This window comes from Aeromonas sp. R10-1, assembly GCF_040908465.1.
Lineage (GTDB): Bacteria > Pseudomonadota > Gammaproteobacteria > Enterobacterales > Aeromonadaceae > Aeromonas > Aeromonas caviae.
In genome coordinates this window covers 225832-281788 of record NZ_JBFODT010000036.1, presented here as the reverse complement: position 1 = coordinate 281788, position 55957 = coordinate 225832, and the positions used below count along the sequence as shown (strand labels likewise).

Below are 55957 nucleotides of genomic sequence, written 5' to 3'. Positions count from 1 at the left end.
CCCGAACGTCATCAAGCCGCGTCTGCTGCGTACCCGTCTGGGTGCCAGCCTCAGCCAGCTGACCAACAACGAGCTGCGTGCGGACGAAAACCGCATCATCTCCGGTTCCCTGCTGAGCGGTGCCAAGGCCGAAGGGGTCCATGACTACCTGGGTCGCTTCCACAACCAGGTGAGCGTGCTGGGCGAAGGCCGTGAGAAAGAGTTCATGGGCTGGGTCAAACCCAGTGCCAACAAGTTCTCCATCACCCGTACCACCCTCTCTCACCTGATGAAGGGCAAACTCATCAACTTCACTACCACCACCAACGGTAGTGATCGCTCCATGGTGCCTATCGGCAACTATGAGCGTGTGATGCCGCTCGACATCCTGCCGACCCTGCTGCTGCGGGATCTGATCTCCGGTGATACCGACAGCGCGCAGGCGCTCGGCTGCCTGGAGCTGGATGAGGAAGATTTGGCGCTCTGTACCTTCGTCTGCCCCGGCAAGACAGAGTACGGCCCCGTCTTGCGTGAGTGCCTGACCAAGATCGAACTGGAAGGTTAAGCGATGAGTTTCAAGCAACTTCTTGAAAATATGGAACATCACTTCGAGCCGGGTGGCAAGTACGCAAAGTACTATGCCTTGTTCGAAGCGGCGTACACCCTGTTTTATACCCCGGGTTCCGTGACCCGCAATGCCGCCCATGTCCGTGATGCGATCGATCTGAAGCGCATGATGATCATGGTGTGGCTGGCTGTGTTCCCGGCCATGTTCTGGGGCATGTACAACGTCGGCAACCAGTCTATCGCCGCTATCGCCCACATGGGCAGCGCGGCCGGTGCCGATTCCTGGCAATACGCCCTGGCCACCCTGTTCGGTGCCTCGCTGGATCCGGCCGTCGCCGGCATCGGCAGCAAGATGCTGATCGGTGCGGCGCACTTCTTCCCGATCTACATCACCGTCTTCATCGTCGGTGGTTTCTGGGAAGTGTTGTTCGCCATGGTGCGCAAGCACGAGATCAACGAAGGCTTCTTCGTGACCTCCATCCTGTTCGCCCTGATCGTGCCGCCCGAGCTGCCCCTGTGGCAAGCTGCCCTGGGTATCACCTTCGGTGTGGTGCTGGCCAAGGAAGTGTTCGGTGGTACCGGCAAAAACTTCCTGAACCCGGCGTTGGCGGGTCGTGCCTTCCTGTTCTTCGCCTACCCGGGTCAAATCTCCGGTGATGCGGTCTGGGTTGCCGTTGACGGCTTCTCCGGCGCAACCGCACTGAGCCAGTGGGCCCAGGGCGGCCAGATGGCGCTGATCAACGGTGCCACCGGTGAAGCCATCAGCTGGATGGATGCCTTCCTTGGCAACCTGCCCGGTTCCATCGGTGAAGTTTCCACCCTGATGATCCTCATCGGTGCAGCCATGATCGTCTACATGCGCATCGCCTCCTGGCGCATCATCGCCGGCGTCATGGTCGGCATGGTCGCGACCTCCCTGCTGTTCAACGTCATCGGTTCCGATACCAACCCCATGTTCAGCATGCCGTGGCACTGGCACCTGGTGCTGGGTGGCTTCGCGTTCGGCATGGCCTTCATGGCGACCGACCCCGTTTCCGCTGCCTTCACCAACAAGGGCAAGTGGTGGTATGGCGCCCTGATCGGCGTGATGGTGGTGCTGATCCGGGTAGTGAACCCTGCATTCCCGGAAGGCATGATGCTGGCCATTCTGTTCGCCAACCTGTTTGCCCCCTTGTTTGACCATTTCGTGGCACAGGCGAACATCAAGCGGAGGATCGCACGTGGCGTTTAATAAAGACTCTACTACCGGCACTCTCGCCGTAGTGACCGGTCTGTGTCTGGTCTGCTCCATCGTGGTCTCCGTGGCCGCCGTGGGTCTGCGTCCGGCCCAGCTGGAAAACAAGGCGCTGGACAAGCAAAGCAACATCCTGTCCGTCGCCGGCGTCGACATCAGCGCCGTGGCCAAGCGTGACCTGGCCCAGCTCTATGGCGACAAGATTGAAGCGCGTCTGGTGGATCTGACCACTGGTGAGTTCGTTGACGGCGATGCCGACAACTTCGACACCAAGGTTGCCGCCAAGGATCCGGCCAAGAGCATCCGTCTGGCCCCGGCCGACGACAAGGCCGGCCTGCGTCAGATCTCCAAGCTGGTTCCCGTGTTCTTCGCCAAAGATGCCGAGGGCAAGGTCGACAACATCATCCTGCCGATCTACGGCCAGGGTCTGTGGTCCACTATGTATGCCTTCGTAGCGGTCGCGGCCGACGGTCAGACCATCAAGGGCATCACCTACTATGACCACGGTGAAACCCCGGGTCTGGGTGGCGAGATCGAGAACCCGGCCTGGCGCGAGCTGTTCGTCGGCAAGAAGCTGTTCGACCAGAACGGTCAGCCTGCGCTGCGGGTGATCAAGGGCCATGCTCCGGCTGGTTCCGAGCATGAAATCGACGGCCTGTCTGGTGCAACCCTGACCGGTAATGGTGTACAGCACACCTTCGACTTCTGGATGGGCCCCAAGGGCTTCGGTCCCTTCCTGGCCAAGGTACGTGCAGGAGAAATCAACAATGGCTGACAAGAGCGAAATGAAAAAGTTGCTGTTGACGCCTGTGCTCGGCAACAACCCCATCGCACTGCAGGTGCTGGGTGTCTGTTCCGCGCTGGCCGTTACCAGCCAGATGAAGACGGCGTTCGTGATGACGCTGGCCGTTACCGCGGTCACCGCCTTCTCCAACCTGTTCATCTCTCTGATCCGCAACCAGATCCCGAACAGCGTGCGGATCATCGCCCAGATGGCGGTGATTGCCTCGCTGGTTATCGTGGTTGACCAGGTGCTCAAGGCGTATGCCTACGACATCTCCAAGCAACTGTCGGTGTTCGTCGGCCTCATCATCACCAACTGTATCGTGATGGGTCGTGCCGAAGCCTACGCCATGAAGAGTGCCCCGCTGCCCTCCTTCCTGGACGGTATCGGCAACGGTCTGGGTTATGGCGCCGTGCTGCTGACCGTGGCCACCGTGCGCGAGATCCTGGGCTCCGGCACCTGGTTCGGCATCGAGCTGCTGCCGCTGGTGAACAATGGTGGCTGGTATGTGCCCAACGGCCTGCTGCTGTTGCCGCCGAGTGCGTTCTTCATCATTGGTCTGATCATCTGGGGCGTGCGCACCAAGGATCCCAAGCAGGTAGAGGCGAAGGATTAAGGTATGGAACACTATATCAGTCTGTTGATTCGCTCGATCTTCATCGAGAACCTGGCGCTCTCCTTCTTCCTGGGGATGTGTACCTTCCTGGCGGTGTCCAAGAAGGTCAAGACCGCCATGGGGCTGGGGATTGCCGTTATCGTGGTTCAGACCGTTGCCGTCCCGGCCAACAACCTGATCTACAACTACGTGCTCAAAGACGGTGCCTTGGTATCCGGTCTGGATCTGAGTTTCCTGAGCTTCATCACCTTCATCGGGGTGATCGCGGCCCTGGTTCAGATCCTGGAGATGGCCCTGGACAAGTACTTCCCGGCCCTCTACAACGCCCTCGGTATCTTCCTGCCGCTCATCACCGTGAACTGCGCCATCTTCGGTGGCGTCTCCTTCATGGTGCAGCGTGACTACAACTTCGTTGAGTCCGTGGTCTATGGCGTGGGTTCGGGTGCAGGCTGGATGCTGGCCATCGTCGCGATGGCAGGGATCCGCGAGAAGATGAAATATTCCGATGTTCCGGAAGGCCTGCGTGGCCTTGGCATCACCTTCATCACCGCGGGTCTGATGGCGCTGGGCTTCATGTCCTTCTCTGGTATTTCCCTGTAATCGGAAAGGAAATATAGATGGAAATTATTCTGGGTGTGGTCATGTTCACCGTGATCCTGCTGGCCTTGGTGGCAGTTATTCTGTTCGCCAAGTCCAAGCTGGTGACCGCCGGTGACGTGACAATCAGCATCAACGGCGACCCGGCCAAGGCTGTGACCAGCCCGGCGGGTGGCAAGCTGCTTGGCGTGCTCGCCGGCAGTGGTATCTTCGTCTCCTCCGCCTGTGGCGGCGGTGGCTCCTGTGGTCAGTGCAAGGTGCGTGTGAAATCCGGCGGCGGCGACATCCTGCCGACCGAGCTGGATCACATCAGCAAGGGCGAAGCCCGTCATGGCGAGCGTCTGGCCTGCCAGGTTACCGTGCGTTCCGACATGGACATCGAGCTGCCGGAAGAGATCTTCGGCGTGAAGAAGTGGGACTGTACCGTCATCTCCAATGACAACAAGGCCACCTTCATCAAGGAGCTCAAGCTGCAGATCCCCGATGGCGAGAGCGTGCCGTTCCGCGCCGGTGGTTATATCCAGATCGAAGCGCCTGCCCACCACGTGCAGTACAAGAACTTCGATATTCCCGAGGAGTATCGTGGCGACTGGGATCGCTTCAAGATCTTCGAGCTGGAGTCCAAGGTCAACGAGCCGATCATCCGTGCCTACTCCATGGCGAACTATCCGGAAGAGTTCGGCATCATCATGCTGAACGTGCGGATCGCAACCCCGCCGCCCAGCAACTGGACTGCCCCTCCCGGTCAGATGTCTTCCTACATCTTCAGCCTGAAGGCCGGTGACAAGGTGACCATCTCCGGTCCGTTCGGCGAGTTCTTCGCCAAGGACACCGACGCCGAAATGGTGTTCGTCGGTGGTGGTGCGGGTATGGCGCCGATGCGCTCCCACATCTTCGACCAGCTGCGCCGTCTGAAGACCAAGCGCAAGATGAGCTTCTGGTACGGTGCCCGTTCCAAGCGCGAGATGTTCTATGTCGAAGACTTCGACATGCTGCAGGCCGAGAACGACAACTTCCAGTGGCACGTCGCCCTGTCCGATCCGCAACCGGAAGACAACTGGGATGGCTACACCGGCTTCATCCACAACGTGTTGTTCGAGAACTACCTCAAGAACCACGAGGCGCCTGAGGATTGCGAGTTCTACATGTGCGGGCCTCCCGTGATGAACGCCGCCGTCATCAACATGCTGAAAAACCTCGGTGTTGAAGACGAGAACATCCTGCTGGATGACTTCGGTGGTTAATCCATGCACAGCGTTGTAAAGACCTGGCTAGCCTTCGGGCTAGCCTTTTTCTTGACTGGGTGCGGTCAGGAAACGGTCCAATCGAAGCCGGAGATCCACATCACCGGCAGCACCATGGGTACCTACTACTCCATCAAGGTGGCAGATAGCGCTGTTCAGGATGCCGCCAGGCTGCAAGCCGAGGTCGACGTCTTGCTGGAGCGGGTCAACGATCAGATGTCGACCTATCGCCCGGATTCCGAGCTGTCACGCTTCAACCAGCACAAGAGCAATACCCCTGTGGTGGTTTCCCGCGATACCGCACGGGTGGTAACCGAGGCCATTCACATTGGCCGCGAGAGCCGCGGGGCGCTGGACGTCACCGTCGGTCCTCTGGTCAATCTGTGGGGCTTTGGGCCGGATGCCAGACCGACCAAGGTGCCGTCCGACGAGCTGATCGCCCAGACCCGGCAGAAGACGGGCCTTGGCAATCTGCATGTGATAACCTCTGCCGATGCCGATACCCTGCAAAAGGACATCCCGGACCTCTACGTGGATCTCTCTGCCATTGCCAAGGGGTTTGGCGTAGACAAGGTGGCCGAGTACCTGGAGTCCCAGGGGGCGCGCAACTATCTGGTGGAGATAGGCGGCGAGCTGCGCATCAACGGTGTCAACGGCAAGGGGCATCCCTGGCGTGTCGCCATCGAGAAGCCGACCGTCAATGCCGGTTCAGTACAGGAGGTGATCCTGCCCGGTGACAACGGGGTGGCCACCTCGGGCGAGTACCGCAACTATTACGAGCTGGACGGCAAGCGCTTCTCCCACACCATGGATCCGCTGACGGGCAAGCCCATCCAGCACCGCCTGGTGTCGGTGACCGTCATCCACCCCTCCTGCATGACAGCAGACGGGTTGGCGACCGTGTTTATGGTCATGGGGCCGGAGAAGAGCCTGGCCTATGCCAAGGAACGGGGGCTGGCCATCTTCACCATCACCAAGACGGATGACGGGTTCGAAGAGGCTTATTCGGATGCCTTCAAACCATATCTGGTCAAGAAGTAAGGGGTAACTACATGCAGATCTTTCTGATCACCTTCGGGGTGTTTCTGATGGTCGTGGTGGCCATGGCCATCGGCTACATTTTCCAGCGCAAGTCCATCTCCGGCTCCTGTGGCGGCCTGGGTTCCATCGGGATCGAGAAGGAGTGCGACTGCCCCGAGCCTTGCGACAACCGCAAGAAGAAGATGGCCAAGGAAGAGGCCCGTCGCAAGATGCTGGTGGACAACCGCATCATCTAACGGCGGATATCGCTCTGAAGGCAGCTGTGCAACGAAACGAGCCGACCTCTGAGTCGGCTCGTTTTTTTATGTGGCATGGGGTCAGTAGTCATATTGGCTGCATGCCTTTGCCTTGAACTCTTTCTTTCGCTTTGCCAGCTCCTCCCTGGTGCCCAGTTCATCCCCCTGCCTGATGGCGGTTTCCAGTATCTCGATGCGCTTGTACAGCCAGCTGCATTCGGCTGTTGGGTGATCCTTGGCCATGGTCGCTAGCGGCAACAGCAGCAGGCAGAGCCCCGCCCGGATGATGCTCATGCTTCTCCTCCTTGAGTCTCGTGTGGATGTGGCCTTGAGAGTCTATGCCGCCGCGCCCGCGTGCAGACTGGTAGAAATGACAGGGGTGGGGTAGCATGATTCAATTGACTGGTTATCTATACAGTGGTGTCGTCGGCAGGCCGTCCCCCTGGTGGCCACGCGACCGGCACCGACACAGCAACAGACACGGCCATGCGCAAGATCATTCACATTGACATGGACTGCTTCTTCGCCGCGGTGGAGATGCGGGACAACCCGGCCCTCAGGGAGGTGCCGCTCGCCATTGGTGGCGCCGCCGACCGACGCGGGGTCATCTCCACCTGCAACTACGTGGCGCGCCGCTTCGGGGTGCGCTCCGCCATGCCGAGCGCCCTGGCCAGAAAGCTCTGTCCGCCATTGGTGCTGATCCCCGGGCGGATGGCCGTCTACAAAGAAACTTCGCGCCAGTTGCGCGCCATCTTCCTGCGCTACACCGAGCAGGTGGAGCCGCTCTCCCTCGATGAAGCCTATCTCGACGTGACCCTGAGTCCCCGCTGCGGTGGCAGCGCCACCCTGATGGCGGCGGAGATCCGTGCCGCCATCAGCGCCGAGCTTGGGTTGACTGCCTCGGCCGGTGTGGCGCCGAACAAGTTTCTGGCCAAGCTCGCCTCCGAGCAGCGCAAGCCTGACGGCCTGTTCGTCATCCGCCCCCGGGAGGTGGACGAGTTCGTGCGCCAGCTCCCCCTTGGCAAGCTGCCCGGCATCGGCCGCAAGACGGCAGAGCGGCTGGAGTCCCTCGGGCTGTATTCGTGCGAAGATGCCCGCCAGCTCGGCAACGAGGAGCTGATCGCCCGTTTCGGCAAGCTCGGGGAGATGCTGGCCGGCCGCATCTGGGGGCATGACGATCAGCCGGTGCAGGCCCGGCGGGTGCGCAAGAGCATCGGTGTGGAGACGACGCTCGCCAGCGATGTGCTGGACGAGGACGCCTGCTGGCAGGTGCTCAGCCGGCTCATTCCCGAGCTGGAGCAGCGTTTTGCCAAGGCCTGCTCTGCGGAGATGTTGATGGGGCAGGGGATCAAGCTGAAGTTTGCCGATTTTCACCAGACCACCGTCTATCGCAAGGGGAGTTATCAGGCGGCCCGCTTCCACGATCTGCTGCACGAGGGACTGCAACGGGCTCAAGGAAAGCCCATTCGCCTGCTCGGTCTGGTCGTTGGTTTGCCCGGAGAGGGTGAAATCAATCAATTAAGCCTGGATTTCTGCTGATTTAGTTAAGTTTTTGTATCCAAAACCGATACAGTGTTCACATCTGTAGACGTTAGGAAATAGTGGCATGAGTTCTCTTTCTGTTCAGGGACGGATCACCCTGATCGCCGGTTGCTGTCTGCTGGCCAGTGCCGTCGCGCTGGTGGCTTCTTCTCTTTTCAACGCGGCCCGCATGCAGGAGCAGGTGCTAACCTCCACCACCTTGGAGGGGCAGCACGCGGCAGAAAACTGGATGCAGGCCATGGGGGCGACCCAGGCAGCCCGGGTGACCAGCTACCTCGATGAGGCTTACTTCAGGGCTACCCTGCTTGCCGAGGGCATCTTGTTCCAGCGCAAGAACGCGGCCGACAACTTCGTTCACTCCGAGGCGCTGCGCAATGCCGTCAACCAGCAGTTGCAGGATGCGGCGGAGTCGTCAGCGAACCTGCTCGGTGTCTATGCGGTATTCGAACCCAACCAGCTCGACGGGGAGGATGACAACTATCAGGGGTCGACGGCGCTTGGCGCCAACGACAAGGGGCGTTTTTCCAGCTATTGGGCCAGGGTCGACGGCAAGGTCAGCCTGGAGGTGATGGACGAGGCGATGCTGGCCAACGACAAGCCCTCCGGACACGGCGGCCTTGAGAACGACTGGTACAGTTGCAGCATCCGCAGCAAGGCGCTCTGTCTGCTCGAACCCTATGTGGACGAGGTGGGGACCCAGCAGGTGTTGATGACCTCGGTGACCGTGCCGCTGCTGGACCAGGGCTCCCTGCTTGGCATGGTGGGGGTCGACATCTCCCTGGGGACCCTGCAGAGCCTGGTGGAAGAGATGGGCCGGACCCTCTACAAGGGGCAGGGCAAGGTGCTTCTGCTCAGCAGTGAAGGGCGGGTGGCCGGCGTGGAAGGGTTCCCGGTCGCCCTTGGCGATCTGCTGGAGCAGCAAGGGCTGGCGCAGGATCTCAAGGGGTGGCTGACCAAGGGAGATGTGGTGACGCGCTGGAGCCCGGATGGCGCACTGTTGCAGACCTTCGTGCCGGTCAGCATGCGCGGTACGGATCGCAAGTGGGGCATCTATATCGAGCTGCCCCGCGCCGTGGTGCTCGCCTCGGCCCTGCAACTGCAAGGGGAGCTTGAGGATCAGGCCCAGCGCAGCGTGGCCACCCAGCTCACCATAGGTGGCGGGATTTCGGCGCTCGCCCTGCTCTGCATCTGGCTGATGGCCCAGCGTATCGTGGCGCCCATCCGCGCCGTGGTGGCACGCCTCAAGGACATCGCCAGCGGGGAGGGGGATCTCACCCAGCGCATCGATCTGCGCAGGGATGACGAGATAGGCGAGCTGGCCAAGTGGTTCAACAAGTTCCTGGACAAGCTGCAATCCACCATCAGCCAGGTGATCGACACCGTTGCGGGCACTCGGGCCAGTGCGGCCCTGGCGGCGCAAGGGGCAGCCCGTACCAGCGCCGGCATGCAGTCCCAGTATCAGGAGGTGGATCTGGTGGCGACCGCGTTTGAAGAGTTGAGCGCTACCGCCCTGCAGGTCGCCGGCAATGCCAATGCGGCGGTGGCGGCGGCCGATGAGGCCGACACGGCGGCCCAGGAGGGCAAGTCCGTGGTGGCGCAGACCCAGGAGGCCATGTCCAGACTGATGACGGTGATAAGCGATGCCAAACCAGTGGTGGAGCACCTCTCCGCCAACAGCGACAACATCAACGACATCCTGGTGGTGATCCAGGGGATCGCCGAGCAGACCAACCTGCTGGCCCTGAACGCGGCCATCGAGGCGGCCCGAGCCGGTGAGCAGGGGCGCGGTTTTGCGGTGGTCGCCGACGAGGTGCGCAACCTGGCGGGACGAACCCAGAACGCCATCGTCGAGATCCAGAACCTCATCGGCCAGTTGCAGTCGGGGACGGAGGCGGTGGTGAAGGCGATCCTGACCGGCCATCACCAGGCGGATCTGACCCTCACCAAGGTGGAGCTGTCGGTCAGCGTGCTGGAGCAGATCATCCAGGCTGTCGGCACCATCCACCAGATGAACGAGCAGATCGCGAGGGCCGCGCAGGAGCAGAGCGGGGTGGCGGACGAGATCAATCGCAACGTCAGCAACATTCGCGATGTGAGCCATACCATTCGGGCGGAAGCGGCGACCTCCGCCGACAACGGGCGCGAGCTGTCGCAACTGGCGGACAAGCAGCAGCAACTGGTGGGCCAGTTCCGGGTGTAGGGGAGGATAAGAAAAAAGGCGCCATCCAACCGGAGGCGCCAAACACATTCAGATGACAGACTGGGTTAAATCGACCTGATTTAGCCCTTCTTCCCGCAGAGGAAGAAACACAACACCACAATCACTGTCGACTCACTCACAAAAACCACATGTAAACCAACATGGAAGAGAAGGTGTGAGCCATATGACAACGAATTGCGTGGCGAATTATGTTTATTCACTGGTCGACCCGCAACCGACAATTTATAATGCGCCCCATTAGAAAAATTCATCGTCGGCCGATTCCATGTCTCGTCGTTTACCTCCGCTCAATGCACTGAAAGCGTTTGAAGCCGCGGCTCGTCACTTGAGCTTTACCCGCGCAGCAGAAGAGCTGTTCGTGACCCAGGCAGCCATCAGCCACCAGATCAAGGCGCTGGAGGAGTATCTCGGCATCAAGCTGTTTCGCCGCAAGAATCGCTCCCTGCTACTGACCGAGGAGGGGCAGAGCTACTTCCTCGACATCAAGGACATCTTCGCCTCCATCTCCGAGGCGACCGACAAGCTGCTGGCCCGCAGCGCCAAGGGGGCGCTCACCGTCTCCCTGCAGCCGAGCTTCGCCATCCAGTGGCTGGTGCCCCGCCTGGTCAAGTTCAGCGAACGCCACCCGGACATCGATGTGCGGATCAAGGCGGTGGACATGGACGAGGGGTCGCTGACCGACGACGTGGACGTGGCCATCTACTACGGCCGCGGCAACTGGCCGGGTCTTCGTTCGGACAAGCTGCACACCGAGTACCTGATCCCGGTCTGCTCGCCCCTGTTGCTGACCGGCCCCAAGCCCCTGCGCACCCCGGACGATCTGACCCGTCACACCCTGCTGCACGACACCTCCCGGCGCGACTGGAAGGCCTGGTTCCGCCAGCTCGACATCGATGCCCCCAATGTCAATCAGGGGCCCATCTTCAGCCACTCCACCATGGTGATCCAGGCGGCGATCCACGGTCAGGGGGTGGCGCTCGGCCACAGCGTGCTGGCCCAGCCGGAGATCGAGGCGGGTCGTCTCATCTGCCCGTTCGAACAGGTGCTGGTGAGCAAGAACGCTTTCTATCTGGTGTGTCAGGAGCAGCAGTCCGATCAGGGCAAGATAGTGGCTTTTCGCGACTGGATGCTGGAACTGGTGGAGCAGGAAGAGGCCCGCAGGCGTGCCCGCCTTGCCGATGCCTGAGGAGTTGACCTGGTGACTGACCTGACAAGAGAGGGGGCGAATGACGCCCCCGTTCGCATTCTGCTGGCCCACGGCGCGGGGGCGGGCATGGAGCACCGCTTCCTGGCCGAGTTGTCGCGACTGCTGGCGGGGCCGGATATCGAGGTGGTGCGCTTCAACTTCCCCTATATGACCAAACGGGCTCAGGACGGCAAACGCAGGCCGCCGGACAGACAACCCGTGCTGCTGGCTCACTGGCGCGACATGGTGCGTCAGTTTGCCCATCCCCGGCTGTTTCTGGCGGGCAAGTCCATGGGGGGGAGGATGGCGGCCGAGCTGTTTTGCGAGGGGGATGACGAGATGGATGCTGCAGGATTGATCGTTCTCGGGTATCCTTTCCACCCCCCGGCCAAGCCCGACGCATGGCGGGGCGAGGTGCTCAAGCTGATCACGACGCCCACGCTGCTGCTGCAGGGGGAGCGCGATACCTTCGGTTCCCGCGCCGAGCTGGCCGATTTCCCCTTCTCACCCGCCGTATCGGTCCACTGGCTGACCGACGGGGATCATGGTTTCAAACCGAGAAAGGCGAGCGGCATGAGCGAGCAGGAGAACCTGCGACTGGCTGCGGAGCGGATCAAGGATTTTATCGCGGCGGTGGGCCGCTCCTGACCATCTCGAGCGGGTCGAGAGAAGAAGCGTGCAAGGAGAGAAGATGCAGATCCAACGACATTGGCTGGTGCTGGCGGGCTTCTTCGGCCTGACGGCCACCATGCTCGGGGCCTACGGCGCTCACGGGCTGGCGGCGACCGGCATTGCTCCTTCGTTGCTGGCGGCGTTCAACACCGCCGTGCAATACCAGTTTTTCCACGCCCTGGCCCTGCTGGTGCTGGGGCTGTGCGGCGTGCGCGGCAAGGTGATCACCTTCGCGGGCGCCGTCTTTGTGCTGGGGATCCTGGGATTCTCCGGCAGTATTTACGCCATGGTGCTGCTTGGCAGCAAGGGGCTGGGGCTCATCACCCCGGCCGGTGGCCTCTGTTTTATGTTGGGATGGGCGGCTCTGATGTGGGCCGGCTGTCGTCTTGGAGGAAAGAATGAATAATCTGCTGCTTTATTGCCGCCCGGGTTTTGAGAAAGAGGCGGCGGCAGAGATCACCGAGCGTGCCGGCAACATGCAGTGCTACGGCTTTGCCCGGGTCAAGGACGACAGCGGCTATGTGATCTTCGAGTTGTATGACGAGGAGCAGGCCGATCTGCTGGCGCGCAAGCTGCCATTCCGCGAGCTCATCTTCATTCGCCAGATGCTGGTGGTGACCCACGAGCTGAAAGATCTGGAAATAAGCGATCGGGTCTCTCCTATCTTGGAGGCGGCGAGCGGTTACGCCATTTGCGGTGATCTGCGGGTGGAGACGGCCGATACCAACGAGGCGAAGGAGCTCTCCGCCTTTTGCCGCAAGTTCACCGTGCCGCTTCGCCAGGCGCTGCGCAGCAACGAGATCCTGACCAAGAAGGAGACCCCGAACCGTCCCGTGTTCCACGCCTTCTTCCTAGCCAATGACCACCTGATGCTGGGGTACTCCTACTCCTTCAACAACTCTGCCTTCCACATGGGGATCCCGCGCCTGCGATTCCCGGCCGATGCCCCGAGCCGCTCCAGCCTCAAGCTGGAAGAGGCGTTCTACGTCTTCGTGCCGAAGGAAGAGTGGGACTTGCGCCTGTGCTCCGGCCTGAAGGCCGTGGATCTTGGCGCCTGCCCGGGTGGCTGGACCTATCAGCTGGTGCGTCGCGGCATGATGGTGACGGCGGTGGACAACGGCATGATGGCCCAATCCCTGATGGACACAGGCCAGGTGAAGCACATCCGTGACGATGGTTTCGTGTGGCGGCCGAGCAAGAAGAATACCTACTGGCTGGTGTGCGACATGGTGGACAAGCCGGCGCGAGTGACCCACATGGTGGCCGACTGGTTCAGGGAGAACGACTGTCAGGAAGCCATGTTCAACCTCAAGCTGCCGATGAAGAAGCGCTACGCCGAGGCGGTGCACAACATCGAGGTGCTGCGCGGACTGCTGGCCGACATCGACGGCGGTTTCATCATTCAGGCCAAACAGCTCTATCACGATCGCGAAGAGATCACGGTGCACGTCTACAACAAGTTCTGGGTCTCCAAGCTGTCCCCCAAGTCCTGAAGCAGCATCGGGAACAGGGCATGAAAAAACCGGACGGTGACGTCCGGTTTTTTTGTGTCTGGGTCATCAGAAGCGGTAGTCCAGACGCATCATGGACTCGTCGTCGGTGATCTTCAGCTCAATTTGCAGGGGAATGGTCTTGTCACTGGGGTTGAACTGCATCTTGACGCCATCCCCGCGAAGCTTGACCGAGGTGTTGATGCCGCCAGCGTTGAACTTGATCCTGGGCTTTTGCTTTTCGAAGGAGAGGCTGACGCTCTTCTCTGCCGTGAGGTTCAGCTTCTGATAGGGGGTGATCTGCCGATTACCGTTGCTGTCGGTGGTGATATCCACCCCCAGAGAGAGCGGCTTGGGCTGTTTGAGCAGATCGTTGGTATCCAGGGTGGATTGCCAGGTCTGCTTGGCTGGCGCCTCGTGCTGGGGAGGCGGCGTCAACCAGGCATTGTCGACTGGCCTGTCTAATGCCGTGGCACTGCTGCTGACAATCAGCAAGATGAAAGTAGCACGCATGGTGGATCTCCTTATCCCTCATATCAACATAGTATTCATCTGGCGAGGGAGGTAGGGAGGCGTTGGCATAAAACAAAGGGAGCTGAAGCTCCCTTTTAAAATCATATGGTTGGATTCTATTTATAGACGGTCGATGATGGCCTGGGTGAATTCGCTGGTGGACGCTGTGCCCCCCAGGTCACGGGTCACCCGATCGCCGGACTCGATGGTCGTCCGCACGGCCTCGCGAATGCGCTCCGCCTTGTCCTGCATACCGAGATACTCCAGCATCTGGATGGAGGCGAGGATCACCGAGGTGGGGTTGGCGATGTTCTTGCCGGCGATGTCCGGCGCAGAGCCATGTACCGCTTCGAAGATGGCGGCCCCTTCACCGATGTTGGCGCCCGGCGCCATGCCCAGCCCCCCCACCAGACCGGCGCAGAGATCCGAGAGAATGTCGCCGAACAGGTTGGTGGTGACCATCACATCGAAGCGCTCCGGGTACATCACCAGGTTCATGCAAGCGGCGTCGACGATCATCTCCTCGTTCTGGATGTCCGGGTAGCGGGCCGCGACCTGACGGGCCACTTCCAGGAACAGGCCGGAGGTGGACTTGAGGATGTTGGCCTTGTGGATGATGGTGACCTTCTTGCGTCCTTCCTGGCGCGCCAGCTCGAAGGCGAAGGTGACGATGCGCTCGGCCCCTTCCCGGGTGATGATGCTCATCGCCTCGGCGCTCTGGTTGTCATCGCTGCGCTTCTGGCCAGCACCGGAGTACATGCCTTCGGTGTTCTCGCGCACCGTGATGATGTCGATGTTGTCGTAACGGCTCTTGGTGCCCTTGAAGGAGAGGACGGGGCGCACGTTGGCGTAGAGATTGAACTTCTTGCGCAGGGAGACGTTGATGGAGGTGAAGCCGCCGCCGACCGGAGTGGTGAGCGGGCCTTTCAGGCTGACCTTGTTCTTCTCGATCAGGTCGAGGGTGGCCTGGGGCAGCAGCTCGCCATGTTTTTCCAGGGCTACCAGACCGGCATCTGCGTATTCGTAGTCGAAGTCACAACCCGCGTGGGTCAGGATCTGGATGGCGGATTCGATGATGCTGGGGCCGATGCCGTCGCCCGGGATGACGGTAATCTTTCTTTTTGACATGAGGCGTATCCACTTCTAGGGAACAGAGGGGGAGGATTCGTCGGCTTTATACCATTTTTGCACCACATCCTCCATGTTTCTTTACATTTTACCCATTTATGTCAACAGGTACGGCCTGTCTTGGGAAATGGTGTGCTGGGGATCACGCCCCGGCATCAGGGACGGGAGGGTAGCGGATCTCCCGCAGGTTGAACCCGAGCGGGATATCGTGCTGCAGCCGGACCAGGCGTTGGGCCAGCAGGGCCTCTTCCCGGTGCTGGCGCAGCTTGAGCAGGGGTCTGGTGGCCTCCTCCCGCTCACAGGCCTCCAGCATGGCAGCCAGGTCCCCGTATTGCTGCAGCAACTGGGTGGCGGTCTTGGGGCCAATGCCGGGCACCCCCTTGATGTTGGAGCCGCTAATACCGGTCAGGGCCCAGAAGTCCACAAGCTGGGTCGGTGTAACGCCGTACTGCTGCTGGACGAAGGCGGCATCCAGCCAGCGTTTGTTGAAGTAATCCCGCACCCGGATCTGCGGGCAGATGAGCTGGCAGAACCCCTTGTCGGTGGAGATGATGGTGGCGCTGGCGCCGTGCTGGGCAATGCCGCTTGCCAGGGTGGCGATGAGATCGTCCGCCTCGTCGGTCTGGGAGAGCAGGGCATCCACACCGCACTCCCAGAAGGCGTCCTGCAGGTCGGCAAGCCCTTCTCTCAGCTCATCCGGCATGGGGGTGCGGCCCTCCTTGTAGAGGGGATAGAGCGTCTTGCGCCAGCTGTGGACCTCACCGTCAAAGACCGCGATGGCGTGGGTCGGCTCGCTGGCCGCCAGGAGCTTCTTGCAGGTGTTGATGAGGTTGGCACGGGTGGCGAGCAGGGCCTGGGCCGGGGTCAGTCCCTGCTGGCTCTGCACCGCGTGCAGTCGGCGGATGAGGTTGAGGGCATCGATGATGAGCAGGTGTGGCATGGGGCACTCCGGTCGTCGGGGAAGCCATTGTAACAATGGTGGCGTCTCCTGCTAACCCCGTAGAAGACCAGTCAATGAAAGAGGGGCCAATGGGCCCCTCCGGTGCATTGTGATGTCCCGACTATTTGACTATCTCGTAGCAGGGAACGTACTGGCTGCCCGGCAGCTTCATGCGCTGCTGCTTGACGAAGCTCTCCAGCAACCTGTCCATCAGGTGCATCAGCTCCTTGTCGCCGTGCAGCTTGAAGGGACCCTTCTTCTCGATGGCCCTGATGCCCCCTTCCTTGACGTTGCCTGCGACGATGCCTGAGAAGGCGCGGCGCAGGTTGGCTGCCAGTAGCTGGGGCGGCTGGTTGCGATGCAGATCCAGGCTGGCCATGCTGGCGTGATCCGGCTCGAACGGCAGCTGGAACTCGGGCTCGATCCGCAGGGACCAGTTGAAGGAGTAGGCATCTCCCACCGACTTGCGGTATTCGCGGATCTTCGGCATCGCCTCCTTCATCACGCGGGCCACCTCGGGCGCATCGCCGATGATGATCCGGTAGAGACTGGTGGCGGCTTCCCCCAGGGTCGCCTTGACGAAGTCGTCGATGGCGCGGAAGTAGTCGGCGCTCTCTTTCGGGCCGGTCAGCACGATGGGGATGGGTTGGCGATCGTTGGCCGGGTGCATCATGATGCCGAGCAGGTAGAGCAGCTCCTCGGCAGTTCCGACCCCGCCCGGGAAGATGATGATGCCGTGACCCAGACGCACGAAGGCTTCCAGCCGCTTCTCGATGTCCGGCAGGATCACCAGCTCGTTGACGATGGGGTTCGGCGGTTCGGCGGCGATGATGGAAGGCTCGGTGAGACCGATGTAACGGCCGTTGCGCACCCGCTGCTTGGCGTGGCCGACGGCGGCCCCCTTCATGGGGCCCTCCATGGCACCCGGACCGCAGCCGGTACAGATGTTGAGCTCGCGCAGACCCAGCTCGCTACCCACTGCCCGGGTGTACTGGTATTCCACCTCGTTGATGGAGTGGCCGCCCCAGCAGACCACCAGGTTGGGGTCGGCGCCGGGCAGGATCGCCTTGGCGTTGCGCAGGATGGCGAACACCACGTTGGAGATATGGGTGGAGCTGGTCAGGTTGACCAGACGATTGGACTCGAGCTGGGTCGACACATAGAGAATGTCCCGCAGCACGGAGAACAGGTGCTCCTGGATGCCGCGGATGATCTCGCCATCGACGAAGGCGTGCTCGGGGGCGTTGAACAGCTCGAGCTTGACCCCGCGCTCGCGCCGGATCACGTGAATATCGAAGGATTTGAAACGTTCCAGTATCTCTTTGGAACTGTCGGTATGGCTGCCGGAGTTGAGGACCGCCAGCGAGCAGTTGCGAAACAGTTGATAGATATCGCTGGAGGCCGTCTGCTTGAGGCGATCCACCTCGAGCTGGGACAGCAGGTCCATGCTGCCCACGGGATTGATGTGTGTAATCATAATTTCCCCTTTCACTCGCTTGTTATCGTTGTGCTTTCCCTGGGGAGAAAACGGGATGCTTTGGCATCCCTCGGGTTCGATAGTAGAGGCAAGGGGGTGGGCAGGGGAATAGGGGGACTGTGCGTTTGCCGCTTTTTTAGCCGCCCCTCAAAGCGGATTCAGGCGAGATTGACCTGATCCCGGCCGGAGTGCTTGGAACTGTAGAGCGCCTTGTCGGCACGCTCGAACGCATCCGTGGTATGGTCGCCGGTCCGAAACAGGGTGGCACCGATGGAGATGGTGATCTCGACCCTGGCATCTCGAAAGCGGAACGGGATGCTCTTGATGGTCTGACGCAGGTTCTCCAGCGGCTTCTGGTACTTGTCCGGATTGATGTTCGGCAGCAAGACCACGAACTCCTCACCGCCAAAGCGGGCGATGAAGTCGGTGTCGCGCAAGGCGTTCTGCAGGGCCTTGGCAACCACCTTCAATGCCTTGTCGCCGGCCATGTGACCGTAGTTGTCATTGATGTGCTTGAAGTGGTCGATGTCGATGATGGCCAGGCACAGGGGGGTGCCATAGCGTAACCAGCGTTTGTATTCGAGCTCGAGCCGCTCGTCCAGGGCCGCCCGGTTGTGTACCTGGGTCAGGCTGTCGAGGAAGAGCTTGTGTTTCTGGATGGTGAGCCGCTTCTTGTACTCGGCGGTCTCGTCCTTCATCAACCTGAGCTTGGCTTCCATGTTGGAGAGGTGGGTGAGCAGGTGGCGCTCGCGGTTGGCCATCTCCTCCCGCTCCTGCTGCAGCCGGCGGATGGTGTCCAGATGCCCAGAGATGGCGCCCCTGAGTATCTGTGGCGAGTCATGGGCTGCCATGGCGCGATCGATGGCGGCGAGTTCCCGCTCCAGCGCCTGTCCGCTGAGATGGGCGGCATTTTGCAGCGCCCGCCCTTCATCCAGGGATTCGGTAAAGCTGTAATGGACCGAGGAGAGACTCTCATTCAGGGTGCTGAGAAACGCCTGGGAGGCTTTGCGCTCTTCCCGGGTACCCTCGATGATGAGTTCGATGATCTGCAGGCAGACTTCGGCCAGCAGGGCAGGGGTGATGCCCCCGAGCAACTGGCGGCGGATGTCTGCGAGGCTCTCGCCCACGGCGCCGGCAAAGTCGAGCTCGGTGATGAGACGCTGCAACTCGTCTGAAATCTGGGCATGTGCCTTGATGTCAAAGGAGTCGGTAGGGGCTGGGCTGGAGAGCTCGGTGGGGATCTCCGCCGAAGGGGGGATCAGCGGCTTGCGCGGCAGCAGCTGGATCTTGATCGCCTGCTGGTAGAACTCCAGCAGCCGGATCACCTTCTTCTGGTGATCGCCGATGCCGTAACTCTCCGGGCTGGCGAGAAACTCCTTGAGGGCGCGGCGGGTATCTTCCGGAAACCCCTTGATGGTTTTGAGCTGTTTGCTGCCGAGATCGATGGCTGCCCGGGTCAGGCTGATGGACTCTTCCATGGTGTGGCTGTGCTGCTGCAACAGCTTCTCGATGGCGATCAGATCGGCATCGATGGAGGTGAGCGGAGGGTTGCCTTCAAGTTTCTGCTTGAGCTTGGCGAGCCGGTTGTCGAGCTCGCGATCGTGGCCGCGACAGGCTTGCATCAGCTTGCCGATGAACTGGATACTGCGGGTGCGTTCGGCATCGGAGAAGCTCGCCATGCCGTCAAGCTCCTGCTGTTTCTGCTGGAGGGATTCCCTGAGTCTTGCCAGTTGTCCTGTTACGGCAGCCATATCATTCATTCTTCAGGTCGCCCTGTTGTCATTATCGTTTTTGTTTCGTCCAGCAACAGAAAGCCAATCAAAGACCCCGTTGAGTACCTTTTTGTCACGGATTGTCCGCAACCTTCGTCCGTGAAAGCGCAAGCCAGTTAACCCATTGCTTTTCATGAGAAGAATTTACTTTTACCAGTCCCTTGTCAATTGCCATCAAGCAGCATTGCCACACATCTCCGTTAAAAAATGCGGCCTGCTGGCAATCGATGGCGGCCAGCTCAAGCCAGACGCTCTGCTGGCATTTTTCGCTGAGCTGAATGGCACCCGAGAGGGCCAGGTAGCAGAGATCGAACAGGCCGTGGTGATCGAGGGCCATGGCCGCCTTGGGCAGGAAGGGATGGCTGACGATACCGAGGCTGATGCGCCTGTCCAGCGGGTGCTCGCAGGGGAAGGCTGCCAGGGTGTCGAGCAGGGTCTGGGCCAGCTGATGTAACTGGGCCACGTGGCGCTGGGGCACCACATAGAGCAGATGGCCTTCGCGCAGGTCGTAGATGCGGCCATCCTGCGGGGTCAGTTCGTTGACGTAGCGGCCGAAGGCCTGCTCTATCTCGCGGCTGACCTGATAGCCGTGTTGCTCCAGGCTGTTGATCAGGAAGGGAACCCGGAACAGCAGGTAGTGCAGCTTGTCGTCAAATTCGCTGGTGGGGCGTTCGCTCAGGTACCAGCGCTCGGATTTCTGCTGGCGCTTGGCCATCTCCCGCGGCCAGCGGCTCATCAGTCGCTGCCAGTTGGCCAGGCCGCTGCGCGGCTCTACTAGCAGGGCTTCTCCCAGCTGTTTGGCATGAAGGCGCGCGACCCGCAGTTTCAGCCAGAGGGTGAAGAACAGATAGATGAAGAGTGCCAGCAGCAGCCCGGTGCTGACGCTGGTCCAGAGGTATCGCTCCTGCTGGTGCTGGCTGACGTCGAGTTGCTGCTCCAGCTCCTTGACCTGTTGCACCCGCTCCACCTGGGCGTAGTTGTCGCGCACCGCCTCCTGCTCCAGCGCCAGCTGTTGCTGGCGAACCAGTTCGCTGCGCTGGTGGTAATTCTTGTAGCTCTCCAGGGCCTGCTGGAGGTAACCCTTCTGCTCATAGGCGACGGAGAGCAGGCGGAAGATCTCGAATTGGCGCCGGATGTCCCCAATCCGGTTGGCCAGGGTGAGAGCGTTCTCCAACTGCAGGATGGCGATGCCCGCCTCCTGCTGCTTGAGGTGCAGCTCTCCCAGCAACAGCAGGGTGTCGATGAGCGACTCCTTGTCATCCCCCAGCTCATGGGACTGACGTGCGGCGTTCAGGTAGTTTCGCGCCAGGTTGAGGTTGCCGGTCTGCAGGTAGGTCTTGCCTATCTCGAACTTGAGATGGGCGATGCGGGTGCGGTTGCTGCTCTCGTCCAGCAGGTCGAGGGCATTGAAGAAATAGACCAGCGCCATGTTCATATCGCCCTGATCCCGGTTGAGACGGGCGAGCACGATCAGGGCGTCGCTCAGCATGGAGGAATTGCCGAGGGCATGAAAATAGTTGGCCGCCTCGCTGGCGTATTGCAGCGCTTTTTGTGGCTCCTGCTCTTCCTGATAGAGGCTGACCATCTGGTTCGAGAGCAGGCCGAGGAAGAGGGGATCCTGCAGGGGCTTGGCTTGCTGTTGTGCTTCGATGTATTCCCCCAGTGCAAGCTGGGGCTGACCCAGCGCCTGATAGAGATCCCCGCCCACGGCGCTGGTCCAGGCCCTGGCCAGAGGCTGTTTGGCGTGTTCCGCCCATTTGCGGGTTTCGGCCAGCTGCTGTTTGGCGAGATCGAATTGCCGCTCCTCTACGCTGGCGTTGACGCGTAGCAGACGGCTGTAGACCTGCAACTGGCTCTCCTTGAGGTCGGGATTGGCCAGCAGTTTGTCGAGTTTGTCGAGCAGGGGGGACGCGGCGCCATGGGTATGCTGTTGCAGATTGCGGCTTCGAACCAGCAGATAGAGCCCATGGGCCTGCAGCTCGAACTGCTGCTCTTTCTCGGCCATGGCGATGCCCTGCTCAAAGGACTCCTGTGCCTGGGCGAACTGCCCTAGCTGCTGCAGACACTCCCCCTTGAGCAGATAGGCGCCCGTGGTCTGGGTGGCGGTACCGTAGTTCAGCATCGGCTCGCGATAGCCGTACTCCTGACGGTTGCTGATGATCTGCTTGGGATTGTTGGCCGTGCGTTCGAGGAAGGAGGTGGCAATCTGGGCACATCTGGCGGGATCGGTCAGCACCAGGGTCTGGGCCTGCTGCAGGTCGATGGACAACTGCTCCTTGGCCAGATCCAGATCAGGAGCCGACAGGGAGGACATCATCATTGCCAGAAAAAACAGTTGATTCATTGGATTAAGAACGGCACGGAGGTGCAGGCATGTTATCCAAGCCCACCCCCGCCCGTCCAGAGTTTACTGAGGTGATGCGCAGCGGGCCTCAGCCCGCAGGATGGCGGCGCCGGTGATTACTGGCGAATGAGGCGCAGGTTCGCCGGAACCGGCTCCCAGTCGCTGCGGAAGGGGTTGATGTCCAGGCCGCCGCGGCGAGTGTAACGGGCATGGACGGTCAGTTGCTCCGGGGCGCAGAAGTGCTTGAGATCGGTAAAGATGCGCTCGATGCACTGCTCGTGGAACTCGTTGTGCTGGCGGAACGAGATGAGGTAGCGCAACAGCTTCTCCCGGTCGAGGCGCGGGCCGCGATAGTGGATCACCACGGATCCCCAGTCCGGCTGGCTGGTCACCAGGCAGTTGGACTTGAGCAGGTGGCTGTGCAGGGTCTCCTCCACGATCTCGCGACCGGCGGCCCCTTGCAGCAGGGTCTCGTCAAACTCGTAGCCATCCACCTCGATATCCAGGTTGTCGATGCACTCACCGGGCAGCTGGGCTATCTGGTGGGTGGCCTGGTCGAGGGTGAAGAGGGTGACGCTCACCGGGGCACCAGCGCAGCCACTCAGGTCCTGAACCAGCAGCGCTTGCACTGCCTCCAGGGAGTCGCAGCGGGTCTGGTTGAAGGAGTTCAGGTAAAGCTTGAACGACTTGGACTCGATGAGATTCGGGCTGGTGGCCGGCACAAAGACCTCCCCGATGGCAACCACGGGCTTGCCTTTGGCATTGAGCCAGGAGAGTTCATACAGGGTCCAGACGTCGCACCCCTGGAACGGCAGTTCACCTCTCAGGCCAAGATCGTCGCGGTTCAGGCTGCGTGGCACGGGCTGCAGCAGACTCGGGGTGTACTGGCTGATGTAGGCGGACTGCTGCCCCAGGCTCAGGCCTTGCAGCGCACTGGCGCCGGCGTATCTCTCTTGTTTGCTCATGCTGGTTTGCTCACGCTTGTCTGATAAGGGGTTTGATGGTGCAATGGCCCGATTTTTCGATCAGGTACTTGCGGCCATCAGAGGCCGCTATTGTGGGGAATATCGATGTCGGATCAAGTCCTGTCTGCCCTGGAGCAGTTCTTTTTACGCTGGCAGCGCGATGGCGAAGGAAGGCGGGGGTTACCCCTGTGTGACTGGGAGGCCGACTGGCGCTCTCCTTGCGAGCTGGATGAACCCAGGGAGGGGCGGGTCGCCTGGCGTCCGTTCCAGCGGGAGCAGGCAGCCGACTTCGCGGCCATGGCGAACGCCCTGGAACTGACCCTGCATCCCAGTGCCATTGCCCTGTTTGGCCACTGGTTCAGCCGCCCTCTGCCCTGCTCTTTCAAGGGGCTGCGCATCGAACTCATCCTGCCGTGGAACGACGCCGATCTGGATCTGCTCAAGGAGAACCTCATTGGCCACCTGCTGATGCTGCGCAAGTTGAAGCGATCCCCCTCACTCTTCATTGCCACGACCCGCAACGAGATGACGCTGGTCTCCCTCGATAACGAGAACGGCCAGGTGTGGCTGGAGTGGCTGGACTCCGGGCGGCGCCTGACGCTGGCTCCCTCGTTGCCGGCCTTTCTGGCGCGACTGGAAACCTTGCCCCAGTGATGCCCCAAAAGAGAGGGCCTTGCCACCTAGCAAGGCCCTCTCTTTTTATGGCGCCATTTTATTGCGCCATTGTGCGCGGTAGGCTCCTACTCCTTGAAGTCCCAGGAGAGGTTGGACACCAGCCTGCAAGGCTCGCACCTGAAGTCGAAGATCTCGTGCAGGGGGGCGGCCAGCGCCCATGGGCCACCACAGCCAGGGCAGGGGCGAGCCCGCTCTTCGGCGGCGCTCAGGCCGCCTACCCGGTAGAGATAGTAATAGGTGGGAATGCCGCTCAGGAGCTCCAGCCGTCTGGCGAGATCGCTGCCCCGGCGATGAAGGCGGCTGCCCATCTCGCCGATTTCGTGCAGGGCGGCGTGTTCGGCGATGGAGCCGTTCATCTGCAACTGATCGCAGGCTTCCCAATCTTCCTGCCACTTGATGATCTGCTTGTGGTCACCGTTGGCGACGGCAGGCAGCCGATAGAGCGGGATGGGAGCGAAGTGGTCGCCGCAGCGCAGGGGGGAGCAACTGTGCAGGAAGCTGGTGTAGAGCAGCATCCAGCTGGGACGCTTCCCCTGCTCTGCGCACGGGTCCGTACTGTCCGAGAGCAGATCCGCCCCTTGCAGGTGGAGTTTGGGGGCGAGCAGGCCCGCCTGGTGCAGACCTTGCTCGGCAAGGGCGACCAGCTCGCTCTGGTTGTCAGGGTGCAGGCTGTCCTGCTCCGGGCAGACCACCCGGCTGACGAAATAGCCTTCGTGCATGCTGGTGGGAAACTCCCGCCCCAGGATCTGACCCTGATAGCGCAGCATGTCGAGGTAGTGGACGATGGCTCGTTCGGCCTCCCCGAGGGAGGTATCGCGGTAGCACTCAAAGGTGAGTTCGAGGATATACATGGCGATGGGTCAATCCGGCTTCTGGTTGAGCAGCAGGTCGGTGAGGCGATCGACCTTCTGCTCCAGCCGGGCGAGCTGTTCGCTCAGTTGCTGAAGAGTGACGCTTTCCGTGGCCAAAGGGGGCGCCTCGGGGGCACTGGCGGGGGCGGGCGCTGTCGACGCGGGCTGGGGTTGTTGCTTCCACTGGCTCAACACCTTGAGCAGCTCGGCCATGGGCACGGGATGGCTGAGGCGGGCCTTGACCATGGCGGTAGAGGGGGTGATCCCCCTGGCACTGAGTTCGTTGGCTATCTGGATGATCTCTTGGGCTGACATCTTGGCTCCTGCACGGCCGTCTTGCTGCGGGTGGATAGTGGCACAGAGCTTAATCAAAGCCTGTCCATCAGGAAAGCGGAGCGAAGGGCGTGGGTGGCGAGAGGGAGGGGATTGGCGGCTCCGCGTCTACCCAACGCTGGCCGCCGGGAGTGGGGTGATCAGGTCCCCTGGCGCAGCATCACATCCAGTTGGTCGATGGCTTCCGCCCAGTCGGCGTCGTGGCTGAGGGCATCGCGCAGAAAGCCTGCCTGGGAAGGAGTCCAGAACGGCGCATCGGGCAACTGGGTATGGCGATCGATGGGATGGTCGCGGATAAAACGCTGCTGGCTGATGTCGTCACTGGCCAGCCCCAGCTGGGCAAACAGGGCGGCCATATCATGGGTGAGCAATTCCATGTCGGTACTCCTTGGAAGGGGGCTGTGGAAGAGTATAGCCAGCCCCCGTGCTCTCAAATCTAGGAGGGGAGACGATGGGGTGGCAGCTCGACACCGGCGACATGCAGCCCCTGCATGCAGAGCTGTCCCTGATAATGGCTCTCTCCGTCGCTGGAGAACTCGAACTGGTAGTAGGTGAGCAGGCGCAGGGGCTTGTGCCCCAGGGCGCGGTGTGTCCGCGCCAGCGACAGCAGTTGCAGGTCGTGGTGCTGGCAGTAGCGGCGCATGTATTGCCAGGCCAGCTCCGCCTGGCGGCGCTGTTGCCAGAAGGCCCAGCCAACGAGGCCGAGCAGCAAGATCCCAAGCATTTCTCCCATCAGCGGGTTCCTTCTGTGATGTGTGTTGGGCCCTGTTCACCTCAGGCAACAGGGCCGTTGTGTCGGGCCTAGGTGGCAGCGAACAGGCGACCGATGGCCAGACCCAGGGCCTCGCTGCGTTCGGGGTCACGCAGTTTTGCCAGCATATCATTGCGCAAGGCCGGTAGCGTGACGAGCTCGGCAAATACCTGGTTGAAGAACTGAGTGGGTTGCAGGGCGAGCTGCTCCAGAAACAGGCCGAGCAGTTCGGGGTGTTTCAGATCGGGCCAGAGGCGGCCAGCGATGGCGAGGAGCAGGGCCGGGCTTGGCCGGGTTTGCAGCAGGGTCAGCAGCTTGTTGGTGCGCAGTCCGTTGCCCGGGCAGGAGGCCAGTGCCCGGCACAGATAGGCCAGGGTTTCGGGGTCAGGCTCGGCGCACTCCTGCTCCTTGCCGATGCGCTCCAGCAATGCGCCTTGCAGGGCAGGAGGCAGGGGGGCGTTCTCCAGGCTCTGGCACAGGGCGTAAAGGGGGGCCTGCGGCAGCACGGGCAAGGCCTTGCAGACCAGTGCCAGGTTGCGTTCAACCTGCAGCCGCTCCGCGAGATCTGCAAACCCTTGCAGTCCCAGGGTCTGCCACCCCTCTTCCCCCGGCGCCGCCAGATAGTGGCAGAGGGCCTCGTAGTAAGCGGAAGGGGCTTGTTCCAGCTGGCGGGCCAGCTTGGCGTGCACACTGGCCATCTTGGCCTCGGCCGGGCGGAAGGTGTAGGGGTTGTCCGCCAGACGCTGGGCCTTCTCTTCGTCCAGTTCACCGGTGAGCTTGTAGCCCAGAGTCTCTACCACCTGATCCATAAAATGCTTGGGGCCGCTGGAGATGAGCAGGCCGCGCTCATCGAGGGCGAACTTGAGGAACCAGAGGTAGTGCCTGGATTCGGTCGGCTGGAAGAAGTGCACGCCGAGCCAGGCGTGCTGCTGCAACGGCCAGGGGTAGGGCTCCTGCTGCTGCTCGATGCGCACGAAGAGGTCGCTGGGGAGCGGGCGCACCTGGCGGCCCAGATCGAACAGCTGGAACTGGGTATCGGCCTGGGTCAGAAACTCGGTCAGGGTGTTGATGGAAGACATGAAGAGATCCCGCTTGAAGATAATGGGGGCGATTATAAGGGGGCTGCACCAGATAGCCAGAGGCGGTAATGCAGGGTATGAAGGTGACGGCAACATGGCAGCCATTGCGGGGTCGGTGTATAGTAGCGCCCCTTTTTGATGGCCGTATTGAGTGGGGCCCCGTCGAAGACCGGGCCCGCGATGAGGAAGTGAGCGAGATGAATCAATATCTGCTGGTTGCCGGTCTGCTGGGAGAGCTGACTGCCGAGTTGCAACGTCTGGAACGCTGGCAAGCCGACCATCCGGGGAGCGAGGCGCTGGCAAGCGAGCTGCCGTTCTGTGTCGATACCCTGAGTTTCGATCAGTGGCTGCAGTTCGTGCTGATCCCGCGCATGGAACAACTGGTGGTGCTGCAGGCTCCGCTGCCGACCAGCGTCTCCCTCTATCCCATGGCGAGTGAGGTCTATAAAGAGGAGCTGGCGGAGGTCGAGGCCCTGCTTCGTCTGATCGCCCGTTTCGATCTGCTGCTCTCCGGCAAAGTGGTCGAACAATGATGGACGAGCAGACCCGGACAGCGGATGCCTTGCAGCCGACTCTGCTCTATCAGGATGACTGGCTGGTGGCGGTGAACAAACCGTCCGGTCTCCTGGTGCACCGCAGTTGGCTCGACAAGGCCGAGACCCGTTTCGCCATGCAGATGACCCGGGATCTGATCGGGGGTCGTCATGTCTACCCCGTGCACCGACTGGACAGGCCCACTTCGGGTGTGCTGCTGTTTGCTCTCGATCCTGCCGTGGCCCGTACCCTTACCGAGGCCTTTGCTGCCCGTCAGGTCCACAAGGAGTACCTGGCACTGGTGCGGGGATGGGCCCCCGAAGAGGGGCTCATCGACTATCCGCTCAAGGAGCAGCTGGACAAGATTGCCGATGCCTTCAGCGACCCGGATCGCCCCGCCCAGGAGGCGGTGACTGCGTTTCGTCGTCTGCATCAGGTCGAGTTGCCCTTCGCCGTCTCCAAGAAGCATCCCACCAGTCGCTACAGCCTGGTCCGCCTCTTTCCCAAGACGGGGCGCAAGCACCAGCTGCGTCGCCATCTGGATCACCTGTTCCACCCCATCGTCGGTGATACCACCCACGGGGATGGCCGGCACAACCGCTTCTTTCGCGAGCACTACGGGTGCGACCGCCTGCTGCTGATCGCGCACCGTCTGAGCTTCGAGCATCCGGTGCTCAAGGTGCCGATGCGGATCCAGGCGCCCCTGGGCCCCGAGGTGCTGGGTCTGTTCGCCCGTCTGGGCTGGCCTGCCAGCGAGCAAGACTACGGCGCCTGAGCCTCTTTCCATCTGTTGCCTCTGACCGGGCTGTGGCATGCTGTAACCTAGGTACGTCAGAGGAATGACTTATGGCTCAACGAGATATCGCCTGCGCAATCGCGTACCCCCCGCCTGTTCAAGGGGGCTCTTCCTACCCATCCCGGTCTTGCCGGGCCCAATGTCTGTCCCTGAGGAGTCGCTGATGGCCGAGATCGACATCCTGGTCGGCACCGTCTACGGCTCTGCCATGTTGGTGGCCGAGACCCTCTGTGACCACCTGCAAGCCAATGGCCATGTCTGCCAGATCTTCGATGACGCGGCGCTGACCGACATCGATGCCTCCCGCTTTCTGCTCATCGTGACCGCCACCACGGGGCAGGGGGATATACCGCCCAATTTGCAGCCCTTTGCCAGTGCCCTGGCCGATCGTGCTCCTTATATGAAGGGATGGCGCTATGCCCTCATCGCCATGGGAGACAGCAGCTATGAACACTTCTGCGGAGCGGGGCGAACGCTGGATGCCCTGTTGCAGGAGCTGGCTGCCGAGCCACTGGTTGTGCGCCTGGAAATCGATGCGACGGTAGAAGATGAGCCTGAAGTGGCGGCGCTGGCCTGGTTGAAAACCTGGGAAAATAGACTGTAGCCAGACCCTTCTCCCCGAGAATAAATTCACCTCCGTGAGTGTGCTGACGGGGGTGTTTTATTTTTGGGGCGTCACGCCTCAGCCCCCAAATATATCCTCTCTTTCGTCCGGTTATTTTTCTCGTAAATTATGATAACCGGTTGGCCATATTCATCATCACCCACGACAAATTGAAAAATTAAAAGTTCCGCATTGAAAGCGATTTCAGTCATGTTTTTGCTACTGCGATACGGATTTATCACTTAACTCTCGTCGCAAATTAATATTTGAAAGCGCTTTCTTTGGTTGTTGCTTTTCTTTTTTGTGTTTTTTTGGGTGGTTGGTGCCAAAAAATGAAAGTTTATTGAGCTTTTGTTGCTGTGGCTGTCGGTGGCGTGCGATTTGTCATCGTTTTGTGAATCAGCTCATGTTTGCAGGGAATTTGGGTACCTATAATCGACCCCGGTTATCACCAAAACGTTTTTCCGGTGATAAGAACTTGAATATCAGGATCACACTCCTCTCAGCGGGAATAAGGAAAATGAAAATGAAAGCAAAGTGGCTCCCGATCGCTGCAGCAGTAACCGCAGCCCTGGCTTCTCAAGCCGCCTTCGCCGTTGATTTCCACGGCTACTTCCGTTCCGGTGTCGGTGTTTCCGGTGACGGGGACATGGTCAAATACAACGTCAACAAGGTTGGTCGTCTGGGTAACGAAAATGATACCTACGGCGAAGTCCAGCTGGGTCAGGAAGTCTTCAACAAAGATGGCAAGACTTTCTACGTAGACTCCATGTTTGCCATGACCTCCAACGGCTCCAACGACTGGGAAGGTACTGGTACCGTCTGTAACTTCGACGCCAAGCAGTGCAATGGCGATTCCGAATTCGCACTGCGTCAGTTCAACGTGCAAGCCAAGGGTCTGCTGGGCTTCGCGCCGGAAGCCACCCTGTGGGCCGGTAAGCGTTTCTACCAACGTCACGACATCCACATCTCTGACTTCTACTACTGGAACATCTCTGGTCCGGGTGCTGGTATCGAAGGCATCCAGGCTGGTCCTGGCAAGCTCTCTCTGGCCTGGGTACGCAACGACCGCAGCGCGGCCGATGTGTTCGGTCAGTACAACCAGATTGGTACCGATCCGAATACTGGCGACCCCATCTATCGTAAAAACGAAGATCTGAACGTCAACACCCTGGATGTACGTTATGCCGGCATCCCGCTGTGGCAGGACGGCTCTCTGGAAGTGGGCGCCATGTATGCCCTGGTCAATGAGACCGATGCCCAGAAAGATCTGAAGAACGACAACATGAAGAACGGCGTCATGCTGACTGCCGAACTGACTCAAGGCATCTTCGGTGGCTTCAACAAGACCGTGCTGCAGTACGGTACCGAAGGCTACTCCAAGACCATGGCCTACTACGGTGACGGTTCCTGGTACGGTGCCGAAGCCAAAGCCGGTGCCGACGGCTACCGCTTCATCAACTGGGGCGTCATCCCGATGGGCAACTCCTGGGAGATGGGCCACCAGCTGGTCTACGGGGTAGGCAACGAGATGTGGAATGGCCACGACAAGACCGAAACCATGTCTGCCGTAGTCCGCCCGATGTACAAGTGGGATGACTTCAACAAAACCATCTTCGAAGGTGGTGTGTTCAAGGACAAGACCAGTTATAACAACGGCGGAAGCGACAAGGATGGCGGTTACAAGCTGACCCTGGCTCAGGCCTGGTCCGCTGGCTCCAGCTTCTGGGCCCGTCCGGAAATCCGGGTGTTCGCCTCTTACTTGGCCAACACAGAAGATCAAGAAGTCTTCGAAGGCAACACCTCCAAAGACACCTATCAGGTTGGCGTACAAGCAGAAGCCTGGTGGTAAGCAATATCTTCAGTTAAGTTAGTCACTGCCCCCTTATGGGGGCAGTTTTGTTTCGCATGATGTGGCAACCGGGTTATGGAGATAAGAAGAATGAAACTGGTAAAGATGTCTATCGCGGCCATGGTTACCGCGCTGCTGGCCGGTTGTTCCGGTAGCATGGTGGTGCCCGTGCAGGAGCACGCCTCCATTCTGAGTAATGCCGATCAGGCCAAGCAGGCGCTCTCCCAGGCAACCAGTTGTTGCACAGGGTTCAACGAATTCAATTATGTCTCCCTGCCGGAAGGCGAGACGCTGCTGGCCATCGACGGCAAGCAGCCCAGTTATCAGTTTGACGAGGGAATGAGCTATTTTGCCGCTTATCGTCTGCCGGCCAATACCGGCAATCTGGCCATCACCCTGGCCTCCCAGGTCAGCAAGACGGTCCTGGTTCCCAAGGTGATCATGCTGGATGCCCAGTTCAAGGTTACTCGCGTGCTGGGTGAGTCGGTCTTTGCCTATCAACCAGCCCACCTGCTCGACAACGACAGGATTGAGGGGCGCGTGTTTGTGGACCGCAGCATGCCGGGCAATCCCGCCACTGAAACCTATATGGTGGTCTATGCGCCGGCCAACGAGACGGCGGGCAGCACCACCATCTTGCACCCCGCGAAGGCCTTTGCCCGTGCCAACGGCACGGTCGAGCCGGATATCAAGGACCCCGTGATCCCCCATTCGCCCTGGGGTCTGGTACAGATCAAGGTCACGGACATGGCCAAGGGACAAGGCCTGGAAGCCGTGTTCAAGCCTGAATACGCCGACAAGGTGGCGATGAGCCAGGCCAAGCCTGCTACCACTGCGGTGGCTGCGACGGCGGCCACCACGGCAGCCGTTGCCGCAGCGCCGAGCAAACCGGCTCCCGCCATGCTGAGCGAGACCGAGAGCTTCTACAACGCCCAGATCGAGAAAGCGGTGAAGGCCGGTGACATCGACAAGGCGATGCAACTCGTGAATGAAGCCGAGCGTGCCGGTTCAACCAAGGCGAAATCGGTCTTTATTGATGCAGTGAAACGTTCACAGAAGAACTAAATATCTCGGTTTATTAAAATCGATATTTATTGGAGGCCTCCCTTGTTGGAGGCCTTTTTAATCGGTAGACTGGATAATATAAATCCGCAATAAGTTACATTCAGTTACAGTGAGTATCGTTGGGTATTATTTGGTTTCTTTGTGATTTATTTTGAAGTGATTTATTTCTTTTTGCGGTGAAGCTATAACAATACGAAATAATATTCAAGACAGTCCCCTCTCTGCTTATTTATTATCTTGTGATCTCTCCTCCAAATTTATTATTCCCTTGTTTCCGACAGAGGCATTTCCACCCCCACTGGGTTATATTCTGCTGGTCAAAATAAGCAACCCGGAAAACGCACTTGGCGCAGTGACGGATGAAGCATATCGTCATCAATAAACTGCCCTGAGTCGTTGTCGGAAAAAAATCCATTCAGGAGCGCACACATGTTAAAAAATGCTTTCTCTAATCTGCAAAAGGTCGGTAAGGCGCTGATGCTGCCCGTATCGGTCTTGCCCGTTGCAGGTATTCTGCTGGGGGTGGGGGCTGCCCACTTCAGCTGGTTGCCGGAAATCGTCTCCCAACTGATGGAGCAGGCCGGTGGTTCCGTATTCGGCCAGATGGCTCTGCTGTTCGCCGTGGGTGTTGCCCTTGGCTTCACCAATAACGACGGTGTTTCCGGCCTGTCCGCCATCGTCGGCTACGGCATCATGACCGCCACCCTGACTGTGATGGCGCCTGTGATGGGTGTCGAGAAGATCGATACCGGTGTGCTGGGTGGTATCCTCGCCGGTGGCGTGGCTGCCTGGGCGTTCAACCGCTTCTACAAGATCCAGCTGCCCGAGTACCTCGGCTTCTTCGCTGGCAAGCGCGCCGTGCCCATCATCACCGGTTTTGTTTCCATCGGTCTGGGTGTCGTGCTCTCCTTCATCTGGCCGCCGATCGGTGGTGCCATCGGTGCCTTCTCCGACTGGGCTGCCAACCAGAACCCGGTCCTGGCCTTCGGCATCTACGGCGTGGTCGAGCGCTCCCTGATCCCGTTCGGTCTGCACCACATCTGGAACGTGCCGTTCTTCTATCAGGCTGGTACCTGCGTCAACGCCGCCGGTGAAACCGTACACGGCATCATGACCTGCTTCCTGACTGCTGATGACGCTTCCCGTGCTGCCGGTAACGGCTTCGGTCAACTGGCGGGTGGCTACCTGTTCAAGATGTTCGGTCTGCCTGCTGCCGCGTTTGCCATTGCGCACTCCGCCAAGCCGGAAAACCGCGCCAAGATCGTAGGTATCATGGCTTCTGCTGCCCTGACCTCCTTCCTGACCGGTATCACCGAGCCTATCGAATTCTCCTTCCTGTTCGTGGCCCCGGTACTCTACGCCATCCACGCCCTGCTGGCCGGTCTGGCCTATGTCCTGACCAACATGCTGGGTGTCGTTCACGGTCACACCTTCTCCAACGGCTTCATCGACTTCGTGGTGCAATCCCCGCGTGCCGACAACATGCTGCTGCTGGTGGGTCTGGGTCTGGTCTACGCGGTCATCTACTACGTGGTCTTCACCGTGGTCATCCGTGCCATGAACCTGAAAACTCCGGGTCGTGAAGACGAAGCCGCTCAAGAGTCCTCTGCCAGTCAAAGCAAGGACGAGATGTCTGCTGCACTGGTCTCCGCCTTCGGTGGCAAAGAGAACATCGCCTCTCTGGACGCCTGCATCACCCGTCTGCGTGTCGGTGTGAAGGATGTGGCCAAGGTTGACCAGGCTGGTCTGAAGAAGCTGGGTGCCGCCGGTGTGGTGGTGGCTGGTTCCGGTGTACAAGCCATCTTCGGCACCAAGTCCGACAACCTGAAAACTGAAATGGACATCTGGATGAAGAGCAACTGATTGCGCTCCGATATCCGAGTTCCGAAAAGGGAGGCGCAAGCCTCCCTTTTTGCTGGGTTGCGTTTGGTGGCGGGACATGTGCGGGGACTTTCCTGACGGCGCCAGCATGGTGTGATCCAATGAAAAAGGCGCCCCTAGGCGCCTTTGCTGCATCAGACCGGCTAAAGCTTTTCGAGATCCCGTTCTATCTCGCTGATCTTGTTCTGCACCACCTTTTCCAGATGACGCAAGTCGCGCAGTATCTTCTGCTTGATGTCCGGATCGGCCGAAGGCTGGCCGCCCTGGGTCAGATTGTCCAGCTCATCCACCACGTATTTGAGGTTGGCGTTGATCTCGGTGACATCCTTGTACTCATGGGTCCCCGAGTCGACCAGCATGGTCTTGCGCTGGCGAGGGTATTTGAATTTGACGCTCTTGGCGAAGAATTCACCCTTCTGTTTCTTGAAATAGATCTTGAGGATGTCGTGGTTGGCTTCCTGGCGCAGGGTGTAGCTGTCCACCGAGGTGGGTTCCTGGATCCCCAGGCTCTTGAGATTCTCGTACATCGGGCTTCCTTGGTTTGAAACGATCCTGACCCCTCTATCTTACCCGAGTCCGGACGCCTTGCCTGTGACAGGCGCGCCAAATTCAAATTGGTGTCAAAAAGGTCTTTTTTAATCAACGAGCCAAGGGGGAGGGGTGAACGCCTTGCCAGCACTGCCATAAGCGGTATCGTCTCATGGGGGTGTGCAGTGCTGGCGGGGCAGGGGGGAGTTGGCGCCCACCCATGAGAGCGGGCATGAAAAAGGGCACCAGAGGTGCCCTTGATGACATCAGCGTGGATTACTCGTCGATGGAGCGCAGCAGGGCGTTGATGCCGACCTTGGCGCGGGTCTTGGCATCCACCTTCTTGACGATGACGGCGGCGTAGAGGCTGTACTTGCCGCACTTGGAGGGCAGGGAGCCGGAAACGACCACGGAGCCGGCCGGGACGCGGCCGTAGTGGATTTCACCGGTTTCGCGGTCATAGATGCGGGTGGACTGGCCGATGAAGACCCCCATGGAGATGACGGAGCCTTCCTCGACGATCACCCCTTCCACCACTTCGGAACGGGCACCGATGAAGCAGTTGTCTTCGATGATGGTCGGGTTGGCCTGCAGTGGCTCCAGTACGCCGCCGATGCCGACGCCGCCGGAGAGGTGCACATTCTTGCCGATCTGGGCGCAGGAGCCCACGGTGGCCCAGGTGTCGACCATGGTGCCTTCATCGACGAAGGCGCCGATGTTGACGTAGGAGGGCATCAGCACGGTGTTCGGGGCGATGAAGGAGCCTTTGCGCGCGGTCGCGGGCGGCACGACGCGAACACCGGCAGCCTTGAACTGCTCTTCGGTGTAGTTGGAGAACTTCAGGGGAACCTTGTCGTAGTACTGGGCATCGTCGCCCTTGATGATGCAGTTGTCGTTGATGCGGAAGGAGAGCAGCACGGCCTTCTTCAGCCACTGGTGGACGACCCACTCGCCGGCAATCTTCTCGGCAACCCGGGCTTTGCCGGAGTCCAGCAGGTCGATGGCTTCCAGAATGGCGGCCTTGGTGGCGGCATCGACGGAGCCGGGGGTGATGGAGTCACGGCGCTCGAAGGCCGCTTCGATGGTCTGTTGCAACTGGGTCATGACAGGTTTCCTTTATAAAATTCTGTTTGTTGTATCACACTTTTCCAATCGTTTTTAAGGGCTCTCGCCGATTTCTTCAGAATCAGGGCGATTTATTGTACTTGAGTGGTCCAACCATTTGTTCTGATTGAGGAATCAATATGTCAAAAAGCCTCTTTCTAGGCTTCATCCGAGCGTGTCAGGCACTCTCGCCAACCGGTTCCTGGGGGTTGAGCTGATTGACCAGCCTCTCCTCGAGGGCTTGCTGCTCCTCCGGGTTCAGCGGCTCTCCGGCCAGGGTGGTGAGGCTGAAGAAGTCCTCCACCCGCTCACCGATGGTGGTGATCTTGGCGGCATGGAGGGAGAGGCCGCACTGCTGGAACACGGCACCGATACGGGCCAGCAGGCCCGGAGTATCCAGGGCCGTCAGCTCCAGCAGGGTGTGGCGGTTTTCCCCCTTGTGGGGCAGGAAGACCACCCTGGTCGGCACGCTGAACTGGCGGTGGCGTCTGGACAGGGGCTTGCTGCGCAGTACCAGTTTGCCCGGCTCCTGAAGGGCTTTCTCCAGCGCCTTCTTGATGGTGGCGGTACGGTTGGGGCTGATGGGCTCTCCGTTTGGTTCCAGCACGATGAAGGTATCGAGCACGTAGTCGTTGCGCGAATTCATTATCTGGGCGTCGTGGATGCTGAGGTTCTTCTGATCCAGCGCCGAGGCCACGGTGGCAAAGAGGTTGGGGGTATCGCGACAATAGATGAACACCTCGCTACCGCCCCGTATGGGGTGCTTGCCGATGAGCACCAGGGGGGCCGGGTTGTCACCGTGGGCGATGATCTTGCGGCAGTGCCAGGCGATCTGCTCCGGGCTGTGGCGCAGGAAGTAATCGGCCTTGAAGTCGTTCCAGAGGGCGGTGACCGCCTCCTGTGGCACCTCGCGCTGGGTCAGGATCTGCCTGGCCTGGCGCTGGTTTTCACGGATCTTGAGGCGCATGTCCGGCGGGTTTTCCAACCCCTGGCGCAGGGCCTTCTGGGTGGCGAAGTAGAGTTCGCGCAGCAGGGTGCCCTTCCAGTCGTTCCACAGACTGTCGTTGGTGGCACAGATGTCGGCCACGGTCAGGCAATAGAGCAGGTCGAGGTGCAATTCATCCCGCACCTTCTGGGCGAAGTCGGTGACCACGTCCGGGTCGTAGATGTCGCGGCGCTGGGCGGTGACCGACATCAGCAGATGGTGGCGCACCAGCCAGGCGACCAGTCGGCTCTCATAGCGATCCAGCCCGTGCAACTGGCAGAACTCCAGCGCATCCACGGCCCCGAGTTCGGAGTGATCGCCGCGCCTGCCCTTGGCGATGTCGTGGAAGAGGGCGGCGATGCTGAGCAGCTCGGGCTTGCGCAACTGGGTGAACACCTCGTGGCAGAGCGGGTGAGTCTGGCGGCTGGCCGGATTCGGGAAGCGATGGATGTTCTGCAGCAGCCTGTGGGTATGTTCGTCCACCGTGTAGGCGTGGAACATGTCGAACTGCATCTGGCCGACGATGAGGTTCCACTGGGGCAGGTAGGCCGCGAGGATCCCGTACTTGTGCATCAGGGTGAGCGGCTGGCCGATGCCGTTGGGGTGGCGCAGGAGCGCCATGACGAGACGGCGGCACTCGGGTAGATCTTGCAGCCAGCAGTTGAGGGTGCGTCTGGCCTCGCGCAACTGGCGCAAGGTGGCGGAGTGGATGCCGGCAATCTCCGGGTGCTGGGCTATCTGGTAGAAGAGTCGCAGGATGGCGGCAGGATCCCGGCCGAACAGCTCGGAGTCCACCGCATCGATGAGGCGGCCGCGCAGCTGGAATTCGTCGCTGATGCGGCGCACGTCCATGGCGGTGTTGCCGAGAATGGCCTCGTCAAAGAGTTGCAGCAGCATCTCGTTTAGTTCGGCCACCCGTCGCACCGTCTGGTAGAAGCGCTTCATCATCTGCTCGACCGGGCCGTTGCCTTCCCCCTCGAACCCCAGCATCTGGGCCACGGTACGCTGGCGGTCGAACAAGAGGCGGTTATCCCCCTTGTTGATGGCCATGTGCAGGGCGAAGCGCACCTTCCACAGGAAGTTCTGGCAGTCGAGCAATTCCCGGTACTCGGCCCGGTTGAGAAAACCGTGGCTGGTCATCTCGAACAGGGTGGTGGCGCCGAAGTGGCGGCGGGCGACCCAGGCCAGGGTCTGGATGTCGCGAAGGCCCCCGGGATTGTTCTTGAGATCCGGCTCCAGCTTGTAGGCGGTGCCGAGAAACTGCTGGTGGCGCAGGGCCTGCTCTTCGCGTTTGGCACGAAAAAAGGCTTCGCTCGGCCAGAAGTGCTGGGGCTGGGTGGCCGCCTGCAACTGTTCGAATCCCGCCAGGCGACCCGTGATGTAACGGGCCTCGATGAGGTTGGTGGCAACCGTGATGTCGTTGCGGCCCTGCTCGATGCACTCGGCCACGTTGCGCACCGACTGCCCCACTTCCAGCTTGAGATCCCACAAGAGGGTGATGAACTCGCCGATGCGAAGCCCCAGCACCTCGTCCAGTTCATCTCCTTCGTAGAGGATCAGCAGGTCGATATCGGAGTGGGGATGGAGTTCGCCGCGGCCATAGCCGCCTACCGCGATCAGGGTGAGCTCGGTCCTGTCGAAGCCGAACTTGTGCCAGAGCCTGGTCAGCAGCGCGTCCATGTATTCGGAGCGGGTGGCCACCAGTTCGATGATGTTGTCACCGGCGTCGAAGCGCTCGTGCAGCCAGGCGAGAAAGCGGCTCAGGTACTCCTTGCAGTTGTCACGGGTGAGCTGATCGTCTGGGAGCAGATGGGGAGAAAGCAGGCTGGCATCCATGGCATGTCACACTCTCGGTCGGGCCGGGTAAAGAGCAACCCCGGCGCGCGGCCGGGGTTGAATGTCAAACGTGGCGGATAAAACGCTCGATAGTGTCGTCGGGGCGCAGGGTCAGGACCTCGCAGCCATCCTCGGTCACCAGCAGGGTGTGCTCCCACTGGGCGGAGTCGCCGCCGTCCTTGGTGGTCACGGTCCAGCCATCCTTCGGATTGACCTTGCAGTGGTACTTCTTGCTGTTGACCATGGGCTCGATGGTGAAGCACATGCCTGCTTTCAGCTCCAGCTTGCCGCCGTTGCGGTAGTGGAGGATCTGCGGCTCTTCGTGGAACTCGGCACCGATGCCATGGCCGCAGTAGTCGCGTACCACGGAGAAGCCTGCCTGCTCGACGATGGGCTGGATGACGGCGCCGATCTCGGTGATGCACATGCCCGGGCGCACCCGCTTGATGGCGGCATAGAGGCTATCCTGGGCCACCTTGCAGAGCTGGCGACGCAGGGGGGTGGTCTGACCCACGATGAACATGGCGGAGGTATCGCCGTGATAACCATCCTTGATGACGGTGATATCCAGATTGATGATGTCCCCTTCCCGCAGTTTCTTGTGGTTCGGGATGCCGTGGCAGATGACATCGTTCACCGAGGTGCAGATGGACTTGGGGAAGCCGTGGTAATTGAGCGGCGCGGGGATGGCCTGCTGCACGTCGACGATGTAGTCGTGGCAGAGGGTATTCAGTTCGTCTGTGGTGACGCCCGCCTTGACGTGGGGGGCGATCATGACCAGCACGTCGGCGGCCAGCTGGCCGGCGACACGCATTTTTTCAATCTCTTCCGGTGTCTTGATTTTAATGGACATGGGATCTCTCTTGGGGCCTGATTGCGCATCCTGCCGATGCCCAACAACCAGGTAATGAAAAATAGATGCGTTTGCAATCAGGGCGAAATTTTATCCCCAACCCCCGTTTACTTCCAGTGTGATCGTCATCGCAACGTCATCAGGCGGTCGCACCATAGTCCGGGATCCATTTTTAGCACCCGGGCTGGTGGTGTCATGACCAAAGTTATGGTATAAAGCGCGCCGGAATGGGGAACTCGTGTCCTCATGCCATCACCCTTACTCAACAACACACACACATCGACACATATGCCGGGGTGCCTTAACGGGTCGGTTATATGGGATGTGTGGAGGCCTAACCCCAATACAGAGGTATAAAATGGCTAAAGTTTCTATGCGCGACATGCTGCAAGCCGGCGTTCACTTCGGTCACCAGACTCGTTACTGGAACCCGAAAATGAAGTCCTACATCTTCGGCGCCCGCAGCAAAGTTCACATCATCAACCTGGAAAAAACCGTTCCGATGTTTGACGATGCCATGAACTTCATCAGCTCCGTAGCTGCCAAGAAAGGCAAGGTACTGTTCGTAGGTACCAAGCGTGCCGCGTCTGAAGCCGTCAAAGAAGCCGCTGAGCGTTGCGACCAGTTCTATGTTAACCACCGCTGGCTGGGCGGCATGCTGACCAACTGGAAAACCGTTCGTCAGTCCATCAAGCGCCTGAAAGATCTGGAAACCCAGAGCGAAGACGGTACCTTCGACAAGCTGACCAAGAAAGAGGCGCTGATGCGTACTCGCGAAATGGAAAAGCTGGAGAAGAGCCTGGGTGGTATCAAGAACATGGGCGGCCTGCCTGACGTTCTGTTCGTTGTCGATGCCGACCACGAGCACATCGCTATCAAAGAAGCCAACAACCTGGGTATCCCGGTAGTTTCCATCGTTGATACCAACTCCAACCCGGACGGCGTTGACTATGTCATCCCGGGTAACGACGACGCTATCCGTGCCGTACAGCTGTACCTGAACGCTGCTGCTGACACCGTTCTGGAAGCCCGCGAGCAGGACATCGTTGTTCAAGCCGAACAAGATGGCTTCGTTGAAGCTGAGTAATTGATAAGGACTGAAAAGCCCTTATTAACCAAGCTGATGTAATTGGTTAGCAGGGGCCCTTGTGGCCCCTGTTTCTTGTCAATTCAAGACCGAGGATACTGGACATGGCAAACATTTCTGCCGCCCTGGTAAAAGAACTGCGCGAGCGCACCGCCGCTGGCATGATGGATTGCAAAAAAGCGCTGGAAGAAGCCAACGGTGATATCGAGCTGGCTATCGAGAACATGCGTAAATCCGGTCAGGCCAAGGCCGCCAAGAAAGCTGGCCGTATCGCCGCTGAAGGTGTGATCTTCGCCCGTACCGAAGGCAACGTTGCCGTCATGATCGAGCTGAACTGCGAGACTGACTTCGTTTCCAAGGATGCCGGTTTCCTGGCCATGGGTCAGAAGATCGTCGAGATCGCTGCTACCCAGAAAATCGCTGACGTTGACGCGCTGAAAGCCGCCGACTTCGGCAACGGCGAGTCCGTCGAGCTGACCATCACCAACCTGATCGCCAAGATCGGTGAGAACATGAACCTGCGTCGCGTGATGCTGGTTGAAGGTGACAACCTGGGCACCTACGTTCACGGCTCCCGCATCGGTGTTATCACCAAGCTGGTTGGCGGTACCGACGAGCTGGCCAAAGATCTGGCCATGCACGTTGCTGCCAACAGCCCGCAATTCGTCAAACCGGAAGACGTGTCTGCCGAAGTCGTTGCCAAAGAGCGCGAAATCCAGATCGACATCGCCATCAACTCCGGCAAGCCGAAAGAGATCGCCGAGAAGATGGTTGAAGGCCGCATGAAGAAGTTCACCGGTGAGGTTTCCCTGACTGGTCAACCGTTCGTGAAAGATCCTTCCATGACCGTTGCCGAGCTGCTGAAGAAAGAAGGCGCTGACGTTGTTTCCTTCACCCGTTTCGAAGTGGGCGAAGGCATCGAGAAGCAAGAGACCGACTTCGCTGCTGAAGTAGCAGCCCAGATCGCGGCCGCTCAGAAGGCCTAATCGAACCGGTTTTTCCGTTTCCCCAGACCGCGACTTATGTCGCGGTCTTTATATGACCAGGAATCAGTGACATGAGTACCAATCCCAAGCCTGCATACAGACGTGTTCTTCTGAAGTTGAGTGGTGAAGCCCTGCAAGGATCCGAGGGTTTCGGCATTGATCCGGCGGTGCTGGAACGGATGGCCCAAGAGATCAAAGAGCTGGTTGAGCTGGGTGTTCAGGTCGGTCTGGTCATCGGTGGCGGCAACCTGTTCCGTGGTGCCGGCCTTGCCAAGGCAGGCATGAATCGCGTGGTGGGTGACCACATGGGCATGCTGGCGACCGTCATGAACGGCCTGGCCATGCGTGATGCCCTGCATCGTGCTTATGTGAATGCCCGCCTGATGTCGGCCATCTCCCTGCAAGGGGTCTGCGACTCCTACAGCTGGGCCGAAGCCATCAGCCAGCTGCGTGCCGGCAAGGTGGTGATCTTCTCTGCCGGTACCGGCAACCCCTTCTTTACCACCGACTCGGCAGCCTGCCTGCGCGGTATCGAGATCGAAGCCGACGTCGTGCTGAAAGCCACCAAGGTCGATGGCGTGTTCACCGATGACCCGGTCAAGAACCCGGATGCCGTGCTCTATCAGGAACTGAGTTATGATGAAGTTCTTGAAAAAGAACTCAAAGTGATGGATCTTGCTGCTTTTACCCTGGCCCGCGACCACGATCTGCCGATCCGGGTGTTCAACATGAACAAACCGGGCGCGCTGCGCCGCGTGATCATGGGTGAGCCGGAAGGTACCCTGATCCACCAGGCCAGCAAGTAAGGCAAGTGTGAGCCCCAGGCTCGCTTGTCCATTACGCCAGTCAACAAGATAGATACGAGCCGCCTGTCGGCTCGTTCGCCAAAAGGAAAACCACTGTGATCAACGAGATTAAAAACGACGCCAAGGACCGCATGGGCAAAAGCGTAGAGTCGCTGAAGACCCAGATGTCCAAGATCCGTACCGGCCGTGCTCACCCGAGCCTGCTCGACGGCATCCAGGTGGAGTATTACGGTGCTGCCACTCCTCTGAAGCAGTTGGCCAACGTGGTGGCAGAAGATGCCCGTACTCTCTCCATCTCCATCTTCGATCGCTCCATGATCCAGGCGGTGGAAAAAGCCATCCTGACCTCCGATCTGGGCCTGAACCCGTCCAGCAACGGCCAGACTCTGCGCGTGCCGCTGCCGCCGCTGACCGAAGAGCGTCGCCGTGATCTGACCAAGATCGTCCGTGCCGAAGCCGAAGGTGCCCGGGTTGCCATTCGCAACATCCGTCGCGATGCCAACGCCGACCTGAAAGCCCTGCTGAAAGAGAAAGAGATCTCCGAAGACGACGACCGTCGCGCCCAGGAAGAGATCCAGAAGCTGACCGATACCTTCATCAAGCTGGTGGATGACGCCCTTGTTGTGAAGGAAAAGGAGCTAATGGAAATCTAAGCCTCCGACAGGTATATTACGAGCGCCGTGTAGTGCCCCTGCACGGCGCTTTTGTCTTTGTGGGAGAAATGAATGTCGCTTTTGGCAGCGCTAGGCGATAGCGCCAGCTCGTCCTTGCCCCGTCACGTCGCCATCATCATGGATGGCAATGGTCGCTGGGCCCAGAACCGCGGCAAGATGCGGGTTTCCGGGCACAAGGCGGGCGTGAAATCCGTGCGTGAGGCCGTGGCCTTTGCCGCCCGTGCCAAGATGGAGGCGCTGACCCTGTTTGCGTTTTCCAGCGAGAACTGGCGCCGTCCGGAAGGGGAAGTAAACGCCCTGATGGAGTTGTTCATGACGGTGCTGGGTCGCGAGGTGAGCAAGTTGCACAGCAACGGCATTCGCCTTCGGGTGATTGGCGACACTGCCCGCTTCAGCGAGCGGCTGCAGGCCAAAATCGCCAAGGCCGAGGCGCTGACCGCCAACAATCAGGGATTGACCCTCAATATCGCCGCCAATTATGGCGGTCAGTGGGACATCGCCCAGGCGGCCCGGACCCTGGCACGGGCCGTGGCGGCGGGTGAACTCGATGCCGAGGCGGTCGATGAGGCGGCATTGGGTCGTCATGTCTGCATGGCTGATCTTCCCCCCGTGGATCTGTTGATCCGCACCGGCGGGGATCATCGCATCAGCAACTTTGTCCTGTGGCAGCTCGCCTATGCCGAACTCTATTTTACCCCGGTCCTGTGGCCCGATTTTGACGAGGCCGAGTTCAGTGGGGCAGTTGCCTCCTTCGTTGCTCGCGAGCGTCGCTTCGGGTGTACGGGTGAACAGATCCGGGAATTGATCGCCGCGCAACAGACCGGCTAAACCCCGCTCCCAAGAGAGAGGTTTCTTTTGCTAAAACAACGAATTATTACCGCATTACTGTTAGTACCCCTGGTGTTGGGGGCGCTGTTTTTTCTGCCGTTGAAATTCTTTGCCCTGCTCGCCGCCCTGGTCTTTCTGCTGGCCAGCCGTGAGTGGAGTGTCTTCGTCACTGCCCAGCCGCAACAGTGGTTGCCGCTGGTGTTCTGTCTGCTGCTGGGGGCCAGCCTGTTTTGGGTGCCCGTGGAGCAACTCTGGATCCCCCAACTGCATCCGCTGGTGATGGGCGTGCTCTGGACCGCTGTCAGCTGGTGGCTGCTGGGGCTGCTGCTGGTGCTGCGCTACCCGCAAAGCGCCAGGCTGTGGCGTGAATCCATCTGGCTCAAGTCCCTGTTCGGTCTGGTGACCCTGGTTCCCTTCTTCTGGTCCCTGGTGGCCATTCGCGGTTACAACTTCTACCACGACCCCATGATGGGGGCCTGGATCCTGCTGTTCGTGATGGGACTGGTCTGGGCGGCAGATTCTGGCGCGTATTTTTTCGGCAAGGCGTTCGGCAAACACAAGCTGGCACCGGCCGTGAGCCCGGGTAAAACCATCGAAGGCATGCTGGGTGGGCTGTTTACCGCCAGCCTGCTGGCCATCGGCGTGACCTGGTTCATGGGCTTCGTGCCTGCCAAGATGGGCACCGTGCTGCTCTGTTCTCTGCTGGCGGTGCTGGCCTCCGTGCTCGGCGATCTGGCCGAGAGCATGTTCAAGCGGGAAGCCGGCATCAAGGATTCCGGCACCCTGTTGCCGGGCCATGGGGGCATTCTCGATCGCATCGACAGCCTGACGGCGGCGCTGCCCGTCTTCCTGCTCAGCTACCTGTTGCTCGGTCCGGAGTTTTGATGTTTCGCGCACTGATGATCCCGGGAGCGTCCCGCTCCATCAGTCTGTTACCCAATCAGGAGTCTTGATGCAAAACCTGGTGATCCTGGGAGCGTCAGGCTCCATCGGTCAGAGCACCCTCAAGGTACTGCGCCACAACCCCGGGCGCTGGCAGGTGCTGGCGCTGACCGCTGCCCGCAGCGTGGACGCCATACTGCGCGACTGTCTCGAATTCTCCCCCCGGTTCGCCGTCATGGTGGACGAAGGCGCCGCCAGCGAGCTGGCGGGTCGGCTCAAGGCTCACGGCAGCACCACCCGGGTGTTGTCCGGTCAGGCAGCCCTGTGCGACGTGGCTGCTCACCCCGATGCCCACAGCGTGATGGCGGCCATTGTCGGTGCAGCGGGTCTGGCACCCACCATGGCTGCCGTGCGCGCCGGCAAGCGCATTCTGCTGGCCAACAAGGAGGCGTTGGTGATGTCAGGAGCCTTCTTCATGGAGGCGGTGCGCGAGCATGGCGCCGAGCTGCTGCCCATCGACAGCGAACACAACGCCATCTTCCAGTGCCTGCCGGTCGACGTGCAGCGCCAGCCCGGTTTCTGCGATCTGGCCGGGGCGGGGATCAGCAAGATCCTGCTGACCGGCTCCGGCGGACCTTTCCGCTATGCCGATGTGGGTGAACTGCACCATGTCACCCCGGCGCAAGCCATTGCCCATCCCAACTGGTCCATGGGGGCCAAGATCTCGGTGGACTCCGCCACCATGATGAACAAGGGGCTGGAGTACATCGAGGCGCGCTGGCTGTTCAATGCGGCCCCCGAGCAGATCCAGGTGGTGATTCACCCCCAGTCCGTCATTCACTCCATGGTGCAGTACAAGGATGGCTCCGTGCTGGCCCAGCTCGGCAACCCGGACATGTGCACCCCCATTGCCCACGCTCTGGCCTATCCGGAACGGATCGAGTCCGGTGTGGAACCTTTGGATTTCTTCAGTGTCGGAGAGTTCAGCTTTATCCGGCCCGACTATGAGCGCTATCCCTGTCTGGCGCTGGCCATGAGCGCGTGCCAGCAGGGGCAGGGGGCGACCACCTCCCTCAATGCCGCCAACGAGGAGGCCGTCGCGGCTTTTCTTGCAGAGCGGATCGGATTTATGGATATTGCCAGAGTCAACGAATCCGTCATGGCCGAGCTGGGCAGCAGTGCTGCCGGCTCTCTGGCGGATCTCATCGCCCTGGACGGTACGGCCCGAGCCCGTGCCCAGCAACTGATAAAGGAGCTTGCCGTATGAACGGACTGTGGTGGCAGCCAGCCCCTCTCCATGCTCTCGAGCGCAGGACTGGACATGACCGCGAGGTACACGGCTGATGGGCGGGCTTCTGTGGAATATCGGCGCCTTCATCGTGGCCCTCGGGCTGCTGGTGGCGGTGCATGAATTTGGCCACTTCTGGGTGGCTCGTCGTTGCGGCGTCAAGGTGGAGCGCTTCTCCATCGGCTTTGGCAAGGCCATCTGGCGTCGCCTTGGCAAGGATGGCACCGAATACGTGCTGGCCCTGATCCCCCTTGGCGGCTACGTCAAGATGCTGGATGGCCGGGTCGACGAACTCAAGCCGGGGGAGGAGTCGCAGGCCTTCAACCACAAGAGCGTCTGGGCCCGGATGGCCATCGTCGCGGCCGGCCCCATGGCAAACTTCGTGTTCGCCCTGTTCGCCTTCTGGCTGATGTTCATGATAGGGGTGCCGAGCGTCAAACCCGTGGTGGGCGAGGTGCGTCCCGCCTCCATCGTGGCAGAGGCCGGCATCCTGCCAGGCATGGAGATCGTCGGCGTCGGCGGCGAGGAGACCGGTGACTGGGAGAGCGTCACCTACGCCCTCATCAGCCACCTTGGCGATGACTCGGTCCAGCTCAAGCTCAAGGCGGCCAACACCAGCTATGCAGTGGACAAGACCCTGCAGCTGGCAGGTTGGAAATTCGATCCGGACAAAGAGTCACCCATCGGCAGCCTCGGGATAGTGCCCGTCGGTGGCAAGGTGCTGCCCGTGGTGGAGGCCGTGGTGCCGTCGAGCGCCAGCGAGAAGGCCGGCCTTCAGATAGGGGATCGCATCAAGGGGGTCGATGGAGAGGCCATCACCGAATGGGCCCAGTTTGTCGAGCGTGTCCAGCAGTCACCGGCGCAGCCGCTGCAGGTGACGGTGGAGCGCGGGGGCAGCGAGATGACCCTGACCCTGACCCCGGACGGGAAGAAAGTGAAGGGCCAGCTGGTCGGTTTTGTGGGCTTGTCGCCGCAACTGGTTCCATTACCGGATGAGTATCGAACTCTGTTACAGTATGGGCCTTTGCAAGCCCTGTGGCATGGGGTCCAGAAGACCTGGAGCCTGATCACCCTGACCTTCGACATGATAGGCAAGCTGATCGGTGGCATCGTCTCTTTGGACAACCTGAGCGGCCCCATCTCCATCGCCAAGGGGGCCGGCAGCAGCGCCGATTACGGGTTGGTCTATTTCCTCGGATTCCTGGCGCTCATCAGCGTCAACCTGGGGATCATCAACCTGTTCCCCCTGCCGGTGCTCGATGGTGGCCATCTGGTCTATTTCCTCATCGAGGCGGTCACCGGCAAGCCGGTATCGGAAAAAATTCAGGAAGTTGGGTTCAGGATAGGCGCCGCCATTCTGATGTTACTGATGGGCATTGCGCTGTTTAATGATTTCGCTCGCCTCTGAGGCCAGAGCATCAACAAGGACACATAAGAACAAAATGGCTGTTAAAAAAGCATTGGTGTTGAGTTGCCTGCTGGGGGCCAGCTTCCTGGCTCAGGCTGCCCCGGCCTCTTTTGTGGTGCAAGACATTCAGGTCGAGGGCCTGCAGCGGGTGACCCTGGGTGCCGCCCTGTTGAATCTGCCGGTGCGGGTCGGTGATTCCGTCGACTCCGTATCCCTGGCGAACGCCATCAAGAAGCTCTATGCCTCCGGCAACTTCGAGGACGTCAAGGTCTATCGCGACGGTCAGGTGCTGCAAGTGGTGGTCAAGGAGCGCCCGACCATCTCCAGCATCGAGTTCTCCGGCAACAAGGACATCAAGGAAGAGCAACTGACCCAGAGCCTGGAATCCTCCGGGATCCGCGTGGGTGATCCGCTGGATCGCACCGTGCTGAGCTCCCTCGAGAAAGGGCTGGAAGATTTCTACTACGGTGTGGGCAAGTACTCCGCCAAGGTCAAGGCCATCGTCACCCCGCTGCCGCGCAACCGGGTCGACCTCAAGTTCACCTTCGTGGAAGGGGAAGCGGCCAAGATCCAGCAGATCAACATCGTCGGCAACAACGTCTTCCCGGAAGAGAAGCTGCTGGCCCAGCTCTCCCTCAAGGACGACGTGCCCTGGTGGAACTTCACCGGTGATCAGCGCTACCAGAAGCAGAAGCTGGCCGGTGACATCGAAGTGCTGCGCTCCTACTACATGGACCGCGGCTACATCCGCTTCACCCAGGAGTCCACCCAGGTCTCCATGACCCCGGACAAGAAGGGGGTCTATGTCACCCTCAACGTCAAGGAAGGGGAGCAGTACAAGGTTTCCGGCATCCAGCTCAAGGGCGACCTCATCGACCGCGGCGGCGAGATGAAGGGCCTCATCCCCATCGAGGCGGGCAGCGTCTACTCCGCCAGTCAGGTGACCCATACCGAAGAGGTGCTCTCCAAGTTCCTCGGCCGTTACGGCTACGCCTACCCGAAAGTGGTCACCTTCCCCCAGATCAACGACCAGACCAAGGAAGTGGAGCTCATCGTCAACGTGGAGCCGGGTCCCCGGGTCTATGTGCGCAACATCAACTTCAGCGGCAACGTCACCACCAAGGACGAAGTGCTGCGTCGCGAGATGCGCCAGATGGAGGGCACCTGGCTCTCCTCCGACAACGTCGAGCAGTCCAAGACCCGTCTCAACCGCCTCGGCTTCTTCGAGACCGCCGAAGTGGACACCAAGCGGGTACCGGGCAGCGATGACCAGGTCGATCTGGACTTCAAGGTCAAGGAGCAGCCGGCGGGGTCCATCAACGCCGGTATCGGCTACGGCACCGAGTCGGGTCTGAGCCTGCAGGCGGGTCTGCAGCAGGACAACTTCATGGGGACCGGCAAGAAGATCGGCATCAACGCCAGCACCAACGACTACTCCAAGAGCGTCGACCTGAGCTATAACGACCCCTACTTCACCGTGGACGGGGTGAGCCTGGGCGGCCGTCTCTACTACAACAAGTTCAGTGCGGCCGACGCCAACATCGTGGACTACGAGAACACCACCGTCGGTTTCCGTCTCTCCAGCGGCTTCCCGGTCAACGAGAACAACCGTCTCGACTTCAGCCTGGGTTACGAGAACAACAAACTGTCCCAGCCCAACCCCTATGTACAGGTGGACGAGTTCTGGAAGGTCTACAACGGCAATCTGGATGGCGACAACCGCATGGTGTTCAACACCGTGGACGTCACCGCCGGCTGGACCCGCTCCACCCTCAACAAGGGTCAGTTCCCGACCTCCGGTGACCGCCAGCGGGTGAACGCCAAGGTGACGGTGCCCGGCATGGATCTGCAGTACTTCAAGCTCAACGCAGAAGATGCCCACTACTTCCCGTTTGATGCCGATCACAAATGGGTCATGCTGGCCAAGGCCCGTGCCTCCTACGGCGATGGCTACGGCACCAATGGCGATTACGAGCACGTTCTGCCGTTCTTCGAGAACTACTACGCCGGTGGTTTCGATACCCTGCGTGGTTTCAAGAGCAACACAGTCGGTCCGAAGGCGCTCTACTACTACAACTTGAGTGGTAACGACGTCATCCAGGGCACTGACAGCTCGGTCGGGGGCAACGCCCTGGCGGTGGCCTCGCTGGAAATGATCGTGCCGACACCCTTTGCCTCCGAGACCTATCAGCCCCAGTTGCGGACCAGCTTCTTCATCGACGCCGGTTCCGTGTGGGATACCCACTTCGACTACAGCCAGTATCAGAACCGTTGCTTCAGTGGTTGCAACTATCTGATGGACTACTCCGACCCGAGCAACATCCGGATGTCGACCGGCCTGTCGCTGCAGTGGCTCTCTCCCATGGGCCCGCTGGTGTTCGTGCTGGCAAGACCAATCAAGAAATACGAAGGGGACGACACCGAAGTCTTCTCCTTCAACATCGGCCGTACCTTCTAAGGGGAGCGGACGCCCCCCCGCCATGGCGGGGGAAGCATGATGGGTCGCGCGTTTGCGTGCCTCACCAGGTAACAAGACGATCTCGTGGATCGCTTGCACAATCAGGTAAATCAGGTAGCCCTCGACCGAGGGACCAAGGAGTAAGTGTGAATAAAGCGTTGAAAGTAGCTGGTTTGAGCTTTGCACTGATGGCTGCCGGCATGGGTTCTGCCTTCGCTGAGACCAAGATTGCCGTGGTCGACATGGGCGAAGTCTTCCAAAAGCTGCCCCAGCGTGAAGCCGTTGCCAAGAAGCTGAAGGGCGAGTTCGAGCCGCGCATGCGTGAACTGCAGAAGCTGGAGTCTGACGGTCAGGCACTGGTCGAGAAGTTCAAGAAGGACGAAGCCTTCATGAGCGCCGAACAGAAGAAGCAGAGCCAGGAGAAGCTGGCCAAGCTGCAGATGGAATTCAACCAGAAGCGTCAGGCGTTTGAACAGGACAACGGTCGCCGTCAGTCCGAAGAGCGCAACAAGATCCTGACCAAGGTGCAGGCTGCCATTGACGCCATCGCCAAGAGCAATGGCTACGATCTGGTGCTGGAGCGCAACGCCGCCCCTTATGCAGCCAGCAAGCTGGACATCTCCGGCCAGGTTATTTCTCAGGTTAGCAAGAGCAACTAATTGATGGCATTCACTCTCGCACAGCTGGCCCAGCAACTGGGGGCCGAGGTCCATGGGGATGGGACCCGGGAAATTCGCAAGGTCGCGACACTGGAAAAAGCCGGGGAGGGGGAGATAGCCTTCCTGTCCAACAAGAAGTACCGGCATTTTCTGGAGCAGAGCAAGGCCACTGCCGTGCTCATCACCGAGGCAGACCTGCCGTTTTGCCCCACCAACGCCCTGGTGCTCAAGGACCCCTACGTGGGCTTTGCACGGGTTGCCCAACTGCTGGACACCACCCCGCAGCCGGCCATGGATATCCATCCGAGCGCCGTCATCGCGGCTGACGTGCAACTGGGCGAGAGAGTGGCCATCGGTGCCAATGCGGTGATCGAATCCGGCGTCGTGCTGGGTGACGATGTGCGCATCGGCCCGGGCTGTTTCGTTGGCAAGGATACCCGACTGGGAGCACGCTCCCGGTTGTGGGCCAACGTCACCCTCTATCACAACGTGACCCTGGGCACGGACTGTCTGGTACAGGCCGGCACCGTGATCGGGGCAGACGGTTTCGGTTATGCCAACGAGCGCGGCGAGTGGATCAAGATCCCCCAGCTTGGTGGCGTGACCATCGGCAACCGGGTCGAGATCGGTGCCTGCACTACCATCGACCGCGGTGCGCTGGAAGATACCCGCATCGCTGACAACGTCATCATCGACAACCAGTGCCAGATCGCCCACAACGTCGAGATCGGCTACGGCACTGCCGTGGCGGGCTCCACCGTGATGGCCGGTAGTCTCAAGGTCGGCAAATACTGTATCATTGGTGGTGCCTCCGTCTTTAACGGGCACATGGAGATCTGCGACCAGGCCACCGTCACCGGCATGGCCATGGTGATGCGTCCCATCACCGAGCCCGGTATCTACTCTTCCGGCATCCCCCTGCAAACCAATAAAGAGTGGCGCAAGACCGCCGCCCGGGTGATGCGTATCGAAGAGATGCACAAGCGGTTGAGCAAGCTTGAGAAAAAGCTGGATCAAGAATAATCACGATTGGTATAGGGTACTGTTTTGACTACTGAAAAGAAGAGCCTGGGCATCCAGGAAATCATGGATCTGCTGCCCCACCGTTATCCGTTCCTGATGGTGGACAAGGTGGAAAACTACGAGATCAGCGATGAGCGCAAGACCCTGCGCGCCATCAAGAACGTCTCGTTCAACGAGCCGATCTTCCAGGGCCACTTCCCGGCCAAGCCGGTGTTCCCCGGCGTGCTGATCCTGGAAGCCATGGCCCAGGCCACCGGTATCCTGGCCTTCACCATGGTGGGCAAGCCGTCCCCCAACGAGCTCTATTACTTTGCCTCCATCGACAACGCCCGCTTCAAGCGCCCGGTGGGCCCCGGCGATCAGCTGGTGCTGGATGTGGAGTTCCTGAAGGAGCGTCGCGGCATCGCCAAGTTCACCGGTGTCGCCACCGTCGACGGTGAAGTGGTCTGTACTGCCGAACTGATGTGCGCCAAGCGCGAGGTATAACCGTGATCGATCAGACTGCCATCATCCACGACACCGCCATCGTCCATGAGTCTGCCGTCATCGGCAAAGGGGTTGAAATCGGCCCCTTCACCGTCATCGGCGCCGAGGTCGAAATCGGTGACAACACCTGGGTGAGCTCCCACGTGGTGATCAAGGGCCCGACCAAGATCGGTCGCGGCAACAAGATCTTCCAGCACACCTCCATCGGTGAGGATTGCCAGGACAAGAAGTACGCCGGCGAGCGCACCTTCCTCGAGATCGGCGACAACAACGTGTTTCGCGAGAACTGCACCGTGCACCGCGGCACCACCCAGGACCAGAGCCTGACCAAGGTCGGTAGCGGCAACCTGTTCATGGTCAACGTTCACGTGGCCCACGACTGCATCATCGGTGACAACTGTATCTTCGCCAACAACGCCACCCTGGCGGGCCATGTGCACATCGGTGACTTCGTGATCTTCGGCGGTCTGTCTGCCATTCACCAGTTTGGCCGCGTCGGCTCCCACGCCTTCGTCGGCGGCTGCGCTGCCCTGAACAAGGACGTGCCGCCCTACGTGATGGCCGCCGGCAACTACGCCAAGCCGTTCGGGGTCAACTCCGAAGGCCTGCGTCGTCGTGGCTTCAGCGCCGAGGCGATCTCTGCCGTCAAGCGCGCCTACAAGGAGATCTTCCGCTCCGGCAAGACCATTGAAGAGGTGTTGCCCGTGCTGAGCGAGATGGCCCAGAGCGAACCGGCCATCCAGCTCTATGTGGATTTCCTCAAGGACAACGAGCGCGGGATCATCCGTGCCTGATCCCATTCGCATCGGCATCGTCGCCGGAGAGACCTCCGGCGACATCCTGGCCGCAGGGCTGGTGCGCGAACTGCAAGCCCGCTACCCGGATGCGCAGTTCGAAGGGATCGCCGGGCCGCGGATGCAGGCTCTCGGCGTGAAGGCGCTGTTCGAGATGGAGGAGCTCTCCGTCATGGGCATCACCGAGGTGCTGGGCCGTCTGCCCCGCATCCTCCAGGTGCGCCGCGAACTGCTGCGCCACTTCATCGCCAATCCCCCCGACATCTTCGTCGGTGTGGATGCACCGGATTTCAATATCGGGGTGGAGCTGAAACTGCGCCGCGCCGGTATCAAGACGGTCCACTATGTCAGTCCCTCCGTCTGGGCCTGGCGTCAGGGCCGCATTCACAAGATCAAGGCCGCCACCGACATGGTGCTCGCCTTCTTGCCGTTCGAGAAAGCCTTCTACGACCGTTTCGATGCCCCCTGTCGCTTCGTTGGCCACACCATGGCGGACGACATTCCGCTGGTGCCGGATCAAGGGGCGGTGCGCGAGGCCCTCGGCATCGATCCCGCCCGTCGCTGGCTGGCGGTACTGCCGGGGAGTCGCACGGCGGAAGTGGGCTTCATGGCGCCGGTCTTTCTCGAGGCGTGCAAGCACCTGACGGTGCACAACCCGGATCTCGGTTTCATCGTGCCTCTGGTCAACCAGAAACGGCGCGAGCAGTTCCTCGCCATCAAGGCCGAGGTGGCCCCGGAGCTCGACATGGTGCTGCTGGACGGCCAGGGCCGCGAGGCCATGATTGCCGCCGACGTGGTGATGCTCGCCTCCGGCACCGCGGCCCTCGAGGCCATGCTGGTGAAAAAGCCCATGGTGGTCGGTTACAAGCTCAAACCCTTCAGCTACTTGCTGGCCCAGTGGCTGGTGAAGACGGATTATGTCTCCCTGCCGAACCTGCTGGCGGACAAGATGCTGGTGCCCGAGCTCATCCAGCACGAGTGCACCCCGGCCAACCTGGTGGAAGAGGTGAGCAAGCTGCTGGACCATGACAACAGCGAGCTCATCGCCACCTTCACCCGGTTGCACGAGAAGATCCGCTGCAATGCGGATGTGCAGGCAGCGGAAGCGGTTGCCGCGCTGCTGGAACGCTAGTGGGCTCTGCCTGTGTGTCAGGCGTGATGTTGTGCTGATACTGGCCCTGCGGGGCCGGTTTTGATTCAAGGCTATGAGATGACGATCGATATTCCCGAAGACAAGCTGATTGCCGGGGTGGACGAGGTGGGTCGCGGCCCCCTGGTGGGTGACGTGGTCACCGCCGCGGTGATCCTGGATCCTGCCAATCCCATCCTTGGCCTCGCCGATTCCAAGAAGCTCTCCGAGAAGAAGCGGCTCGCCCTGTTCGAAGAGATCCGGGAGAAGGCGCTGGCCTATGCCATCGGCCGCGCCAGCCCGGCGGAAATCGACGAGCTCAACATCCTGCACGCCACCATGCTGGCGATGCAGCGCGCCGTGGCGGGGCTCAAGGTGACGCCCGAGCTGGTCTTCATCGACGGCAACCGCTGCCCCAGATTGCCGATGGAGGCCCGCGCCGTGGTCAAGGGTGACAGCCTGGTGGCCGCCATCAGCGCCGCCTCCATCCTCGCCAAGGTGACCCGGGACGCCGAGATGACCGAGCTGGACAGCCGCCATCCCGAGTACGGTTTCGCCCGCCACAAGGGCTACCCGACGGCGGAGCACCTCGCCATTCTGGCCGAACGGGGCCCGCTGCCCGAATACCGTCAGAGCTTCAAGCCGGTGCGCCGCGCCCTGGGGATCGAATAACCGATGCCGATCTGTCTGAACGATTTCTGCTTGCGCAATGAGAGGGCGTGACCATGGCTGATCCCCGTTTCATCCACCTGAGGGTGCACTCCGACTTCTCCATGGTCGACGGCCTGCAGAAGATCGGTCCCATCGTCTCCGCTGCCGCCGCCAACAACATGCCGGCCCTGGCCCTGACCGACCAGATGAACATGTGCGGCCTGGTGCGCTTCTACGGCTCCGCCCACGGCAAGGGGATCAAGCCCCTGGTCGGGGCGGATTTCTGGGTGCAGAGCGAAGAGCTTGGGGACGAGCAGTTTCGCCTCACCCTGCTCGCCATGGACAACGACGGCTACCAGAACATCACCCTGCTCATCTCCCGTGGCTATCAGCGCGGTCATGTGCAGGGGCGCCCCGTCATCGACAAGGCCTGGCTTGGCGAACATGCCAAGGGGGTGATCGTCCTCTCCGGCGGGCGCGAGGGGGATGTGGGCAAGTTCCTGCTCAAGGGCAACCGCCAGATGGTGGAGCATTGCCTCGCCTTCTACCAGACCCACTTCCCGGATGCCTACTACCTGGAGCTGCTGCGTACCGGCCGCCCGGACGAGGAGGTCTACCTGCACATGGCGGTGGCCATTGCCACCGAGTTCGAACTGCCGGTCGTGGCCACCAACGAGGTGGTGTTCCTCACAGCCGATGACTTCGATGCCCACGAGATCCGGGTCGCCATCCACGACGGCTACACCCTGATGGACAAGCGCCGACCGCGCCGCTACAGCCCCCAGCAGTACCTGCGCAGTCAGGAGGAGATGGCGGAGCTGTTTGCCGACATCCCGGAAGCCCTGGAAAACACGGTGGAGATCGCCAAGCGCTGCAACGTGACGGTGCGCCTTGGCGAGTATTTCCTGCCCAACTTCCCTACCGGCGACATGACCACCGAGGACTTCCTGGTCATGAAGTCGAAGGAAGGGCTGGAGGAGCGGCTCGAATTCCTGTTCCCGGATCCGGCGGTGCGGGCCGAGCGCCGTCCCGAGTATGACGAGCGCCTCGACATCGAGCTCAAAGTGATCAACCAGATGGGCTTCCCGGGTTACTTCCTCATCGTGATGGAGTTTATCCAGTGGTCCAAGGACAACGGCATTCCCGTCGGTCCGGGCCGGGGCTCGGGGGCGGGGTCGCTGGTGGCCTACGCCCTCAAGATCACTGATCTGGATCCGCTGGAATTTGACCTGCTGTTCGAACGTTTCCTGAACCCCGAGCGGGTCTCCATGCCCGACTTCGACGTCGACTTCTGTATGGACAGGCGCGACGAGGTGATCGATCACGTCTCCGAGATGTACGGTCGGGAGGCGGTGTCCCAGATCATCACCTTCGGCAGCATGGCGGCCAAGGCGGTGGTGCGGGACGTCGGCCGTGTGCTGGGCCACGCCTACGGTTTTGTGGATCGCATCTCCAAGCTGATCCCGCCGGATCCGGGCATGACCCTCGCCAAGGCGTTCGAAGCCGAGCCCAAGTTGCCGGAGCTCTACGAGCAGGACGAGGAGGTCAAGGACCTCATCGACATGGCGCGCCGCCTGGAAGGGGTGGTGCGCAACGCCGGCAAGCACGCCGGTGGAGTGGTGATCGCGCCCACCAAGATCACCGACTTCGCGCCGCTCTATTGCGACGACGAGGGGCATCACCCGGTCACCCAGTTCGACAAGAACGACGTGGAGTACGCGGGCCTGGTGAAGTTCGACTTCCTGGGGCTGCGCACGCTCACCATCATCGATTGGGCCCTTGGCATGATAAACCCCCGTCTTGCCAAAGAGGGCAAGCCGCCGGTGGACATCGCCGCCATCCCCATCGACGACAAGAAGTCGTTCGCCCTCTTGCAGCGCTTCGAGACCACGGCGGTGTTCCAGCTCGAATCCCGCGGCATGAAGGACCTCATCAAGCGGCTGCAGCCCGACTGCTTCGAAGACATGATCGCGCTGGTGGCCCTGTTCCGCCCGGGCCCGCTCCAGTCGGGCATGGTGGACAACTTCATCGAGCGCAAACACGGCAAGGAGGCCATCTCCTACCCGGACGAGAAGTGGCAGCACGAAAGCCTCAAACCCATACTCGAGCCCACCTACGGCATCATCCTCTACCAGGAGCAGGTGATGCAGATCGCCCAGACCCTGGCGGGGTATACCCTGGGTGGCGCGGACATGCTGCGTCGGGCCATGGGCAAGAAAAAACCCGAAGAGATGGCCAAGCAGCGGGCGGGCTTCGAGGAGGGGGCGGTCAAGAACGGCGTCGACGGCGAACTGGCGATGAAGATCTTCGATCTGGTGGAGAAGTTTGCGGGCTACGGCTTCAACAAGTCCCACTCCGCTGCCTATGCGCTGGTCTCTTACCAGACCCTCTGGCTCAAGACCCATTTCCCGGCGGAGTTCATGGCGGCGGTGATGACCGCCGATATGGACAACACCGACAAGATAGTGACCCTGGTGGACGAGTGTCAGCGCATGGGGCTGACCGTGATCCCGCCGGACGTCA

The 55957-nt window shown here is 60.6% G+C and carries 55 protein-coding genes (2 of these 55 running past the window's edge); 37 read left to right on the top strand and 18 right to left on the bottom strand.

The annotated features are described in order from the left end of the window. The 8 genes in view from AB5Y93_RS18905 to nqrM are tightly spaced (at most 17 nt apart) and all read left to right on the top strand, a layout consistent with a single transcriptional unit that may run on beyond the window. A protein-coding gene (locus AB5Y93_RS18905; RefSeq protein WP_069785570.1) for a Na(+)-translocating NADH-quinone reductase subunit A crosses the window boundary here: on the top strand, positions 1-544 show its 3' portion. It extends 800 nt beyond the left edge of the window; the window shows 544 of its 1344 coding nt (coding positions 801-1344); the start codon falls outside the window, past its left edge; it ends in the stop codon at positions 542-544. Between the two features lie 3 nt (positions 545-547). Further along, a complete protein-coding gene (locus AB5Y93_RS18900) occupies positions 548-1777 on the top strand; it encodes an NADH:ubiquinone reductase (Na(+)-transporting) subunit B (protein ID WP_010673367.1) in 1230 nt (409 codons plus the stop codon). After that, positions 1767-2555, top strand: a complete 789-nt coding sequence (locus AB5Y93_RS18895) for a Na(+)-translocating NADH-quinone reductase subunit C (RefSeq protein ID WP_039040709.1) — start codon at positions 1767-1769, stop codon at positions 2553-2555. The genes AB5Y93_RS18900 and AB5Y93_RS18895 overlap by 11 nt, the downstream gene beginning before the upstream one ends. Further along, positions 2548-3180 carry an NADH:ubiquinone reductase (Na(+)-transporting) subunit D gene (locus AB5Y93_RS18890; RefSeq protein WP_005303545.1) on the top strand — a complete coding sequence of 211 codons (633 nt, stop codon included), beginning with the start codon at positions 2548-2550 and terminating at the stop codon, positions 3178-3180. The genes AB5Y93_RS18895 and AB5Y93_RS18890 overlap by 8 nt, the downstream gene beginning before the upstream one ends. 3 nt (positions 3181-3183) lie before the next feature. Continuing rightward, positions 3184-3780 carry an NADH:ubiquinone reductase (Na(+)-transporting) subunit E gene (nqrE, locus tag AB5Y93_RS18885; RefSeq protein ID WP_005303538.1) on the top strand — a complete coding sequence of 199 codons (597 nt, stop codon included), beginning with the start codon at positions 3184-3186 and terminating at the stop codon, positions 3778-3780. A 17-nt stretch (positions 3781-3797) separates the two neighbouring features. Continuing rightward, entirely contained in the window at positions 3798-5021 is a 1224-nt protein-coding gene (gene nqrF / locus AB5Y93_RS18880) for an NADH:ubiquinone reductase (Na(+)-transporting) subunit F (protein WP_010673369.1), read from the top strand. 3 nt (positions 5022-5024) lie between these two features. Next, positions 5025-6062, top strand: coding sequence for an FAD:protein FMN transferase (locus AB5Y93_RS18875; protein ID WP_029313924.1), 1038 nt, complete (start codon positions 5025-5027; stop codon positions 6060-6062). Between the two features lie 11 nt (positions 6063-6073). Further along, entirely contained in the window at positions 6074-6298 is a 225-nt protein-coding gene (gene nqrM, locus AB5Y93_RS18870; RefSeq protein WP_010673371.1) for a (Na+)-NQR maturation NqrM, read from the top strand. A gap of 81 nt (positions 6299-6379) precedes the next feature. On the opposite strand, the gene AB5Y93_RS18865 is transcribed toward nqrM, so the two are convergent. Beyond that, entirely contained in the window at positions 6380-6592 is a 213-nt protein-coding gene (locus AB5Y93_RS18865; protein WP_039040708.1) for a hypothetical protein, read from the bottom strand. Between the two features lie 192 nt (positions 6593-6784). Here AB5Y93_RS18865 and dinB point away from each other — a divergent pair, with 192 nt between their 5' ends. The 6 genes from dinB to rlmM all read left to right on the top strand — a co-directional run bounded on the left by dinB (position 6785) and on the right by rlmM (position 13412). Further along, complete coding sequence (dinB, locus tag AB5Y93_RS18860) at positions 6785-7837, top strand: DNA polymerase IV (protein ID WP_368230094.1); 1053 nt, start codon at positions 6785-6787, stop codon at positions 7835-7837. Between the two features lie 67 nt (positions 7838-7904). Continuing rightward, a complete protein-coding gene (locus tag AB5Y93_RS18855; RefSeq protein ID WP_368230092.1) occupies positions 7905-10040 on the top strand; it encodes a methyl-accepting chemotaxis protein in 2136 nt (711 codons plus the stop codon). A 286-nt stretch (positions 10041-10326) separates the two neighbouring features. After that, positions 10327-11247 carry a transcriptional regulator GcvA gene (locus AB5Y93_RS18850; protein ID WP_029313926.1) on the top strand — a complete coding sequence of 307 codons (921 nt, stop codon included), beginning with the start codon at positions 10327-10329 and terminating at the stop codon, positions 11245-11247. A 12-nt stretch (positions 11248-11259) separates the two neighbouring features. Next, positions 11260-11895, top strand: coding sequence for an alpha/beta fold hydrolase (locus tag AB5Y93_RS18845; RefSeq protein ID WP_368230091.1), 636 nt, complete (start codon positions 11260-11262; stop codon positions 11893-11895). Between the two features lie 43 nt (positions 11896-11938). Further along, complete coding sequence (locus AB5Y93_RS18840) at positions 11939-12325, top strand: DUF423 domain-containing protein (RefSeq protein WP_010673377.1); 387 nt, start codon at positions 11939-11941, stop codon at positions 12323-12325. Beyond that, a complete protein-coding gene (gene rlmM / locus AB5Y93_RS18835; RefSeq protein ID WP_041214679.1) occupies positions 12318-13412 on the top strand; it encodes a 23S rRNA (cytidine(2498)-2'-O)-methyltransferase RlmM in 1095 nt (364 codons plus the stop codon). The genes AB5Y93_RS18840 and rlmM overlap by 8 nt, the downstream gene beginning before the upstream one ends. A 66-nt stretch (positions 13413-13478) precedes the next feature. Here rlmM and AB5Y93_RS18830 read toward each other — a convergent pair whose 3' ends face one another. From AB5Y93_RS18830 to queF, 7 genes are all read right to left on the bottom strand, one after another. Further along, a complete protein-coding gene (locus AB5Y93_RS18830; protein ID WP_010673379.1) occupies positions 13479-13922 on the bottom strand; it encodes a hypothetical protein in 444 nt (147 codons plus the stop codon). Positions 13923-14042: 120 nt separating this feature from the next. Next, entirely contained in the window at positions 14043-15050 is a 1008-nt protein-coding gene (locus tag AB5Y93_RS18825) for an isocitrate dehydrogenase (protein ID WP_049636264.1), read from the bottom strand. A 142-nt stretch (positions 15051-15192) separates the two neighbouring features. Further along, positions 15193-15990: a flap endonuclease Xni gene (gene xni, locus AB5Y93_RS18820; protein ID WP_368230089.1), complete on the bottom strand. Its 798-nt coding sequence runs from the start codon at positions 15988-15990 to the stop codon at positions 15193-15195. Positions 15991-16111: 121 nt separating this feature from the next. Further along, positions 16112-17467 carry a nucleotide 5'-monophosphate nucleosidase PpnN gene (gene ppnN / locus AB5Y93_RS18815; RefSeq protein WP_010673382.1) on the bottom strand — a complete coding sequence of 452 codons (1356 nt, stop codon included), beginning with the start codon at positions 17465-17467 and terminating at the stop codon, positions 16112-16114. A gap of 158 nt (positions 17468-17625) precedes the next feature. Next, the gene (locus AB5Y93_RS18810; RefSeq protein WP_029313929.1) at positions 17626-19227 is read right to left on the bottom strand and encodes a diguanylate cyclase; all 1602 of its coding nucleotides are present in this window, start codon (positions 19225-19227) and stop codon (positions 17626-17628) included. An 85-nt stretch (positions 19228-19312) separates the two neighbouring features. Then, positions 19313-21583: a hypothetical protein gene (locus tag AB5Y93_RS18805; protein WP_368230087.1), complete on the bottom strand. Its 2271-nt coding sequence runs from the start codon at positions 21581-21583 to the stop codon at positions 19313-19315. A 116-nt stretch (positions 21584-21699) separates the two neighbouring features. After that, positions 21700-22548: an NADPH-dependent 7-cyano-7-deazaguanine reductase QueF gene (gene queF, locus AB5Y93_RS18800; protein WP_139701019.1), complete on the bottom strand. Its 849-nt coding sequence runs from the start codon at positions 22546-22548 to the stop codon at positions 21700-21702. A 105-nt stretch (positions 22549-22653) separates the two neighbouring features. Here queF and syd point away from each other — a divergent pair, with 105 nt between their 5' ends. After that, entirely contained in the window at positions 22654-23202 is a 549-nt protein-coding gene (gene syd / locus AB5Y93_RS18795) for a SecY-interacting protein (protein ID WP_368230085.1), read from the top strand. An 86-nt stretch (positions 23203-23288) separates the two neighbouring features. Here the strand turns inward: syd and AB5Y93_RS18790 are convergent, their stop codons facing one another. The 5 genes from AB5Y93_RS18790 to AB5Y93_RS18770 form a co-directional block, all read right to left on the bottom strand. After that, positions 23289-24074 (bottom strand): Zn-ribbon-containing protein, encoded by a 786-nt coding sequence (locus AB5Y93_RS18790; protein ID WP_368230083.1) that lies wholly within the window; start codon positions 24072-24074, stop codon positions 23289-23291. Positions 24075-24083: 9 nt separating this feature from the next. After that, positions 24084-24389, bottom strand: a complete 306-nt coding sequence (locus tag AB5Y93_RS18785) for a hypothetical protein (RefSeq protein WP_326511009.1) — start codon at positions 24387-24389, stop codon at positions 24084-24086. A gap of 158 nt (positions 24390-24547) precedes the next feature. Next, on the bottom strand, positions 24548-24784 hold the full coding sequence (locus AB5Y93_RS18780) for a DUF2789 domain-containing protein (RefSeq protein ID WP_039039420.1): 237 nt from the start codon (positions 24782-24784) through the stop codon (positions 24548-24550). A gap of 59 nt (positions 24785-24843) precedes the next feature. Next, on the bottom strand, positions 24844-25140 hold the full coding sequence (locus AB5Y93_RS18775; protein ID WP_039039421.1) for a DUF3301 domain-containing protein: 297 nt from the start codon (positions 25138-25140) through the stop codon (positions 24844-24846). A gap of 68 nt (positions 25141-25208) precedes the next feature. Beyond that, entirely contained in the window at positions 25209-26237 is a 1029-nt protein-coding gene (locus AB5Y93_RS18770; protein WP_368230081.1) for a DUF3549 family protein, read from the bottom strand. A 197-nt stretch (positions 26238-26434) separates the two neighbouring features. Here AB5Y93_RS18770 and AB5Y93_RS18765 point away from each other — a divergent pair, with 197 nt between their 5' ends. The 3 genes from AB5Y93_RS18765 (at position 26435) to AB5Y93_RS18755 (ending at position 28171) form a co-directional block, all read left to right on the top strand. After that, on the top strand, positions 26435-26770 hold the full coding sequence (locus AB5Y93_RS18765; protein ID WP_134997583.1) for a YqcC family protein: 336 nt from the start codon (positions 26435-26437) through the stop codon (positions 26768-26770). Continuing rightward, complete coding sequence (gene truC / locus AB5Y93_RS18760; protein WP_010673393.1) at positions 26767-27546, top strand: tRNA pseudouridine(65) synthase TruC; 780 nt, start codon at positions 26767-26769, stop codon at positions 27544-27546. The genes AB5Y93_RS18765 and truC overlap by 4 nt, the downstream gene beginning before the upstream one ends. 184 nt (positions 27547-27730) lie before the next feature. Beyond that, positions 27731-28171, top strand: a complete 441-nt coding sequence (locus tag AB5Y93_RS18755; protein ID WP_039039423.1) for a flavodoxin — start codon at positions 27731-27733, stop codon at positions 28169-28171. A gap of 71 nt (positions 28172-28242) precedes the next feature. Here AB5Y93_RS18755 and AB5Y93_RS18750 read toward each other — a convergent pair whose 3' ends face one another. After that, entirely contained in the window at positions 28243-28383 is a 141-nt protein-coding gene (locus AB5Y93_RS18750) for a hypothetical protein (RefSeq protein WP_368230079.1), read from the bottom strand. Between the two features lie 314 nt (positions 28384-28697). Between AB5Y93_RS18750 and AB5Y93_RS18745 the strand changes: the two genes are divergently transcribed. From AB5Y93_RS18745 to ptsG, 3 genes are all read left to right on the top strand, one after another. Further along, on the top strand, positions 28698-30023 hold the full coding sequence (locus tag AB5Y93_RS18745) for a maltoporin (protein ID WP_069651741.1): 1326 nt from the start codon (positions 28698-28700) through the stop codon (positions 30021-30023). 90 nt (positions 30024-30113) lie between these two features. After that, entirely contained in the window at positions 30114-31088 is a 975-nt protein-coding gene (locus AB5Y93_RS18740) for a MalM family protein (RefSeq protein WP_042015533.1), read from the top strand. A gap of 429 nt (positions 31089-31517) precedes the next feature. Further along, positions 31518-32951 carry a PTS glucose transporter subunit IIBC gene (gene ptsG / locus AB5Y93_RS18735; protein ID WP_045523587.1) on the top strand — a complete coding sequence of 478 codons (1434 nt, stop codon included), beginning with the start codon at positions 31518-31520 and terminating at the stop codon, positions 32949-32951. Between the two features lie 161 nt (positions 32952-33112). Here ptsG and AB5Y93_RS18730 read toward each other — a convergent pair whose 3' ends face one another. The 4 genes from AB5Y93_RS18730 to map all read right to left on the bottom strand — a co-directional run bounded on the left by AB5Y93_RS18730 (position 33113) and on the right by map (position 38275). After that, positions 33113-33496, bottom strand: a complete 384-nt coding sequence (locus tag AB5Y93_RS18730; protein ID WP_039039426.1) for a DUF3461 family protein — start codon at positions 33494-33496, stop codon at positions 33113-33115. A 277-nt stretch (positions 33497-33773) separates the two neighbouring features. After that, positions 33774-34601, bottom strand: coding sequence for a 2,3,4,5-tetrahydropyridine-2,6-dicarboxylate N-succinyltransferase (dapD, locus tag AB5Y93_RS18725; RefSeq protein WP_368230077.1), 828 nt, complete (start codon positions 34599-34601; stop codon positions 33774-33776). A 178-nt stretch (positions 34602-34779) separates the two neighbouring features. Beyond that, positions 34780-37422: a bifunctional uridylyltransferase/uridylyl-removing protein GlnD gene (gene glnD / locus AB5Y93_RS18720; RefSeq protein ID WP_368230075.1), complete on the bottom strand. Its 2643-nt coding sequence runs from the start codon at positions 37420-37422 to the stop codon at positions 34780-34782. Positions 37423-37486: 64 nt separating this feature from the next. Then, positions 37487-38275, bottom strand: coding sequence for a type I methionyl aminopeptidase (gene map / locus AB5Y93_RS18715; RefSeq protein WP_010673402.1), 789 nt, complete (start codon positions 38273-38275; stop codon positions 37487-37489). 358 nt (positions 38276-38633) lie between these two features. On the opposite strand from map, the gene rpsB reads away from it, so the two are divergent. From rpsB to dnaE, 16 genes are all read left to right on the top strand, one after another. Further along, a complete protein-coding gene (rpsB, locus tag AB5Y93_RS18710; RefSeq protein ID WP_010673403.1) occupies positions 38634-39362 on the top strand; it encodes a 30S ribosomal protein S2 in 729 nt (242 codons plus the stop codon). 104 nt (positions 39363-39466) lie between these two features. Then, positions 39467-40348: a translation elongation factor Ts gene (gene tsf, locus AB5Y93_RS18705; protein ID WP_010673404.1), complete on the top strand. Its 882-nt coding sequence runs from the start codon at positions 39467-39469 to the stop codon at positions 40346-40348. A 71-nt stretch (positions 40349-40419) separates the two neighbouring features. Beyond that, positions 40420-41154 (top strand): UMP kinase, encoded by a 735-nt coding sequence (pyrH, locus tag AB5Y93_RS18700; RefSeq protein ID WP_010673405.1) that lies wholly within the window; start codon positions 40420-40422, stop codon positions 41152-41154. A 95-nt stretch (positions 41155-41249) separates the two neighbouring features. Beyond that, positions 41250-41807: a ribosome recycling factor gene (frr, locus tag AB5Y93_RS18695; protein WP_010673406.1), complete on the top strand. Its 558-nt coding sequence runs from the start codon at positions 41250-41252 to the stop codon at positions 41805-41807. 72 nt (positions 41808-41879) lie between these two features. Next, a complete protein-coding gene (gene uppS / locus AB5Y93_RS18690) occupies positions 41880-42656 on the top strand; it encodes a polyprenyl diphosphate synthase (RefSeq protein WP_039039427.1) in 777 nt (258 codons plus the stop codon). A gap of 27 nt (positions 42657-42683) precedes the next feature. Beyond that, positions 42684-43541 (top strand): phosphatidate cytidylyltransferase, encoded by an 858-nt coding sequence (locus AB5Y93_RS18685; protein ID WP_368230073.1) that lies wholly within the window; start codon positions 42684-42686, stop codon positions 43539-43541. Positions 43542-43608: 67 nt separating this feature from the next. After that, positions 43609-44805 carry a 1-deoxy-D-xylulose-5-phosphate reductoisomerase gene (ispC, locus tag AB5Y93_RS18680; RefSeq protein ID WP_368230071.1) on the top strand — a complete coding sequence of 399 codons (1197 nt, stop codon included), beginning with the start codon at positions 43609-43611 and terminating at the stop codon, positions 44803-44805. A 76-nt stretch (positions 44806-44881) separates the two neighbouring features. Then, complete coding sequence (gene rseP / locus AB5Y93_RS18675; protein ID WP_368230069.1) at positions 44882-46234, top strand: sigma E protease regulator RseP; 1353 nt, start codon at positions 44882-44884, stop codon at positions 46232-46234. 34 nt (positions 46235-46268) lie between these two features. Further along, positions 46269-48692, top strand: a complete 2424-nt coding sequence (gene bamA, locus AB5Y93_RS18670; RefSeq protein WP_029313941.1) for an outer membrane protein assembly factor BamA — start codon at positions 46269-46271, stop codon at positions 48690-48692. 146 nt (positions 48693-48838) lie between these two features. Continuing rightward, positions 48839-49351, top strand: a complete 513-nt coding sequence (locus AB5Y93_RS18665) for an OmpH family outer membrane protein (protein ID WP_029313943.1) — start codon at positions 48839-48841, stop codon at positions 49349-49351. A 3-nt stretch (positions 49352-49354) separates the two neighbouring features. Beyond that, entirely contained in the window at positions 49355-50374 is a 1020-nt protein-coding gene (lpxD, locus tag AB5Y93_RS18660) for a UDP-3-O-(3-hydroxymyristoyl)glucosamine N-acyltransferase (RefSeq protein ID WP_039039449.1), read from the top strand. A gap of 24 nt (positions 50375-50398) precedes the next feature. After that, positions 50399-50860, top strand: a complete 462-nt coding sequence (gene fabZ / locus AB5Y93_RS18655) for a 3-hydroxyacyl-ACP dehydratase FabZ (RefSeq protein ID WP_010673414.1) — start codon at positions 50399-50401, stop codon at positions 50858-50860. A gap of 2 nt (positions 50861-50862) precedes the next feature. After that, positions 50863-51654, top strand: coding sequence for an acyl-ACP--UDP-N-acetylglucosamine O-acyltransferase (lpxA, locus tag AB5Y93_RS18650; protein ID WP_010673415.1), 792 nt, complete (start codon positions 50863-50865; stop codon positions 51652-51654). After that, positions 51647-52786, top strand: coding sequence for a lipid-A-disaccharide synthase (lpxB, locus tag AB5Y93_RS18645; protein WP_039039432.1), 1140 nt, complete (start codon positions 51647-51649; stop codon positions 52784-52786). The genes lpxA and lpxB overlap by 8 nt, the downstream gene beginning before the upstream one ends. Before the next feature lie 78 nt (positions 52787-52864). Further along, entirely contained in the window at positions 52865-53455 is a 591-nt protein-coding gene (rnhB, locus tag AB5Y93_RS18640; protein WP_368230068.1) for a ribonuclease HII, read from the top strand. A gap of 53 nt (positions 53456-53508) precedes the next feature. Then, positions 53509-55957, top strand: the 5' portion of a protein-coding gene (gene dnaE / locus AB5Y93_RS18635; RefSeq protein WP_368230066.1) for a DNA polymerase III subunit alpha. It continues 1031 nt past the right edge of the window; 2449 of the gene's 3480 nt are visible here — the first part of the coding sequence; the start codon lies at positions 53509-53511; its stop codon lies beyond the right edge, outside the window.

What these genes read in the sequence shown, in the direction of transcription:
- syd (WP_368230085.1), top strand. Translation starts at nt 22,654, where the DNA reads ATGTCGGATCAAGTCCTGTCTGCCCTGGAGCAGTTCTTTTTACGCTGG.
- nqrE (WP_005303538.1), top strand. Translation starts at nt 3,184, where the DNA reads ATGGAACACTATATCAGTCTGTTGATTCGCTCGATCTTCATCGAGAAC.
- glnD (WP_368230075.1), bottom strand. Translation starts at nt 37,422, where the DNA reads ATGGATGCCAGCCTGCTTTCTCCCCATCTGCTCCCAGACGATCAGCTC.
- AB5Y93_RS18740 (WP_042015533.1), top strand. Translation starts at nt 30,114, where the DNA reads ATGAAACTGGTAAAGATGTCTATCGCGGCCATGGTTACCGCGCTGCTG.
- AB5Y93_RS18900 (WP_010673367.1), top strand. Translation starts at nt 548, where the DNA reads ATGAGTTTCAAGCAACTTCTTGAAAATATGGAACATCACTTCGAGCCG.
- ptsG (WP_045523587.1), top strand. Translation starts at nt 31,518, where the DNA reads ATGTTAAAAAATGCTTTCTCTAATCTGCAAAAGGTCGGTAAGGCGCTG.
- AB5Y93_RS18745 (WP_069651741.1), top strand. Translation starts at nt 28,698, where the DNA reads ATGAAAGCAAAGTGGCTCCCGATCGCTGCAGCAGTAACCGCAGCCCTG.
- rlmM (WP_041214679.1), top strand. Translation starts at nt 12,318, where the DNA reads ATGAATAATCTGCTGCTTTATTGCCGCCCGGGTTTTGAGAAAGAGGCG.
- rpsB (WP_010673403.1), top strand. Translation starts at nt 38,634, where the DNA reads ATGGCTAAAGTTTCTATGCGCGACATGCTGCAAGCCGGCGTTCACTTC.
- nqrF (WP_010673369.1), top strand. Translation starts at nt 3,798, where the DNA reads ATGGAAATTATTCTGGGTGTGGTCATGTTCACCGTGATCCTGCTGGCC.
- AB5Y93_RS18775 (WP_039039421.1), bottom strand. Translation starts at nt 25,140, where the DNA reads ATGGGAGAAATGCTTGGGATCTTGCTGCTCGGCCTCGTTGGCTGGGCC.
- AB5Y93_RS18765 (WP_134997583.1), top strand. Translation starts at nt 26,435, where the DNA reads ATGAATCAATATCTGCTGGTTGCCGGTCTGCTGGGAGAGCTGACTGCC.
- xni (WP_368230089.1), bottom strand. Translation starts at nt 15,990, where the DNA reads ATGCCACACCTGCTCATCATCGATGCCCTCAACCTCATCCGCCGACTG.
- map (WP_010673402.1), bottom strand. Translation starts at nt 38,275, where the DNA reads ATGTCCATTAAAATCAAGACACCGGAAGAGATTGAAAAAATGCGTGTC.
- ispC (WP_368230071.1), top strand. Translation starts at nt 43,609, where the DNA reads ATGCAAAACCTGGTGATCCTGGGAGCGTCAGGCTCCATCGGTCAGAGC.
- rseP (WP_368230069.1), top strand. Translation starts at nt 44,882, where the DNA reads ATGGGCGGGCTTCTGTGGAATATCGGCGCCTTCATCGTGGCCCTCGGG.
- AB5Y93_RS18855 (WP_368230092.1), top strand. Translation starts at nt 7,905, where the DNA reads ATGAGTTCTCTTTCTGTTCAGGGACGGATCACCCTGATCGCCGGTTGC.
- AB5Y93_RS18810 (WP_029313929.1), bottom strand. Translation starts at nt 19,227, where the DNA reads ATGAATGATATGGCTGCCGTAACAGGACAACTGGCAAGACTCAGGGAA.
- queF (WP_139701019.1), bottom strand. Translation starts at nt 22,548, where the DNA reads ATGAGCAAACAAGAGAGATACGCCGGCGCCAGTGCGCTGCAAGGCCTG.
- truC (WP_010673393.1), top strand. Translation starts at nt 26,767, where the DNA reads ATGATGGACGAGCAGACCCGGACAGCGGATGCCTTGCAGCCGACTCTG.
- AB5Y93_RS18830 (WP_010673379.1), bottom strand. Translation starts at nt 13,922, where the DNA reads ATGCGTGCTACTTTCATCTTGCTGATTGTCAGCAGCAGTGCCACGGCA.
- AB5Y93_RS18850 (WP_029313926.1), top strand. Translation starts at nt 10,327, where the DNA reads ATGTCTCGTCGTTTACCTCCGCTCAATGCACTGAAAGCGTTTGAAGCC.
- AB5Y93_RS18750 (WP_368230079.1), bottom strand. Translation starts at nt 28,383, where the DNA reads ATGACTGAAATCGCTTTCAATGCGGAACTTTTAATTTTTCAATTTGTC.
- nqrM (WP_010673371.1), top strand. Translation starts at nt 6,074, where the DNA reads ATGCAGATCTTTCTGATCACCTTCGGGGTGTTTCTGATGGTCGTGGTG.
- dinB (WP_368230094.1), top strand. Translation starts at nt 6,785, where the DNA reads ATGCGCAAGATCATTCACATTGACATGGACTGCTTCTTCGCCGCGGTG.
- tsf (WP_010673404.1), top strand. Translation starts at nt 39,467, where the DNA reads ATGGCAAACATTTCTGCCGCCCTGGTAAAAGAACTGCGCGAGCGCACC.
- lpxD (WP_039039449.1), top strand. Translation starts at nt 49,355, where the DNA reads ATGGCATTCACTCTCGCACAGCTGGCCCAGCAACTGGGGGCCGAGGTC.
- AB5Y93_RS18865 (WP_039040708.1), bottom strand. Translation starts at nt 6,592, where the DNA reads ATGAGCATCATCCGGGCGGGGCTCTGCCTGCTGCTGTTGCCGCTAGCG.
- AB5Y93_RS18770 (WP_368230081.1), bottom strand. Translation starts at nt 26,237, where the DNA reads ATGTCTTCCATCAACACCCTGACCGAGTTTCTGACCCAGGCCGATACC.
- AB5Y93_RS18730 (WP_039039426.1), bottom strand. Translation starts at nt 33,496, where the DNA reads ATGTACGAGAATCTCAAGAGCCTGGGGATCCAGGAACCCACCTCGGTG.
- AB5Y93_RS18780 (WP_039039420.1), bottom strand. Translation starts at nt 24,784, where the DNA reads ATGGAATTGCTCACCCATGATATGGCCGCCCTGTTTGCCCAGCTGGGG.
- AB5Y93_RS18825 (WP_049636264.1), bottom strand. Translation starts at nt 15,050, where the DNA reads ATGTCAAAAAGAAAGATTACCGTCATCCCGGGCGACGGCATCGGCCCC.
- pyrH (WP_010673405.1), top strand. Translation starts at nt 40,420, where the DNA reads ATGAGTACCAATCCCAAGCCTGCATACAGACGTGTTCTTCTGAAGTTG.
- AB5Y93_RS18785 (WP_326511009.1), bottom strand. Translation starts at nt 24,389, where the DNA reads ATGTCAGCCCAAGAGATCATCCAGATAGCCAACGAACTCAGTGCCAGG.
- uppS (WP_039039427.1), top strand. Translation starts at nt 41,880, where the DNA reads ATGTCGCTTTTGGCAGCGCTAGGCGATAGCGCCAGCTCGTCCTTGCCC.
- AB5Y93_RS18890 (WP_005303545.1), top strand. Translation starts at nt 2,548, where the DNA reads ATGGCTGACAAGAGCGAAATGAAAAAGTTGCTGTTGACGCCTGTGCTC.
- AB5Y93_RS18755 (WP_039039423.1), top strand. Translation starts at nt 27,731, where the DNA reads ATGGCCGAGATCGACATCCTGGTCGGCACCGTCTACGGCTCTGCCATG.
- AB5Y93_RS18875 (WP_029313924.1), top strand. Translation starts at nt 5,025, where the DNA reads ATGCACAGCGTTGTAAAGACCTGGCTAGCCTTCGGGCTAGCCTTTTTC.
- AB5Y93_RS18840 (WP_010673377.1), top strand. Translation starts at nt 11,939, where the DNA reads ATGCAGATCCAACGACATTGGCTGGTGCTGGCGGGCTTCTTCGGCCTG.
- bamA (WP_029313941.1), top strand. Translation starts at nt 46,269, where the DNA reads ATGGCTGTTAAAAAAGCATTGGTGTTGAGTTGCCTGCTGGGGGCCAGC.
- ppnN (WP_010673382.1), bottom strand. Translation starts at nt 17,467, where the DNA reads ATGATTACACACATCAATCCCGTGGGCAGCATGGACCTGCTGTCCCAG.
- AB5Y93_RS18790 (WP_368230083.1), bottom strand. Translation starts at nt 24,074, where the DNA reads ATGTATATCCTCGAACTCACCTTTGAGTGCTACCGCGATACCTCCCTC.
- dapD (WP_368230077.1), bottom strand. Translation starts at nt 34,601, where the DNA reads ATGACCCAGTTGCAACAGACCATCGAAGCGGCCTTCGAGCGCCGTGAC.
- AB5Y93_RS18805 (WP_368230087.1), bottom strand. Translation starts at nt 21,583, where the DNA reads ATGAATCAACTGTTTTTTCTGGCAATGATGATGTCCTCCCTGTCGGCT.
- rnhB (WP_368230068.1), top strand. Translation starts at nt 52,865, where the DNA reads ATGACGATCGATATTCCCGAAGACAAGCTGATTGCCGGGGTGGACGAG.